The 57671-nt window shown below is 53.4% G+C and carries 50 protein-coding genes (2 of these 50 cut by a window edge); 27 read left to right on the top strand and 23 right to left on the bottom strand.

Going from position 1 to position 57671, the window contains the following annotated elements; translation table 11 throughout:
- From glpD to ulaG, 7 genes are all read right to left on the bottom strand, one after another.
- A protein-coding gene (gene glpD / locus ACJY2G_RS15650; protein ID WP_112291928.1) for a glycerol-3-phosphate dehydrogenase crosses the window boundary here: on the bottom strand, positions 1-1502 show its 5' portion. Its footprint begins 10 nt before the window's first position; only the first 1502 of its 1512 coding nucleotides appear in the window; the start codon lies at positions 1500-1502; the stop codon falls past the left edge of the window.
- Between the two features lie 278 nt (positions 1503-1780).
- Complete coding sequence (locus ACJY2G_RS15645) at positions 1781-2539, bottom strand: DeoR/GlpR family transcriptional regulator (protein ID WP_112291926.1); 759 nt, start codon at positions 2537-2539, stop codon at positions 1781-1783.
- Between the two features lie 9 nt (positions 2540-2548).
- Complete coding sequence (gene glpG, locus ACJY2G_RS15640; RefSeq protein WP_439291916.1) at positions 2549-3382, bottom strand: rhomboid family intramembrane serine protease GlpG; 834 nt, start codon at positions 3380-3382, stop codon at positions 2549-2551.
- A 299-nt stretch (positions 3383-3681) separates the two neighbouring features.
- On the bottom strand, positions 3682-4872 hold the full coding sequence (locus tag ACJY2G_RS15635; RefSeq protein WP_112291919.1) for a trans-sulfuration enzyme family protein: 1191 nt from the start codon (positions 4870-4872) through the stop codon (positions 3682-3684).
- 187 nt (positions 4873-5059) lie between these two features.
- The gene (gene glpE, locus ACJY2G_RS15630) at positions 5060-5380 is read right to left on the bottom strand and encodes a thiosulfate sulfurtransferase GlpE (protein WP_120162637.1); all 321 of its coding nucleotides are present in this window, start codon (positions 5378-5380) and stop codon (positions 5060-5062) included.
- 84 nt (positions 5381-5464) lie between these two features.
- Entirely contained in the window at positions 5465-6220 is a 756-nt protein-coding gene (gene ulaR, locus ACJY2G_RS15625; RefSeq protein ID WP_113877221.1) for an HTH-type transcriptional regulator UlaR, read from the bottom strand.
- Between the two features lie 227 nt (positions 6221-6447).
- Complete coding sequence (ulaG, locus tag ACJY2G_RS15620; protein WP_430320432.1) at positions 6448-7512, bottom strand: L-ascorbate 6-phosphate lactonase; 1065 nt, start codon at positions 7510-7512, stop codon at positions 6448-6450.
- A 414-nt stretch (positions 7513-7926) separates the two neighbouring features.
- On the opposite strand from ulaG, the gene ulaA reads away from it, so the two are divergent.
- The 8 genes from ulaA to malQ all read left to right on the top strand — a co-directional run bounded on the left by ulaA (position 7927) and on the right by malQ (position 17167).
- Positions 7927-9330: a PTS ascorbate transporter subunit IIC gene (ulaA, locus tag ACJY2G_RS15615; RefSeq protein ID WP_113877219.1), complete on the top strand. Its 1404-nt coding sequence runs from the start codon at positions 7927-7929 to the stop codon at positions 9328-9330.
- Between the two features lie 42 nt (positions 9331-9372).
- Complete coding sequence (ulaB, locus tag ACJY2G_RS15610; protein WP_013573565.1) at positions 9373-9681, top strand: PTS ascorbate transporter subunit IIB; 309 nt, start codon at positions 9373-9375, stop codon at positions 9679-9681.
- Between the two features lie 10 nt (positions 9682-9691).
- Positions 9692-10162 carry a PTS ascorbate transporter subunit IIA gene (gene ulaC, locus ACJY2G_RS15605; protein WP_430320431.1) on the top strand — a complete coding sequence of 157 codons (471 nt, stop codon included), beginning with the start codon at positions 9692-9694 and terminating at the stop codon, positions 10160-10162.
- A gap of 25 nt (positions 10163-10187) precedes the next feature.
- Positions 10188-10844 carry a 3-keto-L-gulonate-6-phosphate decarboxylase UlaD gene (locus ACJY2G_RS15600; protein ID WP_113877216.1) on the top strand — a complete coding sequence of 219 codons (657 nt, stop codon included), beginning with the start codon at positions 10188-10190 and terminating at the stop codon, positions 10842-10844.
- Between the two features lie 10 nt (positions 10845-10854).
- Positions 10855-11715, top strand: a complete 861-nt coding sequence (locus ACJY2G_RS15595) for an L-ribulose-5-phosphate 3-epimerase (protein ID WP_430320430.1) — start codon at positions 10855-10857, stop codon at positions 11713-11715.
- Positions 11712-12401, top strand: a complete 690-nt coding sequence (locus ACJY2G_RS15590) for an L-ribulose-5-phosphate 4-epimerase (RefSeq protein ID WP_430320429.1) — start codon at positions 11712-11714, stop codon at positions 12399-12401. The genes ACJY2G_RS15595 and ACJY2G_RS15590 overlap by 4 nt, the downstream gene beginning before the upstream one ends.
- Before the next feature lie 267 nt (positions 12402-12668).
- Entirely contained in the window at positions 12669-15083 is a 2415-nt protein-coding gene (malP, locus tag ACJY2G_RS15585) for a maltodextrin phosphorylase (RefSeq protein ID WP_439291915.1), read from the top strand.
- 8 nt (positions 15084-15091) lie between these two features.
- Entirely contained in the window at positions 15092-17167 is a 2076-nt protein-coding gene (malQ, locus tag ACJY2G_RS15580) for a 4-alpha-glucanotransferase (RefSeq protein ID WP_439291914.1), read from the top strand.
- A 44-nt stretch (positions 17168-17211) separates the two neighbouring features.
- Here malQ and ACJY2G_RS15575 read toward each other — a convergent pair whose 3' ends face one another.
- Positions 17212-18630 (bottom strand): CBM96 family carbohydrate-binding protein, encoded by a 1419-nt coding sequence (locus ACJY2G_RS15575; RefSeq protein ID WP_120162631.1) that lies wholly within the window; start codon positions 18628-18630, stop codon positions 17212-17214.
- A gap of 328 nt (positions 18631-18958) precedes the next feature.
- On the opposite strand from ACJY2G_RS15575, the gene ACJY2G_RS15570 reads away from it, so the two are divergent.
- Genes ACJY2G_RS15570 through tssD form a run of 3 tightly spaced genes read left to right on the top strand, consistent with a single transcriptional unit; the run spans position 18959 to position 20238 of the window.
- Positions 18959-19474 (top strand): DUF2778 domain-containing protein, encoded by a 516-nt coding sequence (locus tag ACJY2G_RS15570; RefSeq protein WP_120162630.1) that lies wholly within the window; start codon positions 18959-18961, stop codon positions 19472-19474.
- Complete coding sequence (locus tag ACJY2G_RS15565) at positions 19455-19745, top strand: hypothetical protein (protein WP_120162629.1); 291 nt, start codon at positions 19455-19457, stop codon at positions 19743-19745. The genes ACJY2G_RS15570 and ACJY2G_RS15565 overlap by 20 nt, the downstream gene beginning before the upstream one ends.
- 1 nt (position 19746) lies before the next feature.
- Positions 19747-20238: a type VI secretion system tube protein TssD gene (gene tssD / locus ACJY2G_RS15560; protein ID WP_439291913.1), complete on the top strand. Its 492-nt coding sequence runs from the start codon at positions 19747-19749 to the stop codon at positions 20236-20238.
- A 168-nt stretch (positions 20239-20406) separates the two neighbouring features.
- Here tssD and nfuA read toward each other — a convergent pair whose 3' ends face one another.
- Together nfuA and gntX are read right to left on the bottom strand one after the other, a co-directional pair.
- Positions 20407-20982, bottom strand: coding sequence for a Fe-S biogenesis protein NfuA (gene nfuA, locus ACJY2G_RS15555; RefSeq protein WP_112288671.1), 576 nt, complete (start codon positions 20980-20982; stop codon positions 20407-20409).
- 97 nt (positions 20983-21079) lie between these two features.
- Positions 21080-21769 carry a DNA utilization protein GntX gene (gntX, locus tag ACJY2G_RS15550; RefSeq protein ID WP_430320426.1) on the bottom strand — a complete coding sequence of 230 codons (690 nt, stop codon included), beginning with the start codon at positions 21767-21769 and terminating at the stop codon, positions 21080-21082.
- A 46-nt stretch (positions 21770-21815) separates the two neighbouring features.
- Between gntX and bioH the strand changes: the two genes are divergently transcribed.
- The 12 genes from bioH (at position 21816) to ACJY2G_RS15490 (ending at position 31246) form a co-directional block, all read left to right on the top strand.
- Positions 21816-22586 carry a pimeloyl-ACP methyl ester esterase BioH gene (bioH, locus tag ACJY2G_RS15545; RefSeq protein WP_430320425.1) on the top strand — a complete coding sequence of 257 codons (771 nt, stop codon included), beginning with the start codon at positions 21816-21818 and terminating at the stop codon, positions 22584-22586.
- 228 nt (positions 22587-22814) lie between these two features.
- Positions 22815-23084, top strand: coding sequence for a YdgH/BhsA/McbA-like domain containing protein (locus ACJY2G_RS15540; protein WP_112288668.1), 270 nt, complete (start codon positions 22815-22817; stop codon positions 23082-23084).
- Positions 23085-23386: 302 nt separating this feature from the next.
- Positions 23387-25048, top strand: a complete 1662-nt coding sequence (gene mdcA, locus ACJY2G_RS15535; protein WP_112288667.1) for a malonate decarboxylase subunit alpha — start codon at positions 23387-23389, stop codon at positions 25046-25048.
- Between the two features lie 5 nt (positions 25049-25053).
- A complete protein-coding gene (locus tag ACJY2G_RS15530; RefSeq protein ID WP_120162655.1) occupies positions 25054-25911 on the top strand; it encodes a triphosphoribosyl-dephospho-CoA synthase in 858 nt (285 codons plus the stop codon).
- Between the two features lie 40 nt (positions 25912-25951).
- Positions 25952-26254: a malonate decarboxylase subunit delta gene (locus tag ACJY2G_RS15525; RefSeq protein ID WP_112288665.1), complete on the top strand. Its 303-nt coding sequence runs from the start codon at positions 25952-25954 to the stop codon at positions 26252-26254.
- The gene (locus ACJY2G_RS15520) at positions 26244-27086 is read left to right on the top strand and encodes a biotin-independent malonate decarboxylase subunit beta (protein ID WP_430320424.1); all 843 of its coding nucleotides are present in this window, start codon (positions 26244-26246) and stop codon (positions 27084-27086) included. The genes ACJY2G_RS15525 and ACJY2G_RS15520 overlap by 11 nt, the downstream gene beginning before the upstream one ends.
- Positions 27083-27898 (top strand): biotin-independent malonate decarboxylase subunit gamma, encoded by an 816-nt coding sequence (mdcE, locus tag ACJY2G_RS15515; protein WP_430320422.1) that lies wholly within the window; start codon positions 27083-27085, stop codon positions 27896-27898. Before ACJY2G_RS15520 ends, mdcE begins: the two co-directional genes overlap by 4 nt.
- A 189-nt stretch (positions 27899-28087) precedes the next feature.
- Positions 28088-29050 (top strand): AEC family transporter, encoded by a 963-nt coding sequence (locus tag ACJY2G_RS15510; protein ID WP_095923831.1) that lies wholly within the window; start codon positions 28088-28090, stop codon positions 29048-29050.
- A gap of 16 nt (positions 29051-29066) precedes the next feature.
- Positions 29067-29693 (top strand): malonate decarboxylase holo-ACP synthase, encoded by a 627-nt coding sequence (locus tag ACJY2G_RS15505; protein ID WP_430320421.1) that lies wholly within the window; start codon positions 29067-29069, stop codon positions 29691-29693.
- 27 nt (positions 29694-29720) lie between these two features.
- Positions 29721-30656 carry a malonate decarboxylase subunit epsilon gene (gene mdcH, locus ACJY2G_RS15500; protein WP_430320420.1) on the top strand — a complete coding sequence of 312 codons (936 nt, stop codon included), beginning with the start codon at positions 29721-29723 and terminating at the stop codon, positions 30654-30656.
- A gap of 100 nt (positions 30657-30756) precedes the next feature.
- A complete protein-coding gene (locus ACJY2G_RS15495) occupies positions 30757-30996 on the top strand; it encodes a DUF4160 domain-containing protein (RefSeq protein ID WP_113877203.1) in 240 nt (79 codons plus the stop codon).
- On the top strand, positions 30980-31246 hold the full coding sequence (locus tag ACJY2G_RS15490; protein ID WP_430320419.1) for a DUF2442 domain-containing protein: 267 nt from the start codon (positions 30980-30982) through the stop codon (positions 31244-31246). Before ACJY2G_RS15495 ends, ACJY2G_RS15490 begins: the two co-directional genes overlap by 17 nt.
- On the opposite strand, the gene ACJY2G_RS15485 is transcribed toward ACJY2G_RS15490, so the two are convergent.
- From ACJY2G_RS15485 to greB, 6 genes are all read right to left on the bottom strand, one after another.
- Positions 31226-32146, bottom strand: coding sequence for a LysR family transcriptional regulator (locus ACJY2G_RS15485; RefSeq protein WP_430320418.1), 921 nt, complete (start codon positions 32144-32146; stop codon positions 31226-31228). The two genes, ACJY2G_RS15490 and ACJY2G_RS15485, sit on opposite strands and share 21 nt — an antisense overlap.
- Positions 32147-32240: 94 nt before the next feature.
- The gene (locus ACJY2G_RS15480) at positions 32241-32477 is read right to left on the bottom strand and encodes a FeoC-like transcriptional regulator (protein ID WP_112288657.1); all 237 of its coding nucleotides are present in this window, start codon (positions 32475-32477) and stop codon (positions 32241-32243) included.
- 8 nt (positions 32478-32485) lie between these two features.
- A complete protein-coding gene (gene feoB, locus ACJY2G_RS15475) occupies positions 32486-34804 on the bottom strand; it encodes a Fe(2+) transporter permease subunit FeoB (RefSeq protein WP_120162619.1) in 2319 nt (772 codons plus the stop codon).
- Positions 34805-34903: 99 nt separating this feature from the next.
- On the bottom strand, positions 34904-35128 hold the full coding sequence (gene feoA, locus ACJY2G_RS15470) for a ferrous iron transporter A (RefSeq protein ID WP_112288655.1): 225 nt from the start codon (positions 35126-35128) through the stop codon (positions 34904-34906).
- A gap of 395 nt (positions 35129-35523) precedes the next feature.
- Entirely contained in the window at positions 35524-37854 is a 2331-nt protein-coding gene (locus ACJY2G_RS15465; RefSeq protein ID WP_120162618.1) for a Tex family protein, read from the bottom strand.
- A 111-nt stretch (positions 37855-37965) separates the two neighbouring features.
- Positions 37966-38439: a transcription elongation factor GreB gene (gene greB / locus ACJY2G_RS15460; RefSeq protein WP_113877248.1), complete on the bottom strand. Its 474-nt coding sequence runs from the start codon at positions 38437-38439 to the stop codon at positions 37966-37968.
- 264 nt (positions 38440-38703) lie between these two features.
- On the opposite strand from greB, the gene ACJY2G_RS15455 reads away from it, so the two are divergent.
- Together ACJY2G_RS15455 and pbpC are read left to right on the top strand one after the other, a co-directional pair.
- Positions 38704-44721: an MG2 domain-containing protein gene (locus ACJY2G_RS15455; protein ID WP_430320417.1), complete on the top strand. Its 6018-nt coding sequence runs from the start codon at positions 38704-38706 to the stop codon at positions 44719-44721.
- A gap of 56 nt (positions 44722-44777) precedes the next feature.
- Positions 44778-47147, top strand: coding sequence for a penicillin-binding protein 1C (gene pbpC / locus ACJY2G_RS15450; RefSeq protein WP_430320416.1), 2370 nt, complete (start codon positions 44778-44780; stop codon positions 47145-47147).
- Positions 47148-47161: 14 nt separating this feature from the next.
- Here pbpC and ACJY2G_RS15445 read toward each other — a convergent pair whose 3' ends face one another.
- The 4 genes from ACJY2G_RS15445 to ACJY2G_RS15430 all read right to left on the bottom strand — a co-directional run bounded on the left by ACJY2G_RS15445 (position 47162) and on the right by ACJY2G_RS15430 (position 52244).
- Positions 47162-48277 (bottom strand): fimbrial protein, encoded by a 1116-nt coding sequence (locus tag ACJY2G_RS15445; RefSeq protein WP_430320415.1) that lies wholly within the window; start codon positions 48275-48277, stop codon positions 47162-47164.
- Positions 48278-48286: 9 nt separating this feature from the next.
- On the bottom strand, positions 48287-50830 hold the full coding sequence (locus ACJY2G_RS15440; RefSeq protein ID WP_120162614.1) for a fimbria/pilus outer membrane usher protein: 2544 nt from the start codon (positions 50828-50830) through the stop codon (positions 48287-48289).
- A gap of 72 nt (positions 50831-50902) precedes the next feature.
- Positions 50903-51589, bottom strand: coding sequence for a fimbrial biogenesis chaperone (locus ACJY2G_RS15435; RefSeq protein ID WP_430320414.1), 687 nt, complete (start codon positions 51587-51589; stop codon positions 50903-50905).
- 106 nt (positions 51590-51695) lie between these two features.
- Positions 51696-52244: a fimbrial protein gene (locus tag ACJY2G_RS15430; protein ID WP_120162612.1), complete on the bottom strand. Its 549-nt coding sequence runs from the start codon at positions 52242-52244 to the stop codon at positions 51696-51698.
- Between the two features lie 589 nt (positions 52245-52833).
- Here ACJY2G_RS15430 and ompR point away from each other — a divergent pair.
- Both ompR and envZ read left to right on the top strand, forming a co-directional pair.
- Positions 52834-53553 (top strand): osmolarity response regulator transcription factor OmpR, encoded by a 720-nt coding sequence (gene ompR, locus ACJY2G_RS15425; RefSeq protein ID WP_009635740.1) that lies wholly within the window; start codon positions 52834-52836, stop codon positions 53551-53553.
- The gene (gene envZ / locus ACJY2G_RS15420; RefSeq protein ID WP_112288648.1) at positions 53550-54911 is read left to right on the top strand and encodes a two-component system sensor histidine kinase EnvZ; all 1362 of its coding nucleotides are present in this window, start codon (positions 53550-53552) and stop codon (positions 54909-54911) included. The genes ompR and envZ overlap by 4 nt, the downstream gene beginning before the upstream one ends.
- Positions 54912-55522: 611 nt before the next feature.
- Here the strand turns inward: envZ and ACJY2G_RS15415 are convergent.
- The 3 genes from ACJY2G_RS15415 to pckA form a co-directional block, all read right to left on the bottom strand.
- Complete coding sequence (locus ACJY2G_RS15415; protein WP_120162609.1) at positions 55523-56002, bottom strand: PIN domain-containing protein; 480 nt, start codon at positions 56000-56002, stop codon at positions 55523-55525.
- A complete protein-coding gene (locus ACJY2G_RS15410; protein WP_120162608.1) occupies positions 55999-56211 on the bottom strand; it encodes a FitA-like ribbon-helix-helix domain-containing protein in 213 nt (70 codons plus the stop codon). Before ACJY2G_RS15410 ends, ACJY2G_RS15415 begins: the two co-directional genes overlap by 4 nt.
- 103 nt (positions 56212-56314) lie before the next feature.
- A protein-coding gene (gene pckA / locus ACJY2G_RS15405) for a phosphoenolpyruvate carboxykinase (ATP) (protein WP_430320413.1) crosses the window boundary here: on the bottom strand, positions 56315-57671 show its 3' portion. 266 nt of this gene lie beyond the right edge of the window; only the last 1357 of its 1623 coding nucleotides appear in the window; the start codon falls outside the window, past its right edge; the stop codon is at positions 56315-56317.

Below are 57671 nucleotides of genomic sequence, written 5' to 3'. Positions count from 1 at the left end.
AGCGACAAATGTTTCTTCTGCTGTTTGTGTGTTTCCAGCCATTCGGCGACGCGCTGTTGCTGAGTTTTATCCAGCCACATACCGAGTTTTGTACGACGCCAGATAGCATCATCAAGCTGTGAAACCCACTCTTTTTCCACCAGGTAACGCAGTTCCGCTTCGTAGAACCCGTGACCAAAATCTTCGCCCAGCGATTCCAGGCTGGTCGCGTCATTCAGGAACAGCTCCGTCTGGCTGCCGTAAGTCCGTGCATACCGGCGTGCCAGTGATTCCGGTAACCATTTGAAGCGGGTGCGCAGATTGGCACTGTAGGTATCACGGTCGCCGTTCAGTTTCCCGCCCGGCAATACGGCCGTTTTGGTCCACGCCGGACCGGCTTTCGGATAGTACTTCACCAGTTTTTCCAGCGCGTGTTCCGCCAGTTTACGGTAGGTAGTCAGCTTGCCGCCAAATACAGAAAGCAGCGGCGCTTTGCCGTCCTGATCGTGAACATCGAGCGTGTAATCGCGGGTTACGGCTTGCGGTGAATCAGATTCGTCATCACACAGCGGACGCACGCCGGAATAAGTCCAGACGATGTCTTCGGTGGTCAGCTGTTTCTTAAAGTGGTCGTTATACACTTTCAGCAGATAACCGATTTCTTTATCGTCGATTTTCACGTCTTTCGGATCGCCGTGATATTCCACGTCGGTGGTGCCGATGATCGAGAATTCATCCATCCACGGGATCACAAACACAATACGGTGATCTTCGTTTTGCAGAATGTAGGCCTGCGGCTGATTGTGCGCGCGTGGCACCACAATATGGCTGCCTTTGATCAGACGAATACCGTAAGGCGATTTCAGCTTCAGGCCGTCGTCGAAGAAATGTTTTACCCACGGACCGGTAGCATTCACCAGACCTTTGGCGCGCCAGGTATAGGTTTTGCCGGTGTCGATATCTTCGGCTTCCACCATCCACATGCCGTCTTCACGCCATGCGCGGGTCACCCGGGTGCGGGTACGGACTTCGCCGCCACGCTCTTCCACTTCCTGAGCGTTGACGACCACTAAACGCGCGTCATCCACCCAGCAGTCTGAATATTCAAAACCTTTGGTCAGTTCGGGTTTCAGCACGGATTCACTGCCGAATTTCAGGCCTTTACTGGCCGGCAGGCTGGTGCGTTTGCCCAGATGGTCGTAAAGGAACAGACCGGCGCGGATCATCCAGGCCGGACGCAAATGCGGCTGATGCGGTAAACGGAAACGCATCGGGAAAGCAATATGCGGCGCCATTTTCAACAGCACTTCACGTTCAGCCAGCGCTTCGCTGACCAGACGGAATTCGTAATGTTCCAGATAGCGCAGGCCACCGTGGATCAGTTTCGAACTGGCCGAAGAGGTCGCGCAGGCCAAGTCTTGCGCTTCAAGCAGCAGAACAGACAGCCCGCGGCCAGCTGCATCTACTGCGATGCCGGTACCATTAATACCGCCACCAATTACGATCAAGTCTTTGGTTTCCACGTCATCTTCCTCCAGATGTTCGCAATAGCTCTTTTATGTTCGTTTTCGCTCATGATTGTAATCGAGAATCGACAAACAAGCCAAGCGTTAACCAAATAAAAACAATTATGCGTGATGAAGGTAACATTTTTGTGTCGGTTTCGAGCATAAAGGCAAAGAGGGAACGAAACCGAACGCGGTGAAGCGTGGAATTTTTCGAAATTGTTCGTTTGAAAGAGAAGAGAGGAGGGAGAAGAAAACCAGGAGCGCGGCATTCGCGCTCCTCAAAAAAACAACAATTAGCAGAGTTCGAGATGAACGTCGTATTTATCGATAATGCTTTTTACACTGTCCGGCGGCTGTTTGTCGGTAAACATGTAATGGATTAAATCCATTTTACCGAGGTTAACCATGGCGTTACGGCCAAATTTAGAATGGTCGGTGACCAGCATGACGCAGCGCGAGTTTTCGATAATCGCACGCTTGGTGCGCGCTTCGTGATAATCGAATTCGAGCAATGAGCCGTCCATATCAATGCCGCTGATGCCGAGAATGCCGTAATCGAGGCGGAACTGAGAGATGAAATCGAGCGTCGCTTCACCCATGATCCCGCCATCACGGGCGCGAACTTCGCCGCCGGCAAGAAACAGACGGCAGTCATCTTTGGCACTGTACAGCGTGGCGACATTCAGATTATTGGTGACGATACGCAGGTCTTTATGATTCAGCAGCGCATGTGCCACGGCTTCCGGCGTGGTGCCGATATCAATAAATAAGGTCGAACCGTCGGGGATCTGGCTGGCAACGCGCGCGGCAATTCTCGCTTTCGCTTCTGACCACATCACTTTACGGTCGTTATACGCCGCATTCACCGAGCTCGACGGTAATGCCGCACCGCCGTGGTGACGGTGAATTTTATTCTGTTCGGCCAGGTCGTTGAGATCACGGCGAATAGTTTGCGGGCTGACTGCAAAATGCTCCACCAGCTCTTCGGTACTGACATAACCCTGCTGGCGGACTAAATCGATAATCGCATCATGGCGTTGTGTTTGTTTCACCCGGATCCCCTACTTACTTTTTTTGTTGCGCGGAGTGCGCGTATCAACAAATGCCATCACCAGACCCAGACCCAGGCCAAAGGCGTGTGCGGCATTAGCCACGGCTGCGCCACCTGTGGCATAACCGATGAACATAAAGATCAGAGAAATAACCAGTAATCCGCCGGGCACGTACAAGCGGCTTTCCGGTTTCAGTTGCCCGCTCAGCCAGGCGTAACCCATCAGCGCGTACACCACGCCCGACAGTCCGCCAAACCAGACGCCGCTGACCATCGACTGGCCCCAGCCGCTGATTAACGCAGAAATCAGTGTGACAGTGAATAATTTTCCGCTGCCCAGATGCATCTCAATCTGGCTGGCCAGATACCACCACCAGGCCAGGTTAATCAGTAACGCGATAAACGAGAAATTCATCAGGGCAGGCGTGAACCAGCGCCACACCTGGAAGACGCGCGAACTGTCCGGCCACGCCAGCCAGCTCATCACTAACTCGTCACCCACCATTTGTTGCAGGATAAACACCGCCAGACATAACACAATCATGCCGATGGTCAGCGGGCCCGCGCGGGAGCGCAGACTTTTAAGAAACGGGGTGTGCGACATTTTTAAATGCGGCTGCGCTTTTCCGGTTTTCCAGCTGGCTTCCTGATAACGCGGGTGCAGCGGATCGCGGACAAACAACGCGACCTGTTTTTCGGCCTCTTCCAGACGGGATTCGTCTTCCAGCCAGAGCTGAACTTCCTGACTTTCAAGTTTTATGGTCAGTGTAAAACCCTGCGTTGCCATGTAATCGACAAACGCCTGAGCGAGGCGGGGATTGTTCAGATTTAGAATGCGCACCATAGCGTTAAGCGGTTTCCCTAATTGTTTGATTTGCTGCCGTCATTTTAGGGCAATACCTTATCTGTCAGCGTGAAGGAAGTCGATTATAACGTCAGACAGGTAAAGGAGGGGAATTTAGGAATGCTGTACCGTCAGTAGTGAACAAAAAAATAACGCGGGTGTGAGATGGATCAGTATCTGATGAAATCTTAAGAAATAACTACCCTGACCGATGGAAGGGAAATCGCCAGTATTCTGGCGATAAATGCCAGTTTTCGCCAGAATACTGACAGAAACTGGCATGTTAATTACCTGTTTGCTTACAATCCTTCCAGCGCCTGTTGCAGGTCCGCAATCAGGTCTTCGGTGTCTTCAATACCAATACTGATGCGCACCAGTCCGTCGGTAATACCGCTCTGACGGCGGATTTCCGGCGCGACGGCGCTGTGCGTGGTGGACGCCGGATGGCAGGCCAGCGAATCGGTGTCTCCCAGAGAAACCGCCTGCGTGATGATGCTCAGCTTATCGAGGAAAGTCCGTGCCGCGTTCAGCCCGCCTTTCAGCTCAATGGCCATAATCCCGCCAAACAGTTTCATTTGTTTAGATGCCGTAGCGTGACCCGGATGCTGTTTCAGTCCCGGATAAAACACGGTGTCTACTGCGCTGTGCCCGTCGAGGAATTCCGCAACTGCCTGCGCGCTCAGAGAACTGGCCTCGACGCGCAGCGGCAAGGTTTTCAGGCCGCGGATCAGCAAACTGGCTTCGAACGGGCTCAGATTTCCGCCGAACTGTTTCAGGCCCAGGGTGCGGATTGGCGTGATCAATGCCGCAGGACCGGCCACCACGCCGCCGGTCGCATCGCCATGACCGCCGATGTATTTGGTCGCGGAATGCAGAACGATATCAATGCCCAGTTCCAGCGGGCGCGTCAGGTACGGCGTGGCAAACGTATTATCCGCCACACTGACTGCACCGGCGGCTTTGGCAAGGCGGGCAATTTCTGCCAGATCGGCGATATCCAGCCCCGGGTTAGCCGGTGTTTCCACCAGTACCACTTTGGTATTTTTGGTGAATGCCGCTTCCAGTTCGTTCACATTCGTGACGTGAACCGGTTTGATGCCATAACGCGGCAACAGGTTGCGCACCACACCTTCGGTGCCGCCGTACAGCGTGCCGATATGAATGATTTCATCGCCGGGAACCAGCAGGGCAAACAATGTGGCGCTGATCGCCGCCATGCCACTTGCGCAGGCCACGGCGGTTTCTGCGCCTTCGAGTGCCGCCAGTTTCTGTTCGAAAACGGCCACCGTCGGATTGGCGAAACGGCTGTAAATATAACCGGGTTCTTCACCGCTGAAACGACGTGCGCCGCTGTCAAAGTCCGGGTACGAAAATGCCGATGCGGCGGTGATAGGTGTCGCAATCGCGCCGGTCAGGGCATCGGGCTGCTGTCCGCCATGAACGGCGAGCGTACGCATCCCTAAAGAACGTGAAGTGTTCAGATGTTTCATCTTGGAATCCTGTCGATAGTAGGCAGAAATTATATCAACACTGGAGAAAGGTAGCTTTTTCAGCTTAAGAACATTTTCGGCGCAAACTCATTAGCCTGGTTATAAAGACCTGGGTTAAAACGACCCGGTTTATAAAGACCCAGTTAATAAAGACTATAGCCTGCGCCGGAGGCAAATAAAGGTGGGATCAGGCTTCGATATCTTGCGGGAAGGTTTTTGACCAGGCTTCGAAACCGCCGTCAACGCTGTACACCGACTCGAAACCCTGAGAAATCAGGAATTGCGCGGCGCCACGGCTGCTGATGCCGTGATAGCACATCACCAGTACCGGCGTTTTGGCATCGGCCTGCTGAATAAAGGCGGGCAGGCTGTCGTTGCTCAGGTGATAAGCGCCCGGGGCATGTGCTGCGCCGAAGCTTTGCGGGTCGCGGATATCGACCATCACGGCTTCGCCTGAAGTCAGGCGGGTATGCGCTTGTTCAACGCTGATTGCTTCAAATTGTTCCATTCTGGTCGTGCCTCATAAAAGGTTATGCCGCTATTCTACCCAATAATTGCGCGACTAAGACCAGACGAAAAGCAGGGTTAAGCATTAAACGAGGATCACCTGCACACCTTTCTGGCGTAATTGTTCGATGATTTCACTGTTGGCTTCTTTGCCGGTGATGAGCACATCGATTTGCTCGGTGCGGCTGAACAGCATACCTGCACGTTGGCCGATTTTGCTGCTATCGACCAGTGCCGCCAGTTTTCCGACATAATTCAGCATCTTCTGCTCGGCCATCGCCGTCAGCATGTCGGTTTTATACAGGCCGTCGGTGGTCAGTCCTGCGCCGCTGGTGAACATCCAGTGCCCGGCATACAGGCTGGCGTCGCCGTCCTGTGGCGCCAGGGTAATTGACTGACTTTTATTGTACTGACCGCCCATGATCACCACGCTGTCGTGTTCCTGCTCAATCAGATAATTGGCCAGCGGCAGATAATTGGTGATGACCTGAATGTCTTTCCCGCACATTTCCCGCCCCAGCAAAAATGCCGTCGACCCGCAGTTAATCACCACACTTTCACCCGGCTGGCACAGTCCGGCAGCCGCTTTGGCGATGCGCATTTTCTCATTGAGATTGTGCGTCTGATGGATGTTCAGCGGCGTCCAGTTCTGACGCGGCTGATTCACAGCTTCCGCCCCGTTACGCACTTTACGCAGTTTGCCCAGTTCGTTGAGCTTGGTGATGTCACGACGCGCTGTAGCGGGTGAAATATCAAACTGATCAATCACATCAGCGACGGAAATCTGCCCCTGACGTTGCAGCAGATCGAGAATAGCATTGTGGCGTTGTGGCTCAGTCATGGTGGCTCCGGGCAAATCGTTAAATGATTATTCCATGATTATAAACGAGCAGTAATGCGAAATGCATTGTTTATGAAGACGCAAATTAATCGGCCTCAATCAATACCCTAAATAATTCGAGTTGCAGCAAGGCGACAAGCTCAGGAAGCCCCGGGAGCTTAGTTAACTAAGTGACCGGGGGGAGTGAGCGCAGTCAACGCATCTGCAACTTGAAGTATGACGGGTATTTATAAGAAGGATTTAAACGGCAGGTCGGTTTCTGTCGTAAAGCAGTCGTCAAAGCCACGCGGATAGTGATACTCGAAGTTATCCTTATCATCCGGATACGTGAATTTACCGCCAACCTGCCAGATAAACGGTTTGAAGCCGTATTTCAGGCGATCTTTTTTCATCTCCCACAGCACACGGATTTCCTGCGGATCGGCCTGGAAATTCGACCAGATGTCGTGGTGGAACGGAATAACGACTTTGGTGTTCAGGGATTCCGCCATGCGCAGCATATCCACGCTGGTCATTTTGTCGGTCACGCCGCGCGGGTTCTCGCCATAAGAGCCGAGCGCCACGTCAATCTGATACTCGTTGCCGTGTTTGGCGTAGTAGTTGGAATAGTGCGAATCGCCGCTGTGATACAGGTTTCCGCCCGGCGTTTTGAACAGATAATTCACCGCACGCTGATCCATCATATCCGGCAATACGCCGGCGGCTTTCTGGTTTGCGGGCAGGGTAATCAGCACCGTGCGGTCGAAGGAATCCAGAGCGTGAATTTCCACGTCTTTGATCCGTATCACTTTGCCCGGCGTCATCACGATACAGCGGCTGGCAGGCACGCCCCAGTTCATCCACAAATCCACGCAGGTTTGCGGGCCGATGAACGGGACTTCAGAAGAACAGTTTTGCATGACAGCGGCGGCCACGTTCACATCGATATGATCGTTATGATCGTGGGTGGACAACACCGCGTCGATCTCCCTGATCCCAAAGGGATCGAGAACGAACGGCGTGGTGCGCAGATTCGGCTGGAGCTTCTTCACACCGGCCATGCGCTGCATCTGGTGGCCGGTTTTCATCAGCGGACTGCTGTGATTCTGCTTGCCCACGCCGCACCATAAATCGACGCAGATATTTGCGCCGCCCTCAGACTTCAGCCAGATCCCCGTACAGCCCAGCCACCACATGGCGAAGGTGCCTGGCGCGACCTTTTCCTGCTCGATTTCTTCGTTTAACCAGGTGCCCCATTCCGGAAAAGTGCTGAGGATCCAGGACTCGCGGCTGATCGTTTCTACTTTGCTCATGGTATTCCCTCATCTGAGTTGGCTTTGAAGTAGCGTCATAATGAATCATTTAATGATTATATATGATTTGTTTGTAAGAAAGTTATCATCGAAAACTCATCATGACAATGGTTTTCAGGATGTGTTTCTCAGCGGGGATAGCGACAGGATCGGATGAAGATGTATGGATTTAGCGAGATATCCGTTTTTGTTTAAATGATTATCATATTGAAATGCATAGTAAATATAAGAATTTTCATTGCGGTGGCAATGACACATCATGACGATATCTTGCGAGACTGCTCACAAATAATCATTATGAATCTTTATCTGATTCGATGTGAGCATTAGAGTGCATCTGTCCCTCACTGTTTAGCGCGGAGTTTGCTATACAAACGTGCTGAAGAGATCAAACAAGGTCAGACGGAGAGTCTTATGGAATTCCTCTACACCATCTTCACCGTATTTTTTAATCAGGTTATGACCAACGCGCCGTTGCTGTTGGGGCTTGTGACCATGCTCGGTTACATCCTGCTCAGGAAGAGCGCGACGGTGATCATCAAGGGCACCATCAAAACCATTATCGGCTTTATGTTACTGCAGGCAGGATCCGGCATTCTGACCGGTACCTTTAAACCGGTGGTGGCAAAACTTTCAGAAGTGTATGGCATTAACGGCGCAATATCAGACACCTATGCGTCGATGATGGCCACGGTTGAGCGCATGGGCGAGGCCTACAGCTGGGTCGGATATGCGGTGCTGATCGCGCTGGCGCTGAATATTCTGATGGTGGTGTTCCGCCGCATTACCGGCATTCGCACCATCATGCTGACCGGCCACATTATGTTTCAGCAGGCGGGGCTGATTGCGGTGTTCTTCTTCATCATGGGCTACCCGATGTGGACGACCATTTGGTCAACCGCAATTCTGGTGTCGCTGTACTGGGGAATCACCTCGAACATGATGTACAAACCGACGCAGGCCGTGACCGAAAACAGCGGCTTCTCGATTGGTCATCAGCAGCAATTCGCCTCGTGGATTGCCTGTAAGGTCGCGCCGTATCTCGGTAAAAAAGAAGACAGTGTAGAAAACCTTAAACTGCCGGGCTGGCTGAATATCTTCCACGACAATATCGTCTCTACTGCCATCGTGATGACCGTATTCTTCGGCATTATTCTGTGCTCTTTTGGCCTCGATACGCTGCAACAAATGGCCGGAAAAACTCACTGGACGATTTACATCCTGCAAACCGGTCTGATGTTTGCGGTGGCGATTTTCATCATCATTCAGGGCGTGCGCATGTTCGTCGCTGAACTGACCGAAGCCTTTAACGGCATCTCCCAGCGCTTAATTCCCGGTGCCGTTCTGGCCATCGACTGCGCGGCTATCTACAGCTTTGCGCCGAACGCCGTGGTCTGGGGCTTTATGTGGGGCACCATCGGCCAGCTGATTGCCGTCGCCATTCTGTTTGGCATGGGCTCTTCCATCATGATCATTCCCGGCTTTATCCCGATGTTCTTCTCCAACGCTACCATCGGCGTGTTTGCCAACCACTTCGGTGGCTGGCGCGCGGCGCTGAAAATCTGTCTGGTGATGGGGATGATCGAAATCTTTGGCTGCGTCTGGGCCATCAAACTCACCGGTCTGAGCGCCTGGATGGGCATGGCCGACTGGTCAATTCTGGCACCGCCAATGATGCAGGGCTTCTTCAGCCTCGGCATGGCCTTTATGGGCGTCATCGCGGTCATCGCATTGCTTTACATGTTCTTCGCCGGTCGCACCTTGCGTGCTGAAGAAGATGCTGAAAAACAAACGCTTAATCAGTCCGTTTCTCACTAATGACTTCTCATAAATGATTTATCACCAAACAAAGAGGTTCTCATGACAGTACGAATTCTGGCGGTATGCGGTTGCGGGCAGGGCAGTTCGATGATCATGAAGATGAAAATCGGCCAGTTCCTGACCCAGGAAGGCGTGGATCACACCATGAACAGCTGCGCGGTGGGGGAATACAAATCTGAGCTGAGCGGCGCCGACATTATTGTCGCCTCCACACACGTGGCGGATGAAATCACCGTCAGTGGCAACAAATACGTGGTCGGCGTGCGCAACATGCTGTCGGCGGCGGACTTCGGTCCGAAAGTGATGGAAGTGATTAACGCGCACTTTTCCGCTGATCTGAAAAAGTAAGGAGCGATGTATGAAACTGCGAGATTCGCTGGCTGAAAACAACTCGATTCGCCTTAACGCAGAAGCAGAAACCTGGCAGGACGCCGTGAAAATTGGCGTCGATATGCTGGTGGAAGCCGGTGTGGTCGAGCCGCGTTATTACCAGGCGATTCTGGATGGCGTGAAACAGTTCGGGCCGTACTTCGTGATCGCGCCGGGTCTGGCAATGCCGCATGGCCGCCCGGAAGAAGGGGTTCTCAAAACCGGTTTTGCGCTGGTGACACTGAAAACGCCACGGGTGTTCAATCATGAGGATAACGATCCGGTGGATATCCTTATTACGCTGGCGGCGGTGGATGCCAATGCACATCAGGAAGTGGGCATCATGCAGGTGGTGAACCTGCTTGATGATGAAGCCAATTTTGACCGCCTGCGCGCCTGTACTACCGCGCAACAGGTGCTGGATTTGATCGACCTGACCTCCGCCACGGCGGTTCACTAATTCGTTATCAGAGAAGGAATTCAATATGACTCATTCATTACCGATGTTGCAGGTGGCGCTGGATAACCAGTCGATGGACGATGCCTACAAAACCACGCGCCTGATCGCCAGTGAAGTCGACATTATTGAAGTCGGCACCATTTTGTGTGTCGCAGAAGGCGTGCGCGCGGTGCGAGATCTTAAAGCGCTGTATCCGGAGAAAATCGTGCTGGCCGATGCCAAAATCGCCGACGCCGGAAAAATACTCTCGCGCATGTGTTTTGAAGCCAATGCCGACTGGGTAACGGTGATTTGCTGCGCCGACATCAACACCACCAAAGGCGCGCTGGAAGTAGCGAAGGAATTCAACGGCGATGTGCAGATTGAACTGACCGGTTACTGGACGTGGGAACAGGCGCAGGAATGGCATGACGCCGGTATCCAGCAGGTGGTTTATCACCGCAGCCGTGACGCACAGGCTGCCGGTGTGGCGTGGAGCGATGCCGATATCACCGCAATCAAACGCCTTTCCGGCATGGGCTTTAAAGTGACGATCACAGGCGGTCTGGCGCTGGAAGATTTGCCGCTGTTTAAAGACATTCCGGTTCACGTATTTATTGCCGGGCGCAGTATCCGCGATGCCAAAGATCCGGTTGATGCGGCGCGTCAGTTCAAAAAATCCATCCGCCAGCTCTGGGGCTAAGGAATATCACATGATGCACAAAGCCGTTCCGCTCGGTATCTATGAAAAAGCCCTGCCCGCGGGCGAAGACTGGCTGGCACGCCTGACCATGGCGAAAGAGCTGGGCTTCGATTTCGTTGAGATGTCGGTGGATGAAACCGACCACCGGCTGGCGCGGCTTGACTGGTCACGTGAGCAGCGTTTGCAGGTCGTCGATGCGATTTCGCGTACCGGCATCCGTATTCCGTCGATGTGCCTGAGCGCACACCGGCGGTTCCCGCTCGGCGCAGAAGACGATGAAACCCGCAATCACGGGCTGGAAATCATGCGTAAAGCCATCGTGCTGGCGCAGGACTTGGGCATCCGCGTGATCCAGCTCGCCGGTTATGACGTCTGGTACCAGCAGGCCAACGATCATACCCGCGAGCGTTTTCGTGAAGGTTTGCAGGAGTCCGTCGAAATGGCCAGCCGCGCGCAGGTGACGCTGGCGATGGAAATCATGGATTACCCGCTGATGAACTCGATCAGCAAAGCGCTCGGCTACACGCATTACCTGAACAATCCATGGTTCCAGCTTTATCCTGACATTGGCAATTTATCGGCGTGGGATAACGACGTGCAGATGGAACTGGCGAGCGGCGCAGGGCACATCGTCGCCGTGCATATTAAAGACACGCAGCCCGGCGTATTTAAAAACGTGCCGTTTGGCAGCGGCGTGGTGGAGTTTGAGCGCTGTTTTGAAACCTTGCAAAAAAGCGGCTATCGCGGGCCGTATCTGATCGAAATGTGGAGCGAAACTGCCGCCGACCCGATGCAGGAAGTGCGCAATGCCCGCGCCTGGGTGGTGGATAAAATGCAAAGAGCCGGGCTGAACATGGAGGAAATGGCATGACGGAGGCACTGAAACAACGCGTATTTGAAGCTAATATGGCGCTGCCGGCTTTTGGTCTGGTGACGTTCACATGGGGAAATGTCAGCGGCATTGACCGCGAGCGCGGGCTGGTGGTCATCAAACCGAGCGGCGTGGAATACGAGACAATGCAGGCCAGCGACATGGTAGTGCTGAACCTGCAAGGTGAGGTCGTGGAAGGGCATTACAAACCCTCTTCAGATACCGCCACGCATCTCGAACTTTACGCCCGTTTCCCGCAGCTTGGTGGCATCGTGCATACCCATTCGACTTACGCAACCTCCTGGGCGCAGGCCGGAGTGGCGATCCCGCCGCTCGGCACCACGCACGCGGATTATTTTGCCGGAGCCATTCCCTGCACGCGGCCGTTGTCGCGCCACGAAGTGAACGGGGAATATGAACTGGAAACCGGCAAGGTGATCGCCGCTGCGCTGACCGGTATCGACCCGCTGCATATGCCCGGCATTCTGGTCGCCCAGCACGGTCCGTTCTGCTGGGGAACCACGCCGGAACAGGCAGTACACAACGCCGTAGTACTGGAAGAAGTCGCGAAAATGGCGTGGATCACCGGCTCCATCCGCCGTAATCAAACCCCGATGGATGATTACCTGCTGCAAAAACATTTCAGCCGAAAGCATGGGCCGGATGCGTATTACGGGCAGAAATAATCGCTATTGAGATGCCATTAAAACCCCACCCCAACCCTCCCCTTCGCAGGGGAGGGAGCCGATCGAGTTTTTGCTCCTCCCCCTGCGAAGGGGGAGGCGGGGAGGGGGTTTTAATGGCAACGCCCCATCCCTTCGACATGATTTCATGCATTTTTCCTCATCCCCGCAGTGAGCATTTTTCCAGCATAGGGTTTATACATAGATATCGCGATCACACTTTTTCTCACGGAAGCATTCCGTCCCCTCAGACAGAAAAGAGACTGCCCTATGTCGAAGATCACGTTTAAGCAGGATGTTTTTTTGGCGGCGCTCACCCGCCAGTGGCAAGCGTTCGGACTCACTTCAGCTTCAGATATGACTCAGCATCAGTGGTGGCACGCAGTCAGTGCTGCCGTCGCCGAACAACTTCCTCCGCAAAATGATACCGTCAGCGGTAAAAGCAAAAAAATTACCCGCCACGTTAACTACATCTCGATGGAATTTCTGGTCGGGCGTCTTACCGGTAACAATCTGATTAACCTCGGCTGGTACGAAAAAATTGCCAGTGCGCTGCAGCCGTTTGATATCAATCTGACTGATTTGCTGGAGGAGGAAATCGATCCGGCGCTGGGCAACGGCGGACTGGGACGGCTGGCGGCCTGTTATCTGGATGCGATGGCCTCGGTCGGGCAACCCGGTATCGGTTATGGCCTGAACTATCAGTACGGTTTATTCCGCCAGCGTTTTGTTGACGGCAAACAGAAAGAGTCGCCGGACGACTGGCACCGCAGCGAATATCCATGGTTTCGCCATAACAGTTCGCTGGCAGTCAGCGTCGGCGTCGGCGGTAAAGTCGTGAAAAATGAGCAAGGTGTTTCGCGCTGGGAACCGGAATTTACGCTGCGTGGCGAAGCCTGGGATCTGCCGGTGATGGGCTATCGCAATGGCATCACGCAGCCGCTGCGCTTATGGGAAGCCACGCATCCGCATCCGTTTGATCTCGAAAAGTTTAATGACGGCGAGTTTCTGAAAGCGGAACAACAAGGCGTCGACGCCGCCAAACTCACCAAAGTGTTATACCCGAATGACAACCATCAGGCCGGTAAACGGCTGCGCCTGATGCAGCAGTATTTCCAGTGCGCCTGCTCGGTGGCCGATATCCTGCGGCGTCACCATTTTCTTGGCCGCAAAATCAGCGAACTGCCGGATTATGAAGTCATCCAGCTTAACGATACGCACCCGACCATTGCCATTCCTGAAATGCTGCGCGTGCTGCTCGACGAGCATCAGCTGAGCTGGGATGACGCATGGCACATCACCAGCCGTACGTTTGCGTACACCAACCACACGCTGATGCCGGAAGCGCTGGAAACCTGGGACGAGCGTCTGGTGCGTAGCCTGCTGCCGCGCCATTTCCAGATCATTAAACAAATCAACGCCAACTTTAAGAAACGGGTCAGCAAAGAATGGCCGGGTGACGAGGCTGTCTGGGCGAAGCTTGCCGTGCATCACGACAAACAGGTGCGTATGGCAAACCTCTGCGTGGTTGCCGGTTTTGCGGTTAACGGCGTGGCGGCGCTGCATTCGGATCTGGTGGTCAAAGATCTGTTCCCGGAATATCACCAGCTTTGGCCGCAGAAATTCCACAACGTGACCAACGGCATTACGCCGCGCCGCTGGCTGAAACAGTGCAATCCGGCGCTGTCCGCGCTGATTGACGAACGCCTGAAAACCGACGGCTGGGTGAACAATCTGGATTTGCTGAAAGGTCTGGAAGACGGCGTCAAAGACAAAAAATTCTGCACGCAGTACCGCAAAATCAAGCACGACAATAAAGTGCGGCTGGCGGAATACGTCTGGCAGCGCATGGGGATCCGGCTCAATCCTGACGCGATTTTCGATGTGCAGATCAAACGCCTGCACGAGTATAAACGTCAGCATCTCAATCTTCTGCACATTCTTTCACTGTACCGCCAGATCCGCGATAACCCGAAACTCGACATCGTGCCGCGTGTTTTCCTGTTCGGTGCAAAAGCCGCGCCCGGCTATTACCTCGCCAAAAATATCATCTATGCGATCAATCTGGTGGCAGAGAAGATCAACAACGATCCGATCGTCGCCGATCGTATCAAACTGGTATTCATCCCGGATTATTGCGTGTCGGTGGCTGAACTGATGATCCCGGCGGCGGATGTCTCCGAGCAGATTTCTACCGCAGGCAAAGAAGCTTCCGGTACCGGCAATATGAAACTGGCGCTGAACGGTGCGCTGACCGTCGGAACGCTGGATGGTGCCAATGTCGAAATTGCCGAACAAGTCGGCGAGGACAACATCTTTATCTTTGGCCTGACCGTCGATGAAGTAAAAGCGCAGCTGAAAAAAGGCTACAAGCCGAAAGCGCTGGTGAAAAAGGACAAACATCTCAAAGCCATTCTCGACGAACTGGCCAGCGGCTTTTATGCCAATGGCGACAAGAAAGCCTTCGATCTGATGCTCAACAGCCTGCTCGACGGCGGTGATCCGTATCTGGTGCTGGCCGATTTTGCGGCCTATTGCGAGGCGCAAAAACAGGTCGATACGCTGTTCCGTAATACCGATGAATGGACGCGCCGCACGTTACTGAATACGGCGCGGGTCGGCATGTTCAGCGCCGACCGTTCTATCCGCGATTATCAGCAACGCATCTGGCAGGCCAAACGATAGGAGCAGACATGGAAGATAAGCAACTCGTTGCAGCCGCGCGCCGGGCAGGGATTGTAGACAGTTTCATCAATATGACGGATGACGTCGAAACAGTATCCGATGACACGCGGACGGCTTTGCTCGCGGCGATGGGGCGGGACCCGGCTGACGTGCCGGAAATCACGCCCGTACCGCCGGTAAAAGTATTTACACAAGGCAAAAAAGTGCTGCTAACGCCGGAAGGTGCTGGCGCTTTCAGCTGGCAACTGACGCAGGAAAACGGCAGTCAGACGCACGGCGACATCCCGGCGGGTCAGGCGCTGAACCTCGGCGCAGCGCTGCCTGCCGGTTATCACCAGCTGACGTTATCGCAAAACGGCAATGTCTGGCCCTGCCGGATTATCGTCGCGCCGCCGCGTTGCTATGATCCGCAGGCGTTGCGGGCGGGCAAAAAACTGTGGGGCGCGACGGTGCAGCTTTACACGCTGCGTTCGGAAAATAACTGGGGCGTGGGTGATTTCGGTGACCTGAAAAAAATGGTCGAAGAAGTTGGCAAACGTGGCGGGGCGTTCGTCGGGCTGAATCCTGTCCATTCGCTGTATCCGGCGAATCCGCAAAGTGCCAGTCCGTACAGCCCGTCGTCCCGCCGCTGGCTGAACCTGACCTACATCGATGTGAACGCCGTGGAGGAATTCGCCGCCAGTCGCGAAGCACAAAACTGGTGGCATTCCGGAGAGACGCGTGACGCGTTATTGCAGGCACGCAGTACGGAGTTTGTGGATTATCCGCAGGTCATGGCGCTGAAATCCGCCGCGCTGAAACTGGCCTGGCCGCTGTTTTGTGAACTGCCGCAAGACAGCCTGCGTAAGCAGGATTTCCGCCGGTTCGTGGAACTCGGCGGCGACAGTTTGCGGCAACAGGCGCTGTTCGACGCGCTGCATGTGCATCTGCGGGATCTGGATTTAGGCCAGTGGGGCTGGCCGGTGTGGCCGCAAGCCTATCGCGATGCCCAAAGCGCGGATGTACGCGAATTCAGTGAGCGTTATGCCAGTGAAGTTGAGTTCTTTCAGTGGCAGCAATGGCTGGCGCATACGCAGTTTTCTGAATGCTATCAGCGCAGTGTGGAACTGGAGATGCCGATCGGCGTGTACCGTGATCTGGCGGTCGGCGTGGCGCAAGGCGGCGCGGAAACCTGGTCTGATCCGGCGCTGTATTGCCTGAAAGCGACGATTGGCGCACCGCCGGATATTCTTGGCCCACAGGGGCAAAACTGGGGACTTCCGCCCATTGATCCGCACGAAATGAAAGTCCGTGCCTATCAGCCGTTTATTGATTTGCTGCGGGCAAATATGGCGGAGTGCGGCGCGCTGCGTATCGATCACGTGATGGGGCTGCTGCGTTTGTGGTGGATACCGGCGGATCAGGAGGCGGGGAATGGCGCGTATGTCCGTTATCCGCTGGAAGATTTACTCGGCGTGCTGGCGCTGGAAAGTCAGCGGCATCAGTGCATGGTGATTGGCGAAGATCTCGGTACAGTGCCGAAAGAGATTGTCGCCAGCCTGCGTGACAGCGGGGTGTATTCCTACAAAGTGTTGTATTTCGAGCACGATAAAAACTACGTTTACCGGCCGCCGGAGGATTATGTTCCGCAGGCAATGGCAACGGTCACCACGCATGATCTGCCTACGTTGCGCGGTTACTGGGAAGGCGGCGATTTAACGCTCGGTGCGTCACTGGGCGTTTATCCTGATCCGCAGGTGCTGGAGAAATTGCGTGGGGAGCGTGAACACAGCAAGCAGGGATTGCTGGATGCGTTGCATCAGACAGGGTGCGTGCCGAAATCGATCGGCAAAACGGCAGCAAACATGCCGATGACGCCGGTGCTAAATGGCGGACTACAGCGTTATCTGGCGGGCAGTGCCAGCGCATTGCTCGGCCTGCAACCTGAAGACTGGCTGGATATGGATTTGCCGGTTAATGTGCCGGGCACGAATACTGAATACCCTAACTGGCAGCGCAAACTGACGCGAACGCTGGAGGAAATGTTTGGCGATGAGCATATTGATGCGCTGCTGGCTGATTTGAGCAAACGGCGAAAGGGGTAATCCAGGTGGCAGAAAAGGGCCTGAGTTTCCTCAGGCCGCTGTGATTAATTCTCTGTTGCCGCCTTGTAGCCTTTCACGATCAGCAACGGTGGATGGTTGGTTTCGGTGGAATCGAAGGTGTACGTCCCGCCATTCTGGTCACCACCGAGGTAGAAAGCGACTTCCGTTTTGCCTTCTGCCAGCGCCTGGCGAACAGCCGTATCCACGATAGCGTCGCGATACTGACGGTTATTATTCATCGAGATGGTGCCAGCTGACTGGTAATCCGTTGCCGGATGGTTATCCCAGTTCACTGTTTTGCCATCCCAGTCCGTGGATGTGCTGTAGACATTCAGCTTGCCGGTGGCGCTGGAAGCCGCATTGCCACCAAACACCCGCAGACGGTAGACGAATAATCCCTCTTCAGAGGCCGGGATGGCTTCCGGCAGTGCAGGAATTTTAAACTTAAACAGGATCAGGCTTTCCGGATTACTGGCATGACCGCCGTTTTTCCAGTTGTCGCTGGCGGTCAGCAACGTGCTGCTGCCGTAATTGGTGCTGCTGTTGGTACTGCTGACGACCGTGTCTTCCAGTGCAGGCTCGTAGCTGTAAGGGATGGTGTTACTGCAATCGAAAGCCAGATTCATACACAAGTCGGTCATGTATTTCGCTGACTGTTCAGGCCAGCCATTCACAAAATCACCATGGGCGGTGTAAATGCTGCCCCACTTCTCGATGCGTTGATCACCGACCATTTCAGGGTCCAGCGAAAGCTGTATTTTGCTGGTATCCAGTGAGGTGATTTGCGGCAACACGTAGGCAATGTTCATGTTGACCTTAGGTATTTTCACCGGAAAAGCCGCAGGACAGACATTGTTTGAGTCATACGTGGCGTTCGCCACACCCTTCTCAGGTTTCAGATGAACACCGTCCCAGCAGTTGGGGAAGTTAATGCCGATGTTGAACTGCACGGCATCCCCGCCTGAGCGCAAACCACAGACCTGATCGGCGGTGTTTGTGTAGCCGTTCCCATTGGCACACAAGAAGCTGACGTGCGGATTGGGTGCGGTGCCCACGTGATCCCCTGCCAGCAGCTGTAACCCCTTTGGGAAAGGCGTCAGCGGATACTTTTCTACCGAGTTAGCCTGATAATAGGTTTTCTGATACGACGGCTTCACCACTTCGCCTGTAGGCAGTTTCATGGTCGGTGCCCAATAGGCGGTGGAATCTGCCTTGTTGTCGCAGGTGGTTTCCGGGTTCGCCTGCAGCGTGTCGTAGGTGGAATACGCATCGGTGCTGGTGTTACCAAAGAAATCGTGCAGCATCGCGTGATTGGGCATACCAAACATCAGAATGGCATCGTCGCCGAGGGTATGGCTGTAGGAACAGGAAACGTTGGACTGTCCTGATGCCGCATGAGAAGCCAGCGGCATCAGGGCGAACAGACCCGCGAGAGGGACTAAAACGCGTAAGGTTTTTTTCATAACAGACTCCGGACAGACAGTGATTTCCTTAGAAATGACATCCGGGGAAGTGTGTGTGTCCGGCCTGGCTCTCGCTTGAGAAAGCAGGTCTGAGACGTGTTGTAATACACGATTCCTTTTCCCCTGCCTCTGTTTTATGCGCAATCTGTGCGTGCTGAAAGCGAGTCTGGTTGTGCCATTACGGGCACAGCGACTGACGCAAATTATTGCTCATTAAAGACAGTGTGTATCGCGTCACAATTAAGCAATTGTTAACAATAAAACCACAATAATTAAATGGTTAATGGCATAAAATCATCCTAGCTAAATTGGAGCGTAAGGGGCTGGGATGGCACTAAATGGAAAGTTTGTTATTAACGATGCTGATTATTCACCGTTAAGTTTTCCGGGGTTAGGAACGTTTCTCGCGTTTTCTGGTAACGGTGCTTATCGCAACCTTGGCGGGTGCGGGATGATTCCAGTCAAAGGGCCAATACCAGCCGGTAAATATTGGATTGTTGACCGTCCAGAGGGGGGGCTGAAATCGCGACTTGAAACTGGCATAAAAGACACATACAACCACTACAGAAAAGGTGCTACGTATAAGCATTCCGACTGGTTTGCTTTGTGGCGTGATGATTGGACGATAGACGATTACACCTGGATAGAATTAGTAAAACGGGGGAATTTCCGCCTCCACCCCGGCACCTTATCTGAGGGATGTATTACGCTCCCCCACGATTCAGATTTTGCGATGGTAAGAAACGCACTGTTAAGAACAACATTAATCGATGTGCCTTGCATGAAAGCTTTAAAAGCTTACGGCAGCATTGAGGTGATCGTAAATGGCAAAACCTGTCCGTAGCCTAAATTCCTGTTTCAAATATTTAGCCATGAAATTAGGCAAACTGGCCTTATTTTTTGTGCTGCTTTATTTGGCTGCACTGGCAATAAACCCGGAAAGTTTTATCAGCCTCGAGGCATCTGAAAGTTTTGCTCAGCGGGCAGATGGTTTTGTGAGTCAGGAAAATTTTGATGATTTATGGGTTTTAACATGGGTGGTTTGTTCAGTACTTTCCGCCGTTGTTGGATATGTCGTGATAATGAAATCAATTAAAAAAATAAGGAGAAAGTAAAATGCCGATCCCCCCGTACCTATGGCTTAAAGATGATGGTGGTGCAGACATCAAAGGCTCCGTTGACGTCAACGGCCGCGAGGGCAGTATCGAGGTTATTGGAATGAGCCACGGGCTTAATCTGCCTGTTGATCCCGCTTCTGGCAAAATCACTGGCCCGCGGTCTCATTCAGCTTTCATGTTTGAGAAAGAGACCGACAGTTCAAGTCCGTACCTGTACAAAGCTGTGGCGACTGGCCAGATGCTTAAAAGTGCAGAAGTTCGTTTTTATTCAATCAATGATGCCGGTCAGGAGGTGTGTTACTTCATTGTTGTCATGGAGGGCGTGAAGATAACCGGCGTAAATCCGTGCGTGCCAAATATCCGCATGGCCGGTAACTCACAGATGAACCACATGGAGTCAGTTTCCATGATGTACGAAAAAGTCACCTGGAAGTTTGTAGACGGCAACATTCATTACAGCGATGCGTGGACGGAAAGAGTGACGGCGTGATGACTCTTTGTCGTTCTTTTCATAATGCAGTGTTTGCTTGCAGCCACGGCGCAGAATATAAAGAAGAAAAGAGTAGCCCCAGCTGAATAAGTGTGGGGAGTCAGCAACCTTTAGGGCCCAGCAGTGCTGAACCCTAAAGTATTGTGATACTGGAATGGCGTTAACCGATCAGTAGAACGAGTGTTCACCGCGCTGGTGTTCGGTCAGGTCACGAACGCCTTTCAGCTCAGGGAAGTTTTGCAGCAGTTCTTTCTCGATGCCATCTTTCAGGGTGACATCAATCATTGAACAGCCGTTACAGCCGCCGCCGAATTGCAGAACAGCGATACCGTCGTCAGTGATTTCCATCAGGGAAACACGGCCGCCGTGGCTGGCTAGCTGCGGGTTAATCTGCGATTGCAGCTGATATTCAACACGTTCCATCAGCGGCGCATCGTCAGAAACTTTACGCATTTTGGCGTTCGGTGCCTTCAGCGTCAGCTGAGAACCGAGCTGATCGGTAACGAAGTCGATGACCGCATCCTGCAGATAAGGTGCGCTTAATTCATCGACGAAAGCGGACAGTTTCTCGAACTTCAGTTCGGTATCCGTCGCTTCAACGGCGTCCGGCGGGCAATAAGAGACACCGCATTCTGCGGTCGGCGTACCGGGATTGATCACGAATACGCGGATTTGGGTGCCTTCTTCCTGGCTTGCCAGCAATTTGGCAAAGTGCTCTTGGGCAGCATCGGTAATAAGGATCATAACATTCGCTCAATAGTTGACTACTCTAGTTGGTTATAATACGCCCTTTCATTTTACCCGTCACCCTTCACGTTGCCAGAGTGTTAGCAGCACGTGCCTATGTCTGCAACGTCCGGCAGATACAGGCGATTTGCAGTGAAGCAACGCCCTGATTGCGCAGTATTTTACTGATTTCACGCACCGTGCTGCCGGTCGTCACCACATCATCCAGCAGCATCACGTGCTTATCTCGCAGATTGATATGGCAGGTGAAGGCTTTACGCAGATTCCACTTTCTTTCCCGCTCGGTCAGGCTTTGTTGTGATGTCGTCTGCCGGTCGCGGCTCAGGGCATCGGGCCGGTATTCACAATGCAGCCAGCGTGCCAGTGGTTTTGCCAGCAATTCACTCTGATTATAACCGCGTGAGAAATAGCGTTTCTGATGCAGCGGCACGCTGAGGAGCACGTCGGGTCTGGGCAGATTACGCATCCGGTAGCGTTCCTGCCAGCGCAGCAACAGCAAGCGGGCGAGTGCGGTGTCGAGCTCTGGTTGCCCGGAGAATTTGAACCGCAACACCAGCCCGCTCACCGGCATTTCATAGGGACTGGCGAAGATCATCGCGTCCCACGGCGGCGGTTTTAATAAACACCGCCCGCAATCAGCCTCACCGCCGCTGGAGGGCAATCCGCAGCGCAGGCAATGCGGCGGGGCGACCGGCAGATGTTTCATACACAGGCTGCAAATGCCCTGGATCGTAAGATGCAGCGGACACTGGCATAGCCAACAGCGGCCGGCAATTGTTAGCATAGTGGCGGGTTCCTTTAGCCATTCAGACAGACACGGACAATACGCTATGAACACGCTTTACCAGGAGACAATCGGCGAAGGAGATCGCCATCTTGTGCTGCTTCACGGATGGGGGCTGAATGCCGAAGTCTGGCGTTACACGGCAGAGCGACTTGCGCCGCAATTTTGTCTGCATCTGATCGACCTGCCGGGCTATGGCCGCAGTGAAGGTTTCGGGGCGATGACGCTGGAAGAGATGGCGGAAACGGTTCTGGCGGTCATGCCGCCAAAGGCCTCGCTGATGGGCTGGTCGCTGGGCGGTCTGGTCGCCAGCAAGATTGCGCTGAGCGCGCCGCAGCGCGTGGAAAAACTGATTACCGTAGCATCTTCGCCTTGCTTTACCGCGCACGAAGACTGGCCGGGGATCCGCCCCGACGTGCTGCAGGGTTTTCAGCATCAGCTGAGTGAAGATTTCCAGCGCACGGTCGAGCGTTTTCTGGCGTTGCAGACACTCGGCAGCGACAGCGCGCGTCAGGATGCCCGTCTGCTGAAATCAATTGTCCTGAGTCTGCCGATGCCACCGTCTAATGTGCTCAACGGCGGGCTGGAGATTTTGCGCACGGCCGATTTACGCCAGCCGATGACGCAGCTGACGTTGCCAATATTGCGTATTTACGGCGCGCTGGACGGGCTGGTGCCGCGAAAAGTCGTGCCGTTGCTGGATGCGTTACTGCCGGATTCCCGTTCAGAAGTCATTGAAAAAGCAGCACATGCGCCGTTTATTTCTCATCCGGATGCATTTTGTGAACTTGCCGGTCAGTTCCTGATGTCAGAATGAAAATCAATGTAAATATTTTTTACTAATTTCTGGATAATTCCCGAAGGTGATTAATACTTAAGCCGATAGATGCCGGAGGTGAGAGGGTAAGAGTTTCTATCGCCCGTTTGTGTCTCTGGGGAGAAATCTGGTGGTTGACCAGGAAGGTTCGTGCCAGCACAGATTCACCTGCCGTTCATATCTTGACTGCTTTCTTTCAAAATTATTCATCCAATTAGAGGTAATGTCATGAAATCAAATAAAATTATTATTGCAGCTGTTCTGGCAGGTTTGTTCTCTGTGAACGCAATGGCCGCTGAGATGATCACCAAAGAAGAAGCCAAAGATAAGGGTTACACCAGCCTGGGCGTGGTAACGACCAGCAATGAATACACTGCGCCAATGGATGCTAAAGATGAGCTGTCCAAACTGGCTGATGAAAAAGGCGGGAAATACTACGTCGTCATCGCCGCGCAGGAGAAAAAGAAAATCACTGCTACCGCAGAAGTGTTCAAGTAATTCTCTGAATCTGCGAAAAGGGGATGCCTGGAGCATCCCTTTTTTTCGCCTGTTTTTGCGCACTTCCTCTCATTCCTTGTTCTGTATCAAACTGTTTTTAAAGAATTCTCTTCAATCGTTACTCTCAGAGTAACGAAGTGTCAGCGCCCTTAATTGATGGGTATCTCACCGCTTCCTATACTTAACACGCTAATTAAACAGGTCAATTGTGATGCAACCGCCACTTGACTGAACTTCCCACCCTCCTTTTTGTTTCATCACGACGGGAAAGATTCAGCAAGCTCAACCCAGGGAGGTTTGGCATGCCGCAACATCCGCAGACCACGAAAGTATGGGACACCCGCCGCAGCGAAAAACAACGGCGTATCGACAGTGTCCGTTCCGTGGCAGAGGGTAAAGTTTTACCCACAGATAAAATCATCCCCATCCTCGAAACGCTGATCGCCTCCGGTGACCGCGTGGTGATGGAAGGTAACAACCAAAAACAAGCTGACTTTCTTTCCCGTTCGCTGGCAAAAGTGAACCCTGAAAAGCTGCATGATTTACATATGATCATGCCGAGCGTCAGCCGTGCTGAACATCTGGATCTCTTCGAACGCGGTATCGCCCGCAAGCTTGATTTCGCTTTCTCCGGACCGCAAAGCCTGCGTATCGCGCAACTGCTTGAAGACGGTCAGATGGAAATCGGCGCTATCCACACGTACATCGAACTGTATTCCCGTCTTTATGTCGATCTGGTGCCGAACATCGCGCTGATCGCCGGCTTCAAAGCGGACCGTAAAGGCAATCTGTATACCGGCGCAAGCACTGAAGATACGCCGGCGCTGGTGGAAGCCGCTGCCTTTAAAAACGGCATCGTGATTGCGCAAGTGAATGAACTTGTCGAAGAAGACACCGACCTGCCGCGCGTCGATATCCCAGGTGACTGGATTGATTTCGTGGTCGTCGCCGACAAGCCGTTCTTCATCGAACCGCTGTTCACCCGTGACCCGCGCCTGATTAAACCGGTTCACGTACTGATGGCGATGATGGCGATTAAGGGTATTTACGCCAAACACAACGTGCAGTCCCTGAACCACGGTATCGGTTTTAACACCGCAGCCATCGAACTGCTGCTGCCGACGTACGGCGAACAACTCGGTCTGCGCGGCAAAATCTGTAAACACTGGACGCTAAATCCGCATCCGACGCTGATCCCGGCTATCGAAAGCGGCTGGGTGGAAACCGTTCACTGCTTCGGCGGCGAAATGGGGATGGAAGAGTACATTCGCGCTCGTCCGGATGTGTTCTTCACCGGCTCCGACGGCTCCATGCGTTCTAACCGTGCGTTCTGCCAGATGGCAGGCCAGTACGCCGTCGACATGTTCATCGGTTCCACCTTGCAGGTCGATGGTCTGGCGAACTCCTCAACGGTGACACGCGGTCGTCTGGCCGGTTTCGGTGGCGCGCCTAACATGGGCCATGACCCGCACGGTCGTCGTCACTCCACGCCAGCCTGGCTCGACATGATTGAAGAGCCGGATCCGATGGCACGCGGTAAAAAACTGGTCGTACAGATGGTGGAAACCTTTCAGGCCGGGGGCAAACCGACGTTCGTTGAGAAACTCGAAGCCGTCGATGTGGGTAAAGAATCCGGTATGCCGCTGGCGCCTGTGATGATTTACGGCGACGACGTGACCCACGTGCTGACCGAAGAGGGGATTGCTTACCTGCACCGCGCCCGCTCTCTGGAAGAACGCCGCGCAATGGTCGCTGCGGTGGCCGGTATCACTGACATCGGTCTGGGCGTTGATGCCAAACGCGTCGCCGATCTGCGCCGTCAGGAACTGGTGGTCTTCCCTGAAGACATGGGCATTCGTCGCACCGATGCCACCCGTTCTTTACTGGCGGCAGGCAGCGTGAGCGAACTGGTTGACTGGTCCGGCGGTTTGTATAACCCGCCTGCTAAATTCCGTAGCTGGTGATCCTGATGCCGCAGACTTTAACGATTGGCGCTGTACTGACAGCGGAAGAACTGGCCGAAAGGCTGGCAGAAACGGCGACGCAGGCGCTGATCGACGAAGCGCGGCTTAGCCCGAAACCGGGACTGGTAGACAGCCGGAGTTCCGGCGCACATCAGGATTTAACGTTGGATCTGATGGTGCGTTCGGCACGCAGCCTGACCTCCACTTTCTATTTGCTGGCTTTACACAGCTGGCAGCGCCCGGCGGATATCGCCCTGCGTCAGGAAGTGGGGCGCTTAGGTCGTGCTGGTGAAGCACAAATGATGGCGGAAACCGGCGGAGTGAATACTCACCGGGGCGCTATCTGGGCGATGGGGCTGCTGGTCAGCGCCGTTGCCATGCAGCCGGAACGTTTGCTGCCGCAAAGTATTGCGCAGCGCGCCGCGAAAATTGCGGCGTTACCCGATGCTTTCAGCCCGAAAAAATTCAGTAAAGGTTCGCACGCCGTGCAGCGTTATCAGGTGCCGGGTGCGCGTGAAGAAGCACAAAGTGGTTTCCCGCACATTATCGACCGGGCACTGCCGCAGCTTCATCACAGCCGGACACGAGGCGCCAGCGAAAGCGAAGCACAGGTCGATGCCTTGCTGGCGGTGATGACCACGCTTGCCGACACCTGTGTGCTGTCACGCGGCGGTTTACCGGCGCTTGAAGCCATGCATCAGGGCGCGCAGGCGGTACTGGAAGCTGGTGGCACCAGCACGATGGCGGGCAAACAACTGTTGCGCCATCTCGAACACCGGATGCTGGCGGACAACACATCGCCCGGCGGTGCTGCTGATTTACTGGCCGCGACACTGTTCCTCGACCGCGTGAGCGTGGTCTGAACCGGATACGAATTAACTAACATCAGTACAAAGAGGTGTTATGGAACGTTTTGAATTTAACTACCCGGCGGCTAAACCGCTGGCAGGCCGCGCCGAAGCCGGCGTGGTAGGTTCCGGCGATTTAGAAGCGCTGTATGAACCCGACACAGCCAGTGCGCTGAAAATTATCGTCACCACATCGGTCGACGGCAGCCATACCTTGTGGCAGAACTTTTTTAACCGTCTGAGTGCGCTGCGTGAATTACCGGCAGGCCGTCTGGACATTAATGATTTTGGCGCCACACCAGGGGTTGCCCGTCTGCGTATCGAACAGGTCTTTGAGGAGGCAGAAAATGCCAACTGATACTGATCAGAGCTTTATCGAACTGAGCGCCCGTCAGCGCGCCCGCAAACTGCTGGACGACGGCACTTTCCGCGAACTGCTCGGGCCGTTCGAACGCGTGATGTCGCCATGGCTGGAACCGCAGGGCATCGTCCCGCAGGCCGATGACGGCATGGTGGTTGCAAGAGGCCAGATTAACGGTCAGCCCGCCGTGGTTGTGGCGATTGAAGGCAGTTTCCAGGGCGGCAGCATGGGCGAAGTGTCCGGTGCCAAAATGGCCGCGGCGCTGGAACTGGCCGCAGAAGATAACCGCAACGGCATCCCGACGCAGGCCGTTCTGCTGCTCGAAACCGGCGGTGTGCGTTTGCAGGAAGCCAATCTGGGTCTGGCGGCGATCGCGGATATTCATGCCGCAATCGTAGATTTACGCCGCTATACGCCGGTGATTGGCGTGGTTGCCGGTACGGTCGGTTGCTTTGGCGGGATGTCGATTGCCGCCGCGCTGTGCAGCTATCTGATTGTCACCCGCGAAGCCCGTCTGGGTCTGAATGGTCCTCAGGTTATTGAACAGGAAGCCGGTATCGATGAATACGATTCCCGCGACCGTCCGTTTATCTGGAGCATGACCGGTGGCGAAGTGCGCTATCACAGCGGGTTTGTTGATGCGCTGGTGAAAGATTCCCTGAATGAAGTGAAAGACAGCGTACTGGCCTTTATTAAAGCGGGCGTACCTGCGACACATCGTTCTGATAATTATGATTATTACCTGCCAAAACTGACCGGTTTTGACACCGCGCAGCAGGCCAGCCGTGAAGTGACGGAAGCCTTGTTTAACCGGGAGGATCGCGCATGAGCAACGTAGCAAATAATGCAGCCAGCCGGGGTGATTACTGGTTCGCTGAACTGACCAAAGATGCCACGCCGGTAAACGGTCTTTGCCCTTCCGTGAAAGCGGCTGACGGCAAACTGAATGACCAGCCCGTGCGTTTCATCGCCGTGGTACCAGATAAAAATAACCAGTATCCGCGTGCTGCGGGCGGCGAAGTCGGTCTGCTCGAAGGCTGGAATCTGGCAAAAGTAGTCAACGACGTCATTGATGCCGACGCTAATGCCACCACCAAACGCGCCATCGTGGCTGTGATTGATGTGCCAAGTCAGGCATACGGTCGTCGCGAAGAAGCATTCGGTATCCATCAGGCGCTGGCCGGTGCCGCAGGGGCGTACGCCAAAGCGCGTCTGGCCGGGCATCCGGTGGTCGGGCTGATTGTCGGTAAAGCGATGTCCGGTGCGTTTCTGGCGCACGGTTATCAGGCCAACAAACTGATCGCCTTCAAAAACAACGGCGTGATGATCCACGCGATGGGCAAAGAATCCGCTGCACGTATCACCTTACGTTCTGTGGACGCGCTGGAAAAACTGGCCGCCACCATTCCGCCGATGGCTTATGACATCGAAAACTACGCCACGCTGGGCCTGCTGTCGCAATTACTCGACATTGCTGATCCGGATAAGGCAACACCCGACGATATCAGCAACGTGCAAAACGTTGTCTGGCAAAACATCCAGGACGCACGCAAAGAAGGCGTTAGCCTCAGCAACCGTCTGGGTGCGGAAAACCGCGCAAGTTCGCAGCGCGTTCGCCAGCTGATGCGTCAGGAATGGTAATTCGTTAAAACTTTCAGTCTCAACCGGTAACGCACCTGCAAACAGCGTGACGCAGCCGCATTGCGGGTTCCCGCCCTGACATACCGTCCGGGCGAGGACCTGCTGTTGTCTGCAACTGGACTGTCATACTAAAAAAACCATCGCACCGGCGCCGACTGAGCATTCATTTTTTGCCTCAGGAAAAACGCTATGACTTACGTAATATTGCACGCGCTTGCCCCTATTTTCGTCATCATGATCCTCGGTTTTTACGCCGGGAAAGCGAAAATGGTGGATAACCAGAATGTCTCTTTACTTAATATTTTCGTGATGGATTTTGCTTTACCCGCTGCGCTGTTTGCAGCAACTGTACAGACCCCGTGGGCGGGCATTGTTGAACAGTCACCGCTGATTCTGGTGCTGGTTCTGGCGATGTGGATAACCTACGCGGCGATTTACTTTATTTGTACCAAAGTCTTTAAAAAGTCTCCGCAGGATGCGGCGGTTCTGACGCTGACTGTGGCACTGCCGAACTATGCGGCGCTTGGTTTGCCGATTCTGAGCAGCGTGATGGGTGATGCGCCGTCGACTTCACTGTCCGTCGCGGTATCTATCGCCTGCGGTTCCGTGCTGATGACGCCGTTCTGTCTGCTGATCCTAGAACGTGAAAAAGCGCGTCTCAGTGGTGAAAATCAGGGGTCCTCTCTGGCACTGTTGCCGGTTCTGATGTGGCGTTCAGTGAAAAAACCGATCGTCTGGGCACCATTGCTGGGCGTGATCCTGTCGGCGATTGGCATTAAAATGCCGGAAATTTTCCTGGCATCGATCAAACCGCTGGGTCTGTCAGCGACCGCGTCTGCGCTGTTCCTGACCGGTGTTATCCTGTCAGCGCGTAAACTGAAAATTAACGGTCCGGTGCTGTTGTCTTGCGTGGCGAAAAACCTGATCCAGCCGTTTATTGCCTGGGGTCTGGTTCTGGCATTTGGCCTGAGCGGTCAGGTGGCTGTGACGGCGATCCTGATGATTGCGTTGTCTGCCGGTTTCTTCGGTATCGTGTTCGGGAACCGTTTCGGGGTTCAGTCTCCGGATGCAGAAGCGTCACTGCTGATCAGTTCCGTATTATGTATCGTGACATTGCCGCTGTTTATCTCTCTGACAGCCGCACTTCACTAATCAGAAAGGTTGGAATATGTGTGACCCGCGTGCCCATGATTTTGTCTGGATTAGCGACCGTTCTGCGCTGCAAAGCGACGACACGTTACCCGCGTGGGTAAACACCGGCTGGCGTACGTCGCTGCCGCTGGTGGTGCGTCGCGATAAGCGGGCTGACGGCGCAGTTCCTGTGGGCATTCGCGGCATGACCCGTATTCAGCGTGCCGCCGCCTGGATAGATCCGGCGGCGGTGGTGCGGGTCGTCACGCCCGAATCTCTGGTCAGCGACGTGAATGCATTACTGCATTCGCCGTTTGTGTCACAGCAACCGGTGCAGGCGCTGATTACGTTATGCAGCCTGCAACTGCCTTTCCCGTGGGGCGTGACGGGCAGTTGCGCCTACGCGCTGGTCAGTGACCTTCCCGTCATGCACGCCGACAGCGATCTTGATTTACTGGTGCGCTGCGACACGCCGCTGGATCCTTCTCAGTTTTCCGATTTTTACGACCAGCTTCAGCGGCTTCCCTGCCGCGCCGATGTTCAGATCAATACGCCACAGGGCGGATTTGCCCTCAGCGAATGGCTGCGTGGCGGTGACATCATGCTGAAAACGGCGTCCGGCCCGTTGCTGGTGCGCGACCCGTGGCAATTGCCGGCAGACTGAAACCGGCCACAAGAAGCAAGGAGCACGATGAAAATCTTATTTACTTTCCCCGGACAGGGCCCGCAGGTGCCGCAAATGCTGCATCGCCTGCCGGATAACCCGCTCACACATTCCCTCATTGAACAGGCCAGCCTCGCGCTGGGCGAAGATGTTTTGCTGCTTGATACCGCCGATGCCTTACGCTCCACCCGTGCCGTACAACTGTGTTTGCTGATTGCCGGTGTGGTCTGGGCGAAACAATGCCAGGCCGAAGGCGTTGAGGCCGATTTTTGCAGCGGGCTGTCAATTGGTGCGTTTCCGGCAGCGGTGATTGCCGGTGCGCTCGACTTTGATGATGCCGTACGGCTGGTCGCGCTGCGCGGGGAACTGATGCAAAAGGCCTATCCGCAAGGCTTTGGCCTTTCAGCGATCACCGGGTTGCGTCAGATGCAGGTTGAGGAACTGGTGGCGCAGGTCAACAGCGCTGAATCTCCGGTGTATCTGGCGAATATTAACGCGGAAGACCAGCTGGTGGTTGCGGGCAGCGATGCCGCTATGGCACAGGTCATGCAACTGGCGAAAGGGCTGGGAGCGCAGAAAACGCATCAGCTGGCGGTCAGTGTGCCATCACATTGCGCATTGCTCGATGAACCTGCGGCGAAACTGGTTGAGGCGTTTAAACAGATTCACATTTCCCGTCCGACCTGCGGTTATCTCAGCGGAACAACCGGGCGTGTTTACTGGCAGGCGGAAAAAATCGCGGACGATCTGGCGATGAACATGGCGCGTACTGTGAACTGGCGTGATGCCATGGTCGCGGCCTACCAGCGCGATGTGCGACTGGCAATTGAAATGCCGCCGGGCGCGGTGCTTACCGGCCTGACCCGCCGTGCGATGGAACAGGGCGAAGCGCTGTCTTTATGCCAGTCAGGTATGCATGTTGCGGGACGTCTCGCAGCGCGGTTACGGGAAAACGAACGCTGATTAAAGGCATGATAGGTTGGGGATGCTACGGAATAAAAGCCTTTCCTGAGTGAAAGGTTTTTTGTTTTTACCGAACCGTTAACACAGGGAAGTCACCGACATGCCAGTTATTCTGCGCTTTAAAAATTATCGTTTTTTCTTTTATTCCAATGAGGGAAACCCGCCTGAGCCTCATCATATTCATGTAAGATCCGGTCAGAAAGAAGCCAAACTTTGGCTTGTACCTGTTGCCATGTGTCGTCAGACAGGTTTTTCGTCCAGAGAAGTCAGGGAAATCATAACGCTAACAAACGTTTATCAGACAGTCTTTCAAGGAGCATGGAATGAATATTTCGCCTAAAAGTGTTCGGTTCGATGATAGTACGATGTGGGTCACTCTTGAAGATGGGCAAATCCTGGAGGTACCGCTGATGCAGTTCCCGGTCCTGCTGAATGCAACACCCGCGCAGCGTCAGGATTATGAAATCAGTGCTTATGGTTTGCATTGGGATGCCCTTGATGAAGATATTTCTATTGAGGGCTTAATAGTGGGAAAGCCGGTCGCTAAACAGGCAGTAAATAACCGTCTGTCAGCGCTTTCTGCTCGCTAGCGCATACATCCGGCTTTCAGCGGCGAGGGCGAGGAGGTTGGGATCGTGCTCGCGGCTGTGCGGGAAGACCAGCGAAATGGTCTGGCGCATCTGATAGGCTTCTGCCAGTGGCAGTAATTTCACCGTATTTTCGTACACGCCTTTCATCCTGCCGGGAATGAGCGTGTATCCGACGCCCGCCTGTACCAGACTCAGCATCGAAAAAATATCGTTTACCCGTGTGACAATGTCCGGCTCAAAACCGGCGACCTGAAAGGCTTCCTGAAAGCCGTGGTAAGTCGCAAACCCTTCTGCCAGTGAAACGAATTTCTTCTGTTTGTAATCGCGTAAATCCGCCGTGCCTTCCGACGCCAGTTCTGCGCTGGCGGGGGCAGCGAGAAAAATATCATCCTGAAACAGCGGCAACTGATCGTAGCGCTGTGCGTCCACGCTCGAATCACTGGTCGAAATCAGAATCGCATCCAGCAGGCCGTCTTCCAGCTTTTGCAGCAAATCACTGTTAGACCCCATCACCAGCTCCAGTTCAAGCTCGGGTCGGCGCAGTTTCAGCCCCATAATCAGGCGCGGAATAGTTTCCAGGGTCAGCGAATACAACGTGCCGACTTTCAGGCGTTTATCCCCAAAACCGGCGGCGCGCTGCGTGGCCTGGATCCCATGTTCCATCTGTTCAATCACCTGCGTGGCATGTTCCAGTAACGCTTCAGCCGCGGGCAACGGCAGCAGATTGCGCCCGCGATGGATAAACAGCGGACAGCGCAAACCTTCTTCCAGAGAATGCAGGGCGCGATGCACGCTCACGCTGCTCAGACCGAGTTGTTCGGCTGCGCGGGTGATGTTTTGCTTTTCCATGTAAGCGAGGAAAATTTCGAGTTTGCGGAAGGTGATTTCACTGTCGATCATACAGGCTCCTGCGGCGCGTTTTAGGCCGTTGCGGTCTGAGATGATAGCTGAATAGCCGCCGGGCGACTATTCAGGAAGGGCGGAAAAGCCGGGTTCAGGGGATCAGGGTGTAAGACACGGTCAGGCACTTTTTGCCGTCAGCGCAACTTTTACAGCTGCCGCTCAGACAGCTGTCATCCGCTTCCACCGTTTCTGCTTTTCGCATCGCCACCAGCCGTTCGAGCATGGCCTGCACCAGCGGCTGCGGAGCCTTAAGCTGCTGGCTGAGCTGGCGGGCATCTGCCCGGCCAGCCAGTGCGAGAGAGTCGCGAACCTGAATCAGCGTAGTCATGTTATCTCCTAGTGGCAGTCGCTGCCGGTAGCTGGTTCGCAACAGGCCGCGATATTACGCGGCTGCAAATGGAGGCTGACCCGGCTGCGTGCCTTGCGCAGGCAGGTGAGGACGATAGCGTTGAACAGCAGCACGATGAAGATGACGCCCGCACTGTAGGCCGGATGGTTGCTGAAAGTGGCCACCTGATAGAACAGGGTCGCCAGCGAGTAGGCGACGTTCAGCCCCCAGAAAATGGAGAACGTCATCCAGCTGCGGCTGGTTTCACGGGCAATCGCCCCCATCACCGAGACGCAAGGCACGTAAAGCAGCACGAAAATCAGGTAACTGTAAGCCGAAATGGCGGTACCGAATTTGGTGCTCATGACGCCCATGGAGCTGACGCCCATTTCACCGTCACCTTTGCTGGCTTCGATCGGGTTCGACAGTACGCTGATGCTGAAGGTGTCTTTCAGCCCCTGCCAGGTTTCCTGCACTGCGCCGCCCAGTTCATCGAACAGGTTGAAGCTGGCAGCGTCGAATTCCTCATTGTGGATATGTTCGGCGGTGTACAGCGTGTTCAGCGTACCGACCACCACTTCTTTCGCCATCGCGCCGGTGACCAGACCCACGGTCGCCTGCCAGTTGTCAGAATGTACGCCCATCGGCGCCAGCACCGGTGTCAGTACTTTACTGACCGAGGCCAGTGCAGAATCATTGATGTTATCCACCGCCTGACCGCTGAACGAGAAGCTGTTCAGGGCGCCGATAAAAATACTCGCAATCACGATCACTTTACCGGCGCGCAGCACGAAACCTTTCAGACGCTGCCAGGTTTGCAGCAGCAGACTTTTCAGGTGCGGAACGTGATACACCGGCAGTTCCATCACAAACGGCGAGGCTTCACCGCGCATAATGGTGTATTTCAGCAGCAGGCCGGTCAGGATAGCGACCACAATACCGAGCAGATACAACGAGAACACGATGGATGCACCGCTTTGCCCGAAGAATGCCGCAGAAAACACCGCGAAAATTGCCAGACGTGCGCCGCAGGACATAAACGGCGCCATCATCACGGTGATGAGGCGTTCACGCGGGGCATCCAGCGTACGGGCACCCATAATGGACGGCACGTTACAGCCAAAGCCAACAATCAGCGGCACGAAAGATTTACCCGGCAGCCCCAGCGATTGCATCAGCCTGTCCATCACGAACGCGGCGCGGGCCATATAACCGGAATCTTCAAGGAAGGAAAGGAACAGATACATCATGCCGATTTGCGGCACCAGCGGCAGAACCGTATTGATACCGCCGCCCACGCCCTGTGCCAGGAAAATGGTCAGCCACTGCGGGAAGTGCAGGGTGAATCCCACCCATTGCATACCCTGAATGAAAATTGCTGCCGAGCCGATATCGAAAATAGGTTGCAGCGCGCCGCCGATGTTGATCGCCAGCACGAACATCAGATACATCACCAGCAGGAAGATCGGCACGCCGAGGAAACGGTTGAGGATCACGCGGTCCAGCACCTGCGTCAGCTTGTTGGGCGCGGTGAGGTGCGAGTTACTGACGTCCGCGCACAGTGACGCAATGCTCTGATAACGCGCATCGGCAATCAGCAGCGCCGGATCTTCCAGCTTTTGCTCTACCAGACGGGCTTTCACCTGCGGCAGTAAAGCCTGCGCGTTACCTGCGTGCGTCTGGCTGTAAATATCCCCTTCGAGGATTTGCAAAGCCAGCCAGCGACGCTGTTGCAGCGTCATATCTTGCGGCATTTCAGTGGCCAGCACTTCCACTTCCTGTTGCAGCACCGGATGATATTTCACACGTTCCAGCGCGGCCACTTGTGGCAATTCATCAATGGCCGCTTTCAGTTCTTTGATGCCGCTGGCGCGGGTAGACACCAGGGCAACAACAGGGCAGCCCAGGCGTGCAGACAGCGCCGGGATATCAATATTGATGTTCTGAATTTTGGCGATGTCGAGCATGTTCAGCGCGACAATGCAGGGCACGCCCAGCTCAAGCAGTTGCAGTGTCAGGTATAAGTTGCGCTCAAGGTTTGAGGCATCCACGACGTTAATCATCAGATCTGCGTCGCCGCTCAGAATGTAATGACAGGCAATTTGCTCATCAAGCGAGGTTTGCTCGGAGATGGTGGTCAGTGAATAGGTGCCGGGCAAATCGACCAGCGTAATCTGGTGGTCTGCGGTGGCGAACTGGCCTTCTTTACGTTCAACGGTGACGCCAGCCCAGTTACCAACGCGTTGTCGCGAACCGGTTAACTGGTTGAAAAGGGTCGTTTTACCTGAGTTGGGATTACCAATCAGGCCAATAGTCAGTGCTTTCATACGTTCAGATCTACGTGTGAGAAAGGAAAAAACGCGGAAGACTCAACAGAGCCGCGCTAAACAATCTTTCAGAAACCCATCAGAAACCCATCAGAAAGGTCAGGCCAGAAGCTCAAGCTTGAGCAGGTCGAGGTCTTTTTTGCGCACGACCAGACTGGTGCGGCGGGTTTCTATCTGCACCGGGTCGCCCATCGGTGCCACGCGGATGATGTTGAAGAATGATCCCGGAAGCATGCCGAGAGACAGCAGTTTCTGGCGATAGGCCGGACTGATTTCATGAGAAAAGCCGGTGATTTTATAAGCACATTTTGATTGAAGTTGCATAGTTCCTCGCGAAGCGTTCAGGCATTTTGGGGGCAGCGTCACAAAGGTGACGCCGCGCTTCCGTGCCCGTTGATTTCACTGCTCGTGAAATATTGCTCAGAAATTGTCCCTGGTGCGAAATTGCCAGCCTGAGGCTGACGGCGTACTGAATACGCAAAGAAGTACAAACGAGAATAGTTATCATAATTAGTACGCGTGTGGAGACAAAATAAATAGGGGGGCCTCTTCACGGGAATCTCCACCGCGTCGCTATCCTAAGCCTGCAACAGTGAGGATTTATTGATTTACCTCAGTGATTGATTCAATAGGAGAGACTTTAAAAAGTGTCGAAAAAAGACACATAAAAAAAGCCGCTGAATATCAGCGGCTTCCGTTTTGCAGGAAAAAACGAGAAATTAGCGTTTTTTGCCGAGAGCGGCAGCCAGAGCATCGGCCATCGCATTATTGCCCGCCGGTGCGGCATTGCGTCCCGCAGGTTTGTTTGGTGTATGGCGTTTCTGATTGTCACGCGAATCTGACGCTGGCGCGGAAGAACGGCGTGCCGGTGCTTCGCCCGGTTGCTCATCCAGACGCATGGTCAGCGCGATACGTTTACGTTGCAGATCGACTTCCATCACTTTGACTTTGACGATATCGCCAGCTTTCACCACGGTATGCGGATCTTCAACGAATTTATTCGCCAGTGATGAGATGTGAACCAGACCATCCTGATGTACGCCGATATCCACGAATGCCCCGAAGTTGGTGACGTTGGTGACAGAACCTTCAAGGATCATGCCCGGCATCAGGTCATTCATGGTTTCCACACCATCGGCAAAGGTCGCGGTCTTAAACTCAGGACGCGGATCGTGCCCCGGCTTTTCCAGCTCTTTGATGATGTCAGTAACAGTCGGCACGCCGAACTGTTCGTCAGTGAATTCACTGGCTTTCAGGCCGCGCAGCACATTCGAATCGCCCATCAGTTCTTTCAGCGCCAGTTGCGTCGCTGCCAGAATGCGTTCGACCACCGGATAGGTTTCCGGGTGAACCGTTGAGGCATCAAGCGGGTTGTCGCCGTGATTGATACGCAGGAAGCCTGCACATTGCTCGAAGGCTTTTGGCCCCAGACGGCTGACTTTCAGCAGCTGTTCGCGGTTACGGAACTGACCGTTTTCGTCGCGCCAGTTAACGATATTCTGCGCCATCATGCGCGTCAGACCAGCCACGCGGGTCAGCAGCGGAACGGACGCGGTATTCAGATCCACACCCACTGCGTTCACGCAGTCTTCGACGACGGTATCGAGTTTTTTCGCCAGCTGAGACTGGCTGACGTCATGCTGATACTGGCCGACTCCGATGGATTTCGGGTCGATTTTCACCAGTTCAGCCAGCGGATCTTGCAGACGACGCGCAATGGAAACGGCACCACGAATCGAAACATCCAGATCCGGGAATTCCAGCGCCGCCAGCTCGGAAGCGGAATACACCGACGCACCGGCTTCACTGACGATCACTTTCTGCGCTTTGACCGCCGGGAACTGTTTTTGCAGTTCGAGGAAGAAGCGCTCGGTTTCGCGGGAAGCGGTACCGTTACCGATAGCGACCAGTTCGACATTATGTTTGATGCACAGCGCGGCAACCTGTTGTGCGGCTTTTACAGCCTGGCCGGTGTGGGGATAAACGGTATCGATATCCACCAGTTTGCCGGTGTTATCCACAACGGCGACTTTAACACCGGTACGTAAACCCGGATCCAGGCCCATGGTTGCGCGCATACCCGCTGGCGCAGCCATCAGTAAATCATGCATGTTGCGGGCGAATACGTTAATCGCTTCATCTTCAGCGCGTTCGCGCACGGTGCCCATCAGCTCGGTTTCAAGGTGCAGCAGCACTTTGATGCGCCATGTCCAGTTGACCACGGCACGGCGCCAGACGTCGGCTGGCGCGTTGTTCAGGCGCAGACCCAGATGGTCGATGATAATTTGTTCGGCATAACTTTCTTTCGGCGGCTCGTCATGCTGCGGATCGGCATTCAGCGCCAGCTGCAGGATACCTTCATTGCGGCCACGGAACATCGCCAGCGCACGGTGAGAAGGCACCTGAGAAATCGGTTCATGGTGATCGAAGTAGTCGCGGAATTTCGCGCCTTCCTGCTCTTTACCCTCGACCATGCGGGAGGTCAGATGGGCGTTTTTCCACAGGTAATCACGAACTTTCGCCAGCAGCGACGCATCTTCAGCGAAACGCTCCATCAGAATGTAGCGTGCGCCATCCAGCGCTGCTTTGGTGTCGGCGACGCCTTTATCCGCATCTATAAACTTCGCGGCGGCGGTTTCAGGTTCGTTTTGTGGATCGTTCCACAACAATTCTGCCAGCGGTTCCAGCCCCGCCTCGATAGCGATTTGCCCGCGCGTGCGGCGCTTCGGTTTGAACGGCAGATACAGATCTTCCAGCTCGGTTTTGCTCAGCGTGGTTTTAATGGCTTTCGCTAAATCGTCGCTCAGTTTGCCCTGTTCTTCGATGGACTTGAGGATAGTCTGGCGGCGGTCTTCCAGCTCACGCAAATAACCCAGACGGGTGTCCAACTGACGCAGTTGGGTATCATCCAACCCACCGGTGACTTCCTTACGATACCGCGCAATAAACGGCACGGTATTACCTTCATCCAGCAGACGCACCACGGAAGCAACCTGCTCCGGGCGAACCTGCAATTCACTTGCGATAATGCGGCTCAGTTGATCATTCATAGGTCTGGTATCAGTTTTATTCGTTAAAAAAGCAGGGCACAGTTATACGGTTTGAAGACCGAAAATGCCAGTCATCAGGCCGCCCGTCTGCGCGTTTTGAGAGTTAGCTGATCATTTCCCGTAGTCAATCTCATTGACGTACCAGGTCGCGTCGCCGGCTGGCGTGGTCACCACCAGACTGTCGCCGACTTCTTTTTTCAGCAGGGCGCGTGCCATCGGGGAATCGATAGAAATGTAGTCTTTGCGGCCAAAAATTTCGTCATAGCCGACAATGCGAAAACGCTTGATGTCGCCGTCGTCGTTTTCGACTTCCACCCAGGCGCCAAAGAACACTTTGCCGTCCTGCTGCGGCGAATAATCGACGATGCGCAGCTGTTCCAGACATTTGGTCAGATAGCGGATACGGCGGTCGATTTCGCGCAGCCGTTTCTTGTTGTACTGATAATCGGCATTCTCGCTGCGATCGCCCAGGCTTGCGGCCCAGGTCACTTTTTTGGTCACTTCCGGGCGCTCTTCGCGCCACAGGAAATCGAGCTCAGTTTTGAGCTTGTCGTAGCCTTCACGGGTAATCAGTTTCGTTTTCATATTACCTGTCACTTTCTCACTGTTTTCCTGCACAGAAATCTGCCGCCATTGTTTCACACAATCGCTTTCCTGACAGCGCACAAATTGACCGAAAAGTCTGACTCACTGCTACGCTTTATATGATGGCTTTTTAGCCAGAGAGCTATTATCCTTCTGTGCTGATTCTTACGTTTTTTTACCTTCAGATATTTCACGTAATATAATGAATTAAATAAAAATATCTCTCGCGTTTAACCGTCTACAGGGATTGGGGTACAGGTACAAATGGATTTATTAAAATTCTTACTTCGTCTGCCTTTTACATTGATAAAAGGCATCCTGCGCGTGCTGGCCTTTGTATTGGGTCTGCTGGGCCGCATTTTTAAACCGATTGTCGGCAATATCGACTGGCGTGCGCCTGTCTGGTGGACGGCAATGTCCGGCTGGCTTAAGCGTGGTTTTGCGCGTCTTGAAGGCGGAGTAGATAAGTACCCCAAAGCCATCAGTCTGGCGATTCTGGTTTTGCTGTGCGCCGCGGGTGCGGGCGTTTATGGCTGGCACTGGTGGCTCAACCGGCCGCAGCCGATCGAACCGGCGCCGATGGTTTATCAGGATACCAGCGTGCGCATCAGCGGCCCCGAAGCCATTAATTACGCGGCGCAAAAACCTGCACCGCAGCAGGCGATTTTCAATTTCCGTAACTCCGTCGCGCCAATTACCGACGTGGGCAAAGTGGTCGAAAAAGGGATAGCCCTGAAACCGGCCGCCGAAGGTGAGTGGAAATGGGTGAGCGGCTACACCTTAGTCTTCACCCCGAAAAATCCGCTGCCGATGGGCACCCAATATGAAGTGAATTTCTCGCCTGACGTCCTGCTCGCGCCGCAAATCAAGCTGGCGAAAACCCGTTATGAATTCACCGCTCCGGCGTTCGGTTATCAGCTGGGGCAAGCCGAGTACTATCAGGATCCGCAAGACCCGCAAAAACGCAGCGCGATTTTTAACGTTAAGTTCAACGCGCCGGTGGATGTCACCAGTTTTGAAAAACAGATTTCGCTTGGCCTGACCGAAGGCAAAGCCAAAACTGAGTCGAAACTCAATTATTCCGTGGTCTACGACCAGAAGAAACTCAATGCCTGGGTACATTCCGAACCGCTGAAATCGCTCGACCACGGCGGTTCCGTGCGGGTGACCATTGGCGAAGGCGTGAAAGCATCCGTCCCTTCTGCACCGACCACACAGGCACGAAATGGCGTGGTGTCTGTGCCGACGCTTTACAGCCTGATGGTTAACGAAGCCAGCGCGCAGGTGGTGGATGCCGACGGCGCGAAAGGTCAGCGTGCGCTGATCGTCGGCTTCAGCGATGCGGTCAAAGACAAAGATATCCGCCAGGCGGTCAAAGTCTGGTTACTGCCACAGCACAATCCAAACGATCAGGATGAAGCCAAAGGCCCGGATGATTACGCCAGCTGGGAAGTCGACAGCGTGGAAAATAACGTCCTCGCGCAGTCTACGCCGCTGAACATTCAGCTGAATGACGCCGAAAGTGATTATCAGCCACAGTTCAGTTTCCGCTTTGATGCGCCAGCGCACCGCGCCATGCTGGTGGAAATCGACAATATTCTGACTTCTTCCGGTGGCTACAAAATGCCGGAAAAAGTGTACCGCATCGTTGCGGTGCCTGATTATCCAAAATCCCTGCAATTTATGTCGCAAGGCTCACTGCTGTCGGTCAACGGTGACAAGCAAATCAGCGTCGCGGCACGCAACGTGCCGGGCATGCGTCTGGATATCAAACGGGTGATCCCAGGCCAGCTGCAACACATCGTGTCGTTCAAAAGTCGCCAGTATTCTTCGGCGGAATTTAACCGACTCAATGACGAGTATTTTACCGAGCACTTTAAATATCAGACCGCGGTAAACAACGATAAGCCGGGTGAAGTGAATTATCAGGGCGTCGACCTCTCGCGTTATCTCTCCACCGATCCGACATCACATCGCGGCGTTTTCCTGCTGACGCTGTCGGAATGGGATCCGAAGAAGAAAGAAGTGAAACCCGAAGCGGATGATGACGGCAATATCTATCAGGACGAAGATCAGAGCGGGGATGAAGCGCCGGTTGGGGATTCGCGCTTTGTCGTGGTCACCGATTTGGGGATTATTGCCAAGCGTTCGCAGGATAAAACCCGTGATGTGTTTGTGCAGTCGATTCACAGTGGCACGCCGGTGGCAAACGCAAAAGTCTCTGTCATCGCTAAAAACGGTGTGACGTTGCTGACCCAAATCACCGGTGACGACGGCCACGTGCGTTTCCCTGCGCTGGACGTGTATACCAGTGAGCGCCAGCCGGTGATGTTCCTGGTCGAAAAAGAAGGCGATGTGTCCTTCCTGCCTGCTGACAGAAATAATGACCGCGGCCTCGATTTCTCCCGTTTTGATGTCGATGGTGAAATTACCCCGAACGACCCGCGTACGCTGAGCAGTTATCTGTTCTCCGATCGCGGCGTTTATCGTCCGGGCGATACCTTCAATATCGGTCTGATCACCCGCGCCGCCGACTGGAGCAACGGACTGGCTGGTGTACCGGTGCGTGCAGAAATCCATGATCCGCGCGACAAGCTGATGAGCACCATCCCGCTGACGCTGGGTTCCAGCGGTTTCAATGAGCTGAGTTATACCACTGACGATAATTCTCCGACCGGTGAATGGAACGTCTATTTGTATCTGATCGGCAAAGACAACGAGTCTTCCACCTTGCTGGGCCATACCTCGGTAAACGTTAAAGAATTCGAGCCGGATCAGCTGAAGGTGAAACTGCAACTGACGCCGGAGCGTAAACAAGGCTGGGTGAAACCGTCAGAACTGCAGGCCAATATCGACGTGCAGAACCTGTTTGGTACGCCAGCGCAGGACCGCCGTGTGACCTCGAAACTGACGCTGCGCCCGATGTATCCGAGCTTCGATCAGTTCCCGGATTACGCATTCTACGAGAACCGCCAGAACAGCGACGGTTTCGAAACGGAACTGGAAGACCGCACAACCGATGAAAAAGGTACGGCGACTATTCCGCTGGATCTGAAATCTTACGCTGACGCGACCTATCAGCTGCAACTGCTTTCCGAGGCGTTCGTGGCCGGTGGCGGGCGTTCGGTGGCCGCAACGGCGCGGGTGCTGGTGTCACCTTATGACTATCTGATTGGGGTAAAAGCTGACGGTGATTTGGGATACATCACCCATAACGCGGTCCGTCACCTGAACGTGATTGCGGTCGATCCTTCGCTGAATAAGATTGCGTTACCGGATCTGAAAGTCGCGCTCGTCGAGCAGAAATATATCTCTGTGCTGACCAAACAGGATTCCGGCGTTTACAAATATCAGTCGAAAATGAAAGAAGTACAGCTGTCGGAACAGCCTCTGTCGCTGACGGCGCAGGGCAATAACCTGACGCTGGCGACGGATAAACCGGGTGATTTCGTGCTGGTGGTGGAAGATGCCAAGGGCAACGTGCTGAACCGTATTGGCTACACTGTGGCCGGTAACGCCAACCTGAGCCGTTCGCTGGACAGAAATGCCGAGCTGAAACTGAAACTCAATCAGGCGCAATACCAGCCGGGTGAGGAAATCGAAGTGGCTATTAACGCGCCTTACACCGGCAGCGGGCTGATCACCATCGAGAAAGACAAAGTCTACAGCTGGCAGTGGTTCCATACTGATACCACCAGTTCTGTGCAGAAAATCCGCGTGCCTGCGGGTATGGAAGGGAACGGATACATCAACGTGCAGTTTGTGCGTGATGTGAATTCCGATGAAATCTTTATGAGCCCGCTGAGCTACGGCGTGATGCCGTTTAAAATCAGCACTAAAGCGCGCCAGAATACTCTTGAAGTCGAAGCGCCTGAAGTGATTAAACCTGGCGAAAATCTGGCCATGACAGTGACAACTGACGGCCCGCAACAGGTGGCGCTGTTTGCTGTCGATGAGGGGATTTTGCAGGTGGCACGTTATCGCCTGAAAGATCCGCTGGAATACTTCTTCCGCAAACGCGAACTGGGCGTGGAAAGCTCGCAAATCCTGGATCTTATCCTGCCGGAGTTCAGCAAACTGATGCAGCTTGCGGCTGCCCCGGGCGGTGACGCGGGTGAAGGGCTGGATCTGAACGTCAATCCGTTCAAACGCAAGCGTGATAAGCCTGTGGCTTACTGGTCAGGGATTACCGAAGTCAACGGCAGGAAGCAGTTCGATTATCAGGTACCGGATTACTTCAACGGTAAAATCCGCGTGATGGCGATTTCCGTGACGCCGGACAAAATCGGTAAAGCGCAGACGTCTGCGACGGTGCGCGACAACTTCATTATGACGCCGAACGTGCCGTCAATGGTGGCACCGGGTGATGAGTTTGACGTCAGCGTGGGAGTCAGCAATAACCTTGAAGGGCTGAACGGTAAAAGCATTCCGGTCGCGATTCACCTGAGTGTGCCGCCACAGCTGGAAGTGGTGGGTAAAGCCGAACAGAGCCTGTCGCTGGCCGAAAAACGTGAAGGTGTGATTAACTTCCGTCTGCGCGCCAAAGCCTTGCCGGGCGATGCGCCGCTGGTGTTTGACGCGACGTATGGCGATAAAGTCAGCCGCCGGACCATCAGTACCTCAGTGCGTCCGGCAATGCCGTTCCGCACGCAGTCAGTGATGGGACGCATGAGCGGCAGCAGTCAGAACGTCGATAATCTGCGTCAGATGTTTGACGCCTACGCGGTGCGCACAGCAGCAGTGTCTAACTCGCCGCTGGTGCTGACCCGCGGGCTGTCACAGTATCTGGCTGATTATCCTTATTACTGTTCTGAACAGATTGTCAGCCGCTCGGTCCCGCTGATCCTCGGCACTCTTCATCCTGAAATGAAAGGTGAACAAAGTCAGGCGGAAAGCAGTAAGCAGCTGAAAGATATGCTGGGAGTGCTGCGTTCACGTCAGAATGACAGCGGCGCGATTGGCCTGTGGCGTTCGTCGCCGCAAACCGATCCGTTCGTCACGCCTTACGTGGTGCAATATCTGCTGGAAGCCAAAGCCGCGGGCGTTGCATTGCCAGCCGGTATGCTGGAGGAGGCCAATTCGGCACTGCGCGAACTGGCAGCGAATCAGAATGATGATTTATATACGCTACGTCTGCGCGCATGGGCGGTGTATCTGCTGACGCGTCAGGGTGAAATCACCACCAGTTCGCTGGCCTCGGTACAAGACACCTTGCAGCAGCGTTATCCGGACACCTGGAAAACCGATCTGAGTGCGATGTATCTGGCGTCGTCTTATCGTCTGCTGAAAATGGATGATGAAGCGAATACGCTGTTGCAGCCAACCTGGAAGCAACTGAGCAAGGCGTATGACAAAGCCTGGTGGACGCAAAGTTACTTTGATCCGCTGGTGCAGGACGCGACGCAGCTGTATCTGATCACCCGTCACTTCCCGGAAAAAGTCTCCGTTATTCCGCCGCAGGTGCTGGAGAATATGGTCAAAGCGCTGAAAGAGGAACGTTATACGACGTATTCCTCTGCGATGAGCATTCTGGCGCTGGAGAGTTATTCCGCCGAGGTGGCGGCGCAGGCAACGGCACCGGATGCGCTGAAAATCACCCAGTTAAGCAAAACCAAAAATGTGCAACCGCAGCTGATTTCACAGGTTCAGGGACTGTTTGCTAAAGCGAATTTCACCGCCGATGCACAGGCGCTTCGTATTGAAAACGGCAACGATGCGCCCGCCTGGTACGTGGTAACACAGGCCGGTTATGACCTGTCTGCGCCGAAGAAAGCCATTTCACGTGGTCTGGAAATCACCCGCGATTACACGGATGAAAAAGGCAATGCGGTCACCCAGGTGACACTGGGGCAGAAGATCAATGTGCATCTGAAAGTCCGCGCTAATTCGCAGGAAGGACAGGACAATCTGGCGATTGTCGATTTGTTGCCGGGCGGTTTTGAAGTGGTTCAGCAAACGCCACCGGAGCCGGAGTCTGACAGCAGTGATGAAAACAGTGATGCAGAAGCGTCGGCCTCCTGGCAGTCACCGCTGGCGGCATCGGGTTCAACATGGGCACCGGATTACAGTGATATTCGTGAAGACAGAGTGGTGATCTACGGCAGCGCCAGCACCGATGTGCAGGAGTTTGTGTATCAGATCAAAGCCACCAACACCGGCAGTTTTGTGATCCCGCCAGCTTACGGTGAAGCAATGTATGACCGCGACGTTCAGGCGCTTTCCGTCAGTGATAAAAAACTGGTGGTCGTGCCGGCTGACGAAGCGGCTGTTGCTAAAAAATAACAAAACGCAGTCGCCCCGTCGTTAACGGCGGGGCGTAACCTGTTCTGAGTAGCAAGATGATCTCCTTTTCCGCGTTTTCTAAATCCACTAAACGGCTGCTGCAAAATATCGCAATGGCCGTTTTTTTACTGGCGCTGATCGTACTGGCATGCCGGCTCTGGCCCCATCCGCCACTTTCTCAGGGACAGCCTTTTTCCTCGGCCTATTACGACCGGCAGGGCATCCTGATGCGCATCACGCTGGCTAACGATGATCGTTACCGGCTGTGGACGCCGCTGGAACAGGTTTCTCCGCTGGCGGTGAAAGGGCTTCTGCTGCATGAAGATCGCAGTTTTTACTACAATCCCGGCTTCAATCCGTTCAGCCTGATGCGTGGCTTCTGGCGCAGTTATGTGACAGGCGGGAAAATGCAGGGCGGTTCAACCATCACCATGCAGCTGGCGCGTATGCACTGGCATCTGAATACCCGCACGCCGGCGGGCAAAATCATGCAGGTTCTGCGTGCGGTACAACTTGAACTGAGTTACTCCAAACACGACATTCTCGAAGCCTATCTGAACGCCGCGCCTTATGGCCGTAACATTGAGAGTATCGGCGCAGCCAGTCTGATCTATTTCAACAAAGCGCCGAAAGACCTGACGTTACCCGAAGCGCTGACGCTGGCGGTTTTGCCACAATCACCGAGTTATCGTATTGACCCTAAGACTGGTGTCTTGGGCGCGGCGCTGACGCAGGCGCGTAACCGGCTTTTCCAGCGCTGGCAGGCACATTATGAAACTGACAGCAGCCAGATCTCTTTGTTCAGATTGCCGCTGGCGCTGCGTCAGCCGGAGCAGATGCCCTATATTGCACCGCATTTTATTGAACAGCTTCGTCAGCAGAATCAGCACCTTGCCGGTACAGATACCCGGACGGACACCACGATTGACGCCGGCTTGCAGCGGCTGATTGAGCGGCAGGTCAATGCGTTTATCACCCGCAATGAAAGTCGCGGCATTCATAATGCGGCCGTTTTGCTGGTCGATACCCGGGACATGGGGGTGCGATCGCTGGTGGGATCTGCCGATTATTACAACCGTGATATTCAGGGACAGGTAAACGGCACCAACGCGAAACGCTCACCGGGCTCGGCGCTCAAACCGTTTATTTACGCACTGGGAATGGAGCAGGGGGTGTTGCATCCGATGACTATTCTCAAAGATGTCCCTTCTGCTTTTGGTGCTTATGCGCCGGAAAATTTCGACCGCCGTTTTCTCGGTCCGGTGACCGCAACCGATGCCCTGAACTTCAGCCGTAATATTCCCGCCGTGTATGTTGCATCGCAGCTGCGCCAGCCGACGTTTTATCAGTTTCTCCGGCTTTCCGGCGTGGCGGATATGGCCAGTGAAAACCATTACGGCCTGTCGCTGGTGCTGGGCGGCGGAGAAGTGACGATGCAGGAGCTGGCAAAACTGTATGCGTTACTGGCGAACCGCGGTGTGTTGCAACCACTGCGGATGCAGAAAACTGATGCGCAACAGACAACGTCCGTACGTTTGCTCAGTGAAGAAGCCAGTTTCATGACGCTGGATATGCTGCGTCAGCACCGCCGTCCGGGGGATACGCTGGCTCAGGCACCGTCTTCGTTGCCGGTTTACTGGAAAACGGGCACCTCGTGGGGCTTTCGCGATGCGTGGAGCGTCGGGATTTTCGGCCCTTATGTCCTGGTGGTCTGGGAGGGTAATTTCGACAGTAAAGGTAATAACGTTTTTGTCGGTGCCGATGCTGCCGCACCGTTGTTCTTCAATATTATCGACAGTATTACCGCCAGCTATCCTGCATTACAGGAGCCAAAACGACCCTTCCCTAAAGGGCTGAAACGGGTGGATATCTGCCTCGCCAGCGGAAATTTACCGACGCCATGGTGCCAGCAAAAAGGCAAAACCTGGTTTATTCCCGGTAAGTCGCCGATCAAAGTGGATACTGTTTACCGTCCTGTACGTCTCGATAAACTGAGCGGTGAAGTCGCCTGCCCGCCTTATGAGGAAGACGAAACCCGTACGGAAGTGTTTGAGTTCTGGCCATCGGACCTGGTCAATGTCTTTGCGCAGGCCGGATTACCAAAGCGGAAACCGCCGGTGAATCACTGCAAAGATGAGGGCGTGGACGTGAGTGGTAATCCGCCGCGCATCACGTCACCGCTGAAAAACACCACGTATACGCTGCGTCAGTCCCAGCAGGGGCGTGACCGGATTTCATTTAATGCGGTGACCGATGCGGACAGTAAAACGGTGTACTGGTTTGTCGATGATATCTACCTGGGAAGCTCCGCCAGTAAAACCGCCATTGACTGGCAGCCTATCAATAACGGGCAATACCGTATCCGCGCGGTAGATGATCATGGCCGCGCGGACAGCCGGTTAGTGAGTATTGAGATTGTGAACTGAACAACGTGGCGGGCTTATCGGATATCTATTTTCAAGGTCGCCATGCCACTGAATTCACCGGTATCCAGACTGCCCCCAATCAGATTAATCGGGTAAGCCGTCATTGAGATATTCCCCATACCATTTTGATTCATAGGTAAATTTCCCGATTCAAAAGGTATCGCTGTACCGCCGGCATTTTCAACGCGAATTCCAATATCGGGTAGATTGTCAGAAGGTCGGCGTCTCGCTATCAGCGTGTATTGATCTGCCAGATCGTCACCTTTCAACAGCATGGCAAGCTGTGTGCCGGTCGGTATCTGAGGCAATCCATTTGCTGTGCAGTCATACGTAATGTTAAATGTTGTGGGAATATGGCCCTTAGGTGGCTGATTTAGAGTGATAAATTTACTGGCGGCGATAGCACCGAAATTGACCGTGATCGTTTCACCTTTATTGATTTCACAGCTTTGCGGTACGGTCAGTTTTCCGCTGATGTAGACGCGGGCAACAGGCGGACCAAGCGGAGGGGCGGTCACTATGGCCGTGCCCGATGACAAATAAACTTCAGCAATCTCGGTTCTTGGTATGTCCACTTCGCCGATAAAAGGTGTGCTGATATAAAAAGTTAATGAGCCTTGAGAGCCAATATTCAGGCTGGCACGGGTACTTTGCTGAGCACAAACGCCATTATTATTTGCATCGGTGTGATGCGTGGCATCACCGAGTGTTTTTGTTGTCGGTACAGCGATACCTGTTGCCGGAGGCAGATCGAGCATTGCCTTGACATCAATGTGGTCGTTAATTTTGTAATATCCCGGCTCAGTTCCCTTAGGCAAGGCGGTTTTTACGGTGTACATCAGTAAAACCCCGCCGCTGCTGGTGGCATCACTGTCGGTACAATTGCAACTGATGGTGTAATTTTGCATCCCACCATTCATGTTTTTTTCATACTTCTTCCCTCTCTCATTATCAGATGCGGGAATATCTTCCTGAAGAAAATTTTCATAATTCGCGCCAGCGCCATCTTCCGGCGAGCATATCGCTGATCCCGCGTGTGCAAGGGATGAAAAACTATTGATGGCCATTCCCAGCAGGGTAAGCTTTATGAACGATGTCAGGTTGCGCAAAACCTGTTTTGTTGTGTGCATGAATTATCCTTAAATACACGGAGCCGTCAGCGAATTCACCTGAGAGGTTGAGGCCGAGATGTTGAATTGAGCCTGACATTGCTGAGAGGCTTCATTCCCCCATTTCACATGAAGTAAAACCTGTTTTTCTAACGGGATACCCGACAGGTAAACGACACCGCCTTCATCCACGATATTGCTTTGTTTATCAGTTGCCGCCATGGCACCAAAAGGCACTGTGGCACCGTTTGGTCGAACCAGTGTCACCAGAATTCGGGCGCCCACACGGGCATCAAAATGTGCCGTTACCATGGCGCCAGAATTCGGGATCACAATGGCTGAGGTATTTTCGATATCTACGTCGTCAGGCAGGGTGGTGGTGTCCATTGCGATACGGTTTTCGTTATACGCAGTCAGATACGGGACGACAGCGAAACCACGCCAGTCTGTTCTGACACCTGGCAGATTTTGCAGACGTGCTCCGCTGGCGCCATTGGTATCTATCAATGCAAAGGAATCACCAAGCGGTTGAGACAGCGTGGCTCCCCGGGAATGCGCCACGATACCGCCTGCAATGCCGTAACTGAGTTGCTGAGAATCTCTGCTGTAGTTGTAACCTGCGTTGAGATTGCCAAAGGAGGAGCGGTAAGTTGAGTAAAGATTGCTCCCGCTCTCATTGTCCTGCTCGGTATAACTTTGCTGAACTGAATAGCTGAGGCGACGATCGTCAAGTGCGGTTCCGCTTAACCCAACCTGATGGCGTGTTCCCTCGCCTTTCTGGTGTGAGACATTGTATGTACCCCAACTTTGTGGCAACCAACGGCTGAGCGGAATACGGAGGTTCAGGGATATCTGTTGATCGTTGTCTTCATCTTGCAGCTGGCTGTAGGAATAGCTCAGGTTATAGCTGACTCCAAAGAGAGTGTTGTTTAAGCCGACGGAGAGGTTCTTTTCCTTGCCGCCATTGTTCCAGTAGTCCTGCTCATATCCTGACAGATACAGGCTCGCACCTTCCCATAATGTCTGATTGATATTGAACTGAATTTTGCTGCGCTTGTGATAGTCAAGTTCCGGAGCATTGTCTCCATCAAGATATTGTGTGGATTCATCAAAATCGTAATAGCCCGCACTTGAATACCGATAGCTTGCCAGACTGAAATCCGTGTCGGTCATTTCAATGTTTTTCGAATACTGGACGCGGTATGACTGGCCTGAGGTGGTTTGATTATTATCCAGTGTGGAACGGGCATGTGTAACATCAGCCGAAATGCCGCCCAGCCACTGGAGGTTATAACCCACACCGATGAGTCCTGAGAGGTAATCTTCAGATACCACTGAGCCCCCGTAGGACGTAATGGTGTTTGAAATACCATAGATAGCTGTACCCTGAGCAAAGGTTGGCTCTTTCTCATTGCTATCTGTCGCGCGATAAACACCTGCTGTTGCACTGTATTTCAACCGGCCGGGGCGTTGCATAACGGGAATCGCGGAAAAAGGCTGATTAAACCGGCGTTCTGTTCCGTCAGCTTCTTTCACCGTTATCTCAAGATTTCCGCTGTAGGATGAGGGATAAAGGTCATTAATCTCAAAGGCGCCCGGAGGGACAAACGACTGATAAATAATGTGATCATTTTGCCGGATAGTGACTTCAGCATTGGAATTTGCAACACCCCTTATAGTGGGGGCGAAACCGCGCTGGCTGTTAGGCAGCATATTATCGTCAGAAAAAAGCTGAACCCCGGAGAACGGAACACTGCTGAGAATTTCCCCTGAGGTTGAGTTTTCACCAAGCAGCAACTTTGATTTGATGGATTTTATGTCCCGTTCCACGTAGGTCGAGATCGTGTCCCATTTTTTCTCATCTCCGCTGTCGCTGTAAGTGGTGTAATTGCGTACGCGCCAGGGGCCAACGTTTAAGCCATTTTGCAGATTCAGGTACTGGCTGGAATCATCGTTGCCATTTCGATAACTCCGCTGGCCGCCTGAATAGGAATAATTGGAGAAAAGAGAAGGGGCGCCATCATCCCATTTTGACGGGTCAATATAGTCTTCAGCTTTCTGAAGGATCGCTGCCTGCGGAATGCTGAAATTAAGCTGCATGAGGTAGAAATCGAATTTGACGTCTGCCGCTGGGATATATTGTGCAAGCGAATCCAGTGGCGCATCTGGCTGAAGACTTTTTAATGCCGGAAAAGCATCAACATTGACGCCCAGTGCCCGCAAGATATTGGGCGTAATCTGCGGTTCAAGTGTGCCATCTGGTCTGGATAAGTAGCTGATTGAATGTCGTAATTTTAATTTTTTATTTACATACAAGGCTGTGTCATAGTCACCAGGCAGCTGCGCCTGATCATTACTCTGGAACAAAGAAAGATCGACATCCCCAACGTCACCCGCTTTACGCTCGATAAACTGAGGGTCGAAATAGACATCTTCTGCATGTGCTGCCTGAGCGGCGAGTAATCCAATAGCCGTACTGGCCAGCAGGCTACCCAGTTTAAGCACGAGCGGCGCTGAGTTCTTTTTAACATCCTCAGTCAAGCTCGTGTGTAAAAATTTTTCATCCGTGAGCATAGTTTTCTCGTACTTCTGAGTTGCCGTAATTTGGCGATGGCTGTGAGTTATGGTGTGGCTTTATTTGTCTGGTTATAAAGGCTGTTCATAGCGTGCTGTTGTTCCGCCATAGTCATTAATCGCATCCCATTTCACACTGCTTCCTGAGGTACCCGGTGGAAGTACAACGTCCAACTGGCTCAAAGGCGCAATCATTGCCACATCTTTTAAGAACGTAGAGCCAATGCTGAGTGAGCTGAAAACCACGTGATAGGGGCTCGGATTTTTAATAACGAGATGACCGTTGTTTCTGGCGAAAGTGAGCGCCTTCGGTGCTTCAAAGGATTTTCCGGGCAGTTTTGTTGGCCGGTAAAAGAGCTTTATCCGCGTATTGACGACCAGTTTAAGTTCGTTTTTTGTATTTTTAGGCGTTGAAGGAATCGCTTTAACATTGATATAGAAAACTGACTCTCTGTCTGTCGGTAGGTCGCTGCCGGTATAGGAAATACGCAGGTTACTTTCCTGTTGAGCATTCAGACGAAATAGCGGTGGAGTGATGATAAAAGGACCGCGTGTTTTTTCTCCCCCCGCATCAACCCAGGACTGTATGAGGAAAGGATTGCTTTCAGCATTATTCTTAACGGAAAGCGTAGCTTCCCTTTTATCTGCGTCATAAATAACGCGGGTGCGCCCCACAACAATTCCGCCAGCATAGGTTATTTGTGACGTGAATAATGAAATTATAATTAAAAATAATATATATGGATTTTTTCTACCCATGCGAATATGAATCCTTACAGTAGCAATATATTCATGCGGTAATTGAATTAGCCCTTAATAAATTGCCCTGCAAAGTTGACTTTATGCAGGGCAAGATTAAAGGTGCTTATCTGTAATCGAGAGTGACTTTCACGCGGGCGTCGGCGGCACCGGCAGTGATATCGCCAGGTAATTTGAACGACTCATAGTACGCAAGAAGGTTCACATTCATGACCTTACCTGGGATTGGGTAGATGATGTCAGGCAGGCCATTAATTTTCATGATGTCATTTGTTGCCGCATCTTCGATTCTGATGCCTACACCATCCGCCATGGCGTCACCATAATCATTGCCAAGTGCAATCAAATCAGTGGTGTCAGCAACGGTATCTGACTCCAGCCATATCCGGAAGTGAGGGGTAGGGTTCGCCTCTGAAACGACTGGGCAGTTATCAAGTGGCAGGGTGAAAGGGATTTTTGGCGAGAGGTCACCAATTTCCTGGAATTGTGCTGCTGAATAAGTCCCTAACGGTATATTAAGTTCTTCCCCACCATTAATCTCACAGGCTTCTTCAACAATTGCGCCTGTGAAATTAATAGCACCATCGATCGCATAGCTATTTGCAGCCATAGCCAAAAATATCCCGCCCGCTAAGAGCTTGAACTTGGTTTTCATTTTTTGCGTCCATTCAGAAATAAAAATTGGAGGTTGACCTAAAGATAATGTTATCTGGTTCAATAATTGAATTCATCACCTTTAGATGCCGGATTCTACCAAGTGTTTTATACCTTGAATAGTAGATGGTAGCCAGCCTGTTTAAAGGATAATGCATTTTTAGTCTGATACATCACTGCCAATGATCATTATCATTTAGATAATTCATTAAAATGATCCGTTGGCGGGTAAATAATCTATTTCCCAAAGAAAACATTATTCTTATGGCTTTGTTATTAAGTAAACGAATAAATATAATCGTTAGAGTTTTCTTCCCGCAGGCACAATGAAGTGATCATTTTTCTGATACCTATCGCAGGGCTGCTCAGATAACGACCAATGAAACGGGCGAACAGATTTCGGAGAGCGGGACAAACCGTAACAAACCAACCTTCGCTTGCAGAAGATTCCTCTGATATTGTTGATAAATTAGGAAATCCATAATCATTGTTACAATTTCGGCTAGAATATATACCATTAAACGCTGTCTGTTTTAGCTGACTTTTCTGACAATACAAGCTTCAGGCATTCACGCCTTTGGGAGATTTAAATGCAAGAAAATCACAAGATTCTGGTGGTCGATGATGACATGCGCCTTCGCGCACTTTTGGAACGTTATCTGACTGAACAGGGCTTCCAGGTGCGTAGCGTTGCCAATGCCGAACAAATGGATCGCCTGCTGACTCGTGAGTCATTCCATCTGATGGTTCTCGACCTGATGCTGCCGGGCGAAGATGGCTTGTCTATCTGCCGTCGTCTGCGCAGTCAAAGTAACCCGATGCCGATCATCATGGTCACCGCTAAAGGCGAAGAAGTTGACCGTATCGTAGGCCTGGAAATTGGTGCCGACGACTATATTCCAAAACCGTTTAACCCGCGTGAATTGCTGGCCCGTATCCGCGCTGTGTTGCGTCGTCAGGCTAACGAATTGCCGGGTGCGCCTTCTCAGGAAGAAGCGGTCATTTCATTTGGTAAGTTCAAACTGAACCTCGGTACCCGCGAAATGTTCCGTGAAGACGAGCCTATGCCGCTGACCAGCGGTGAGTTCGCCGTGCTGAAAGCACTGGTGAGTCATCCACGTGAGCCGCTGTCCCGTGACAAGCTGATGAATCTTGCACGTGGTCGTGAATACAGTGCGATGGAACGTTCTATCGATGTGCAGATTTCCCGTCTGCGTCGCATGGTAGAAGAAGATCCGGCGCATCCGCGTTACATTCAGACCGTTTGGGGTCTGGGCTACGTATTTGTGCCGGACGGCAGTAAGGCATGAAGCGAATACGCTTTTCACCGCGTAGCTCGTTTGCCCGAACACTGTTATTAATCGTCACCTTGCTGTTCGTCAGCCTGGTGACGACCTATCTGGTGGTGCTTAACTTCGCCATTCTTCCCAGCCTGCAGCAGTTCAATAAGGTTCTGGCATACGAAGTGCGTATGCTGATGACCGACCGGTTGCAGCTGGAAGATGGCACGTTGCTGGCTGTGCCACCGGCGTTTCGTCGCGAAATTTACCGCGAACTGGGCATTTCTCTTTATACCAACTCTGCAGCCGAGGAGAGTGGTCTGCGCTGGGCGCAGCATTACGAATTCCTCAGTCAGCAGATGGCGCAGCAGCTCGGTGGTCCTACCGATGTCCGCGTCGAGGTGAATAAAAATACCCCGGTTGTGTGGCTGAAAACCTGGTTGTCGCCTGACATCTGGGTACGCGTTCCGCTTACTGAGATTCATCAGGGCGATTTCTCTCCGCTGTTCCGTTATACGTTAGCGATTATGTTGCTGGCGATTGGTGGCGCGTGGCTGTTTATCCGTATTCAGAACCGACCCCTGGTCGAACTGGAGCACGCGGCATTGCAGGTCGGGAAAGGCATTATTCCGCCGCCATTACGTGAATACGGTGCGTCGGAAGTGCGGTCAGTGACGCGTGCATTTAACCAGATGGCAGCAGGTGTCAAACTGCTGGCCGATGACCGTACCTTGCTGATGGCCGGTGTGAGTCACGATTTGCGAACACCGCTGACACGCATTCGTTTAGCGACTGAAATGATGAGCGACGGTGATGGTTATCTTGCCGAGTCGATCAACAAAGATATCGAAGAGTGCAACGCCATTATCGAGCAGTTCATCGACTATCTGCGCACTGGCCAGGAAATGCCGACAGAGATCACCGATCTTAACGGTATTTTGGGCGAAGTGATTGCGACAGAAAGCGGCTACGAGCGCGAAATAGATTCAGATCTGGCCGACGGCGAATTACTGGTGAATGCGCATCCGCTTTCCATTAAGCGTGCTGTTGTGAATATGGTGGTCAACGCCGCCCGTTACGGCGATGGCTGGATTAAAGTCAGCAGCGGTCGTGAACTCCAGCGTGCATGGTTCCAGGTTGAAGATGATGGCCCGGGCATTGCGCCGGACCAGCTCAAACATCTTTTCCAGCCGTTTGTGCGCGGTGAAAGCGCCCGAACCACCAGCGGAACCGGCCTCGGTCTGGCCATTATTCAGCGTATCGTTGATGCCCATTCCGGGACGCTGGATATCGGGAAGAGTGACCGCGGGGGATTACGGATCCGGGCGTATCTGCCGTTACCAGTGGAGATGCTGAAAGCGGTGGCGGTTCAGCAGAAACCAGTTTGATTAAGGGGGGCCTTAATAATCCCCTGGCTTAAATTGCATTAGGACTTTAAAAGCAGACCGTGAATATTTCGGTTTCTCAGTTGCGGTTATCACTTATCACGCTGCGCCGAAACCGCCCAAGAGAGGGAAGTGCTTTCCCTCTCTTGGATCTCTCCCCGCTTTTTACTCCCCGCTTCGCTCGCTGGCTATGTTTCAGGTAGCGATGCGATAGCCGCAAAATTCCGCCGCTGCGCGGTGCCCTCCGTTCGGGCTACAACCCGCGCAAAAAGACGCACGGTTTTGCGCCTCTCCTCCGGCGGTATTTTGGAACCGGCCCTAGGCTTTGACTTCACAACCTCACTCTCTTTATTTTTAAAATGCTGCGGGCGATTCAGAAATCTTGCTGAACGAAGCGGCCTGAAGACCAGAGGCTTCAGGACCGAGTGAAGGCACCGCAATGCGGCAAGATTTCCAGCCTGTCGCTGCGGCTGATGAAACATAGCCAGCGAGCGAAGCGCGCAGTAAAAGAGCCGGGGATTCTTAAGGGTGGTGGCGATAAGCCACCCTTAAGGCCGGTGTGGGCGGCAGCCCACGGTTTCGACCTAAGGCCAGTTTGGTTGGCAATCCATAATTCAGCTCTTCCTGCTCATCACATAATACTCTGCCGCTTCTTCCCGCCATCTCGGCGTATTCCCCGTATCCCACGGATTAACCAATAAGACACCTGTGTGCGCAAACGCTTCATCATGCTCGGTCGCCAGAGTCGCCTGATGATTCAGGCAAATAGCCGCCAGTTGTCTGTCCTGCTCTGACATCACTACATTGGCAGCTTCTGACAAGGTCATGATCCGCGGATAATGCAGCGCGCTTGCTGCATCAAACGACAGTAATCGACCGGCAAAATCCTGATTCAGCATTTCCAGCAAGGCTTCAGAAAGCGCGGCTTTCGGCTGGTTCTCCGGCAGATTATCTGCCCAGGTGAAAAGTGCCGCTACGCTCAGGCTGGTCAGGTACAGCTGTGTGGCATCCTGCGCATCCAGCCATTGCAGAACGTTCTTTTGTGGCCTGGGATTGATCATCTCAAAAATGACGGCGGTATTAAGAATGATCATTTGGGTGGCAGTTCCAGTGGCTCAGCGATTACGGATGAAAAACGCTGGCGGAGCTGGCTACCGAGGCCAAAGTCAGGCTGGGTGGGAGTGAGCGCCTGTTTCAGAATGAGACGTGCTTCTTCTTCCATTGAGTGGCCTTTTTTGGCCGCCGCGATACGCAGCAGTTCCTTCACATCGTCATCGAGATTGCGTACGGTAATCGTCGCCATATGAGGTTCCTCTGACAGCAATGCCGTCATTCTGAAATGCTGCCGGGCCGGTTGCAATAAAAAAGGCGCGGAAGCCCGCGCCTGATGAGAGATTATTGCCAGATTACCGTTTCGGTCCGGCGCTGACCAACGCGGCACCTGCCGGGGTGTCGGTATATTTATCAAAGTTATCGATAAACAATTGCGCGAGATGCTCTGCTTTTTCCTGCCACTGCTCACGGCTGGCGTAGGTATTGCGCGGATCCAAAATATGGGTGTCGACGCCCGGTAACGTAGTCGGAACGGCCAGGTCAAACATCGGCAGAGTGAACGTTTCGGCATCATCAATAGTGCCATCTAAGATGGCATTGATAATCGCACGGGTGTTCTTCAGCGAGATGCGTTTGCCGGTGCCATTCCAGCCTGTATTCACCAGATAAGCCTGTGCGCCCGCAGCTTCCATACGTTTCACTAATACTTCTGCGTATTGCGTCGGGTGCAGCATCAGGAACGCGGCACCGAAGCATGCGGAGAATGTCGGAGTCGGTTCATTGACGCCACGCTCAGTGCCTGCAAGTTTGGCTGTAAAACCGGACAGGAAATGATATTGCGTCTGCGAAGCTGTCAGGCGCGAAACCGGCGGCAGGACACCAAACGCATCAGCAGTCAGGAAAATTACTTTGCTGGCGTGTCCGGCTTTAGAAACCGGCTTGACGATATTCTCAATGTGGTAAATCGGGTATGAAACGCGGGTGTTCTCGGTTTTGCTGCCGTCATCAAAGTCGATTTTGCCGTCTTCACTGACCATCACGTTTTCCAGTAACGCGTCGCGTTTGATGGCTTTGAAGATTTCCGGTTCGGCTTCTTTGCTAAGTTTGATGGTTTTGGCATAGCAACCGCCTTCAAAATTGAAGACACCATCATCGTCCCAGCCGTGTTCATCGTCGCCGATAAGTTTGCGCTTCGGATCCGTCGACAACGTGGTTTTACCCGTGCCGGAAAGCCCGAAAAACACCGCGACATCGCCTTTTTCGCCGACGTTAGCCGAACAGTGCATGGAAGCAATGCCTTGTAATGGCAGCAGATAATTCATGACGGCGAACATGCCTTTCTTCATTTCGCCGCCATACCACGAACCGCCGATCAGCTGGATACGCTCGGTCAGGTTGAAGGCGATGAAGTTTTCTGAATTCAGCCCCTGTTTCTGCCAGTCAGGATTGGTGCATTTCGCGCCGTTCATGACGATGAAATCAGGTTCGAAATTTTCCAGTTCGCTTTCGGTCGGGCGGATAAACATGTTTTTGACGAAATGCGCCTGCCAGGCGACTTCGGTAATAAAGCGGACTTTAAGACGGGAATCGGCGTTTGCGCCGCAGAAAGCATCAATGATAAACAGACGTTTGCCGGACAACTGTTTGCTCACCAGAGCCTTCAGTGACGTCCAGGTTTCCTGTGACATCGGCTTGTTATCATTTTTGCCT

It is taken from the genome of Rahnella sp. ATs2, assembly GCF_051851855.1.
Taxonomy (GTDB): domain Bacteria; phylum Pseudomonadota; class Gammaproteobacteria; order Enterobacterales; family Enterobacteriaceae; genus Rahnella; species Rahnella variigena.
The sequence above is the reverse complement of the archived record's forward strand: the minus strand, read 5'-3'. Positions and strand labels throughout refer to the sequence as shown.

Excerpts from the sequence above, each read along its gene's own strand:
- glpG (WP_439291916.1), bottom strand. The coding sequence starts at position 3,382 with ATGGTGCGCATTCTAAATCTGAACAATCCCCGCCTCGCTCAGGCGTTT.
- ACJY2G_RS15635 (WP_112291919.1), bottom strand. The coding sequence starts at position 4,872 with ATGAAACATCTGAACACTTCACGTTCTTTAGGGATGCGTACGCTCGCC.
- glpE (WP_120162637.1), bottom strand. The coding sequence starts at position 5,380 with ATGGAACAATTTGAAGCAATCAGCGTTGAACAAGCGCATACCCGCCTG.
- ulaR (WP_113877221.1), bottom strand. The coding sequence starts at position 6,220 with ATGACTGAGCCACAACGCCACAATGCTATTCTCGATCTGCTGCAACGT.
- ulaG (WP_430320432.1), bottom strand. The coding sequence starts at position 7,512 with ATGAGCAAAGTAGAAACGATCAGCCGCGAGTCCTGGATCCTCAGCACT.
- ulaA (WP_113877219.1), top strand. The coding sequence starts at position 7,927 with ATGGAATTCCTCTACACCATCTTCACCGTATTTTTTAATCAGGTTATG.
- ulaB (WP_013573565.1), top strand. The coding sequence starts at position 9,373 with ATGACAGTACGAATTCTGGCGGTATGCGGTTGCGGGCAGGGCAGTTCG.
- ulaC (WP_430320431.1), top strand. The coding sequence starts at position 9,692 with ATGAAACTGCGAGATTCGCTGGCTGAAAACAACTCGATTCGCCTTAAC.
- ACJY2G_RS15600 (WP_113877216.1), top strand. The coding sequence starts at position 10,188 with ATGACTCATTCATTACCGATGTTGCAGGTGGCGCTGGATAACCAGTCG.
- ACJY2G_RS15595 (WP_430320430.1), top strand. The coding sequence starts at position 10,855 with ATGATGCACAAAGCCGTTCCGCTCGGTATCTATGAAAAAGCCCTGCCC.
- ACJY2G_RS15590 (WP_430320429.1), top strand. The coding sequence starts at position 11,712 with ATGACGGAGGCACTGAAACAACGCGTATTTGAAGCTAATATGGCGCTG.
- malP (WP_439291915.1), top strand. The coding sequence starts at position 12,669 with ATGTCGAAGATCACGTTTAAGCAGGATGTTTTTTTGGCGGCGCTCACC.
- malQ (WP_439291914.1), top strand. The coding sequence starts at position 15,092 with ATGGAAGATAAGCAACTCGTTGCAGCCGCGCGCCGGGCAGGGATTGTA.
- ACJY2G_RS15575 (WP_120162631.1), bottom strand. The coding sequence starts at position 18,630 with ATGAAAAAAACCTTACGCGTTTTAGTCCCTCTCGCGGGTCTGTTCGCC.
- ACJY2G_RS15570 (WP_120162630.1), top strand. The coding sequence starts at position 18,959 with ATGGCACTAAATGGAAAGTTTGTTATTAACGATGCTGATTATTCACCG.
- ACJY2G_RS15565 (WP_120162629.1), top strand. The coding sequence starts at position 19,455 with ATGGCAAAACCTGTCCGTAGCCTAAATTCCTGTTTCAAATATTTAGCC.
- tssD (WP_439291913.1), top strand. The coding sequence starts at position 19,747 with ATGCCGATCCCCCCGTACCTATGGCTTAAAGATGATGGTGGTGCAGAC.
- nfuA (WP_112288671.1), bottom strand. The coding sequence starts at position 20,982 with ATGATCCTTATTACCGATGCTGCCCAAGAGCACTTTGCCAAATTGCTG.
- gntX (WP_430320426.1), bottom strand. The coding sequence starts at position 21,769 with ATGCTAACAATTGCCGGCCGCTGTTGGCTATGCCAGTGTCCGCTGCAT.
- bioH (WP_430320425.1), top strand. The coding sequence starts at position 21,816 with ATGAACACGCTTTACCAGGAGACAATCGGCGAAGGAGATCGCCATCTT.
- ACJY2G_RS15540 (WP_112288668.1), top strand. The coding sequence starts at position 22,815 with ATGAAATCAAATAAAATTATTATTGCAGCTGTTCTGGCAGGTTTGTTC.
- mdcA (WP_112288667.1), top strand. The coding sequence starts at position 23,387 with ATGCCGCAACATCCGCAGACCACGAAAGTATGGGACACCCGCCGCAGC.
- ACJY2G_RS15530 (WP_120162655.1), top strand. The coding sequence starts at position 25,054 with ATGCCGCAGACTTTAACGATTGGCGCTGTACTGACAGCGGAAGAACTG.
- ACJY2G_RS15525 (WP_112288665.1), top strand. The coding sequence starts at position 25,952 with ATGGAACGTTTTGAATTTAACTACCCGGCGGCTAAACCGCTGGCAGGC.
- ACJY2G_RS15520 (WP_430320424.1), top strand. The coding sequence starts at position 26,244 with ATGCCAACTGATACTGATCAGAGCTTTATCGAACTGAGCGCCCGTCAG.
- mdcE (WP_430320422.1), top strand. The coding sequence starts at position 27,083 with ATGAGCAACGTAGCAAATAATGCAGCCAGCCGGGGTGATTACTGGTTC.
- ACJY2G_RS15510 (WP_095923831.1), top strand. The coding sequence starts at position 28,088 with ATGACTTACGTAATATTGCACGCGCTTGCCCCTATTTTCGTCATCATG.
- ACJY2G_RS15505 (WP_430320421.1), top strand. The coding sequence starts at position 29,067 with ATGTGTGACCCGCGTGCCCATGATTTTGTCTGGATTAGCGACCGTTCT.
- mdcH (WP_430320420.1), top strand. The coding sequence starts at position 29,721 with ATGAAAATCTTATTTACTTTCCCCGGACAGGGCCCGCAGGTGCCGCAA.
- ACJY2G_RS15495 (WP_113877203.1), top strand. The coding sequence starts at position 30,757 with ATGCCAGTTATTCTGCGCTTTAAAAATTATCGTTTTTTCTTTTATTCC.
- ACJY2G_RS15490 (WP_430320419.1), top strand. The coding sequence starts at position 30,980 with ATGAATATTTCGCCTAAAAGTGTTCGGTTCGATGATAGTACGATGTGG.
- ACJY2G_RS15485 (WP_430320418.1), bottom strand. The coding sequence starts at position 32,146 with ATGATCGACAGTGAAATCACCTTCCGCAAACTCGAAATTTTCCTCGCT.
- ACJY2G_RS15480 (WP_112288657.1), bottom strand. The coding sequence starts at position 32,477 with ATGACTACGCTGATTCAGGTTCGCGACTCTCTCGCACTGGCTGGCCGG.
- feoB (WP_120162619.1), bottom strand. The coding sequence starts at position 34,804 with ATGAAAGCACTGACTATTGGCCTGATTGGTAATCCCAACTCAGGTAAA.
- feoA (WP_112288655.1), bottom strand. The coding sequence starts at position 35,128 with ATGCAACTTCAATCAAAATGTGCTTATAAAATCACCGGCTTTTCTCAT.
- ACJY2G_RS15465 (WP_120162618.1), bottom strand. The coding sequence starts at position 37,854 with ATGAATGATCAACTGAGCCGCATTATCGCAAGTGAATTGCAGGTTCGC.
- greB (WP_113877248.1), bottom strand. The coding sequence starts at position 38,439 with ATGAAAACGAAACTGATTACCCGTGAAGGCTACGACAAGCTCAAAACT.
- ACJY2G_RS15455 (WP_430320417.1), top strand. The coding sequence starts at position 38,704 with ATGGATTTATTAAAATTCTTACTTCGTCTGCCTTTTACATTGATAAAA.
- pbpC (WP_430320416.1), top strand. The coding sequence starts at position 44,778 with ATGATCTCCTTTTCCGCGTTTTCTAAATCCACTAAACGGCTGCTGCAA.
- ACJY2G_RS15445 (WP_430320415.1), bottom strand. The coding sequence starts at position 48,277 with ATGCACACAACAAAACAGGTTTTGCGCAACCTGACATCGTTCATAAAG.
- ACJY2G_RS15440 (WP_120162614.1), bottom strand. The coding sequence starts at position 50,830 with ATGCTCACGGATGAAAAATTTTTACACACGAGCTTGACTGAGGATGTT.
- ACJY2G_RS15435 (WP_430320414.1), bottom strand. The coding sequence starts at position 51,589 with ATGGGTAGAAAAAATCCATATATATTATTTTTAATTATAATTTCATTA.
- ACJY2G_RS15430 (WP_120162612.1), bottom strand. The coding sequence starts at position 52,244 with ATGAAAACCAAGTTCAAGCTCTTAGCGGGCGGGATATTTTTGGCTATG.
- ompR (WP_009635740.1), top strand. The coding sequence starts at position 52,834 with ATGCAAGAAAATCACAAGATTCTGGTGGTCGATGATGACATGCGCCTT.
- envZ (WP_112288648.1), top strand. The coding sequence starts at position 53,550 with ATGAAGCGAATACGCTTTTCACCGCGTAGCTCGTTTGCCCGAACACTG.
- ACJY2G_RS15415 (WP_120162609.1), bottom strand. The coding sequence starts at position 56,002 with ATGATCATTCTTAATACCGCCGTCATTTTTGAGATGATCAATCCCAGG.
- ACJY2G_RS15410 (WP_120162608.1), bottom strand. The coding sequence starts at position 56,211 with ATGGCGACGATTACCGTACGCAATCTCGATGACGATGTGAAGGAACTG.